The 44,166-nt window shown below is 67.6% G+C and carries 44 protein-coding genes and 11 pseudogenes; 31 read left to right on the top strand and 24 right to left on the bottom strand.

Going from position 1 to position 44,166, the window contains the following annotated elements; translation table 11 throughout:
- Positions 1-204 precede the first annotated feature (204 nt).
- Positions 205-866, bottom strand: a pseudogene (gene phoU / locus GNX96_RS42705) (phosphate signaling complex protein PhoU).
- 195 nt (positions 867-1,061) lie between these two features.
- On the opposite strand from phoU, the gene GNX96_RS42700 reads away from it, so the two are divergent.
- Complete coding sequence (locus GNX96_RS42700) at positions 1,062-2,339, top strand: sensor histidine kinase (protein ID WP_279582998.1); 1,278 nt, start codon at positions 1,062-1,064, stop codon at positions 2,337-2,339.
- A pseudogene (locus GNX96_RS42695) lies at positions 2,336-3,018 on the top strand (response regulator). Before GNX96_RS42700 ends, GNX96_RS42695 begins: the two are co-directional and overlap by 4 nt.
- 529 nt (positions 3,019-3,547) lie before the next feature.
- Here GNX96_RS42695 and GNX96_RS59580 read toward each other — a convergent pair.
- Positions 3,548-3,856 carry an HAD domain-containing protein gene (locus GNX96_RS59580; protein WP_279582997.1) on the bottom strand — a complete coding sequence of 103 codons (309 nt, stop codon included), beginning with the start codon at positions 3,854-3,856 and terminating at the stop codon, positions 3,548-3,550.
- Positions 3,857-3,871: 15 nt separating this feature from the next.
- A complete protein-coding gene (locus GNX96_RS42685; RefSeq protein WP_163573242.1) occupies positions 3,872-4,711 on the bottom strand; it encodes a hypothetical protein in 840 nt (279 codons plus the stop codon).
- Between the two features lie 140 nt (positions 4,712-4,851).
- Between GNX96_RS42685 and GNX96_RS42680 the strand changes: the two genes are divergently transcribed.
- The 4 genes and pseudogenes from GNX96_RS42680 to GNX96_RS42665 all read left to right on the top strand — a co-directional run bounded on the left by GNX96_RS42680 (position 4,852) and on the right by GNX96_RS42665 (position 8,929).
- Positions 4,852-6,204 (top strand): M28 family peptidase, encoded by a 1,353-nt coding sequence (locus GNX96_RS42680; protein ID WP_163573241.1) that lies wholly within the window; start codon positions 4,852-4,854, stop codon positions 6,202-6,204.
- The gene (locus tag GNX96_RS42675; RefSeq protein ID WP_279582996.1) at positions 6,188-6,973 is read left to right on the top strand and encodes a transferrin receptor-like dimerization domain-containing protein; all 786 of its coding nucleotides are present in this window, start codon (positions 6,188-6,190) and stop codon (positions 6,971-6,973) included. Before GNX96_RS42680 ends, GNX96_RS42675 begins: the two co-directional genes overlap by 17 nt.
- Positions 6,974-6,984: 11 nt before the next feature.
- Positions 6,985-7,922, top strand: a pseudogene (locus GNX96_RS42670) (Ppx/GppA phosphatase family protein).
- Positions 7,923-8,100: 178 nt separating this feature from the next.
- Positions 8,101-8,929 (top strand): annotated as a pseudogene (locus tag GNX96_RS42665) (sugar phosphate isomerase/epimerase family protein).
- 323 nt (positions 8,930-9,252) lie between these two features.
- On the opposite strand, the gene GNX96_RS42660 reads toward GNX96_RS42665, so the two are convergent.
- Positions 9,253-9,846 (bottom strand): CGNR zinc finger domain-containing protein, encoded by a 594-nt coding sequence (locus GNX96_RS42660; RefSeq protein WP_279582995.1) that lies wholly within the window; start codon positions 9,844-9,846, stop codon positions 9,253-9,255.
- Between the two features lie 12 nt (positions 9,847-9,858).
- Here GNX96_RS42660 and GNX96_RS42655 point away from each other — a divergent pair, with 12 nt between their 5' ends.
- Positions 9,859-10,617, top strand: a complete 759-nt coding sequence (locus tag GNX96_RS42655; RefSeq protein WP_163573239.1) for a class I SAM-dependent methyltransferase — start codon at positions 9,859-9,861, stop codon at positions 10,615-10,617.
- A gap of 85 nt (positions 10,618-10,702) precedes the next feature.
- Here the strand turns inward: GNX96_RS42655 and GNX96_RS42650 are convergent, their stop codons facing one another.
- Positions 10,703-11,395 carry a helix-turn-helix transcriptional regulator gene (locus tag GNX96_RS42650; protein WP_163573238.1) on the bottom strand — a complete coding sequence of 231 codons (693 nt, stop codon included), beginning with the start codon at positions 11,393-11,395 and terminating at the stop codon, positions 10,703-10,705.
- A gap of 105 nt (positions 11,396-11,500) precedes the next feature.
- Between GNX96_RS42650 and GNX96_RS42645 the strand changes: the two are divergent.
- Together GNX96_RS42645 and proC are read left to right on the top strand one after the other, a co-directional pair.
- A pseudogene (locus GNX96_RS42645) lies at positions 11,501-12,444 on the top strand (proline dehydrogenase family protein).
- On the top strand, positions 12,441-13,250 hold the full coding sequence (gene proC / locus GNX96_RS42640; RefSeq protein ID WP_163573237.1) for a pyrroline-5-carboxylate reductase: 810 nt from the start codon (positions 12,441-12,443) through the stop codon (positions 13,248-13,250). The pseudogene GNX96_RS42645 and the gene proC overlap by 4 nt, the downstream one beginning before the upstream one ends.
- Before the next feature lie 515 nt (positions 13,251-13,765).
- On the opposite strand, the gene GNX96_RS42635 is transcribed toward proC, so the two are convergent.
- Positions 13,766-13,909 (bottom strand): hypothetical protein, encoded by a 144-nt coding sequence (locus GNX96_RS42635; protein ID WP_163573236.1) that lies wholly within the window; start codon positions 13,907-13,909, stop codon positions 13,766-13,768.
- Positions 13,910-14,195: 286 nt separating this feature from the next.
- Here GNX96_RS42635 and GNX96_RS42630 point away from each other — a divergent pair, with 286 nt between their 5' ends.
- From GNX96_RS42630 to GNX96_RS59575, 3 genes are all read left to right on the top strand, one after another.
- Positions 14,196-14,402 (top strand): helix-turn-helix domain-containing protein, encoded by a 207-nt coding sequence (locus GNX96_RS42630; RefSeq protein ID WP_163573235.1) that lies wholly within the window; start codon positions 14,196-14,198, stop codon positions 14,400-14,402.
- 156 nt (positions 14,403-14,558) lie between these two features.
- Positions 14,559-14,657 (top strand): 30S ribosomal protein bS22, encoded by a 99-nt coding sequence (locus GNX96_RS42625; protein ID WP_012854759.1) that lies wholly within the window; start codon positions 14,559-14,561, stop codon positions 14,655-14,657.
- Positions 14,658-14,823: 166 nt separating this feature from the next.
- Entirely contained in the window at positions 14,824-15,177 is a 354-nt protein-coding gene (locus GNX96_RS59575) for an NAD-dependent epimerase/dehydratase family protein (RefSeq protein WP_279582994.1), read from the top strand.
- A gap of 16 nt (positions 15,178-15,193) precedes the next feature.
- On the opposite strand, the gene GNX96_RS59570 is transcribed toward GNX96_RS59575, so the two are convergent.
- Positions 15,194-15,376, bottom strand: coding sequence for a hypothetical protein (locus GNX96_RS59570; RefSeq protein WP_279582993.1), 183 nt, complete (start codon positions 15,374-15,376; stop codon positions 15,194-15,196).
- A 96-nt stretch (positions 15,377-15,472) separates the two neighbouring features.
- Between GNX96_RS59570 and GNX96_RS59565 the strand changes: the two genes are divergently transcribed.
- Both GNX96_RS59565 and GNX96_RS42615 read left to right on the top strand, forming a co-directional pair.
- A complete protein-coding gene (locus tag GNX96_RS59565; protein ID WP_279582992.1) occupies positions 15,473-15,889 on the top strand; it encodes a Rossmann-fold NAD(P)-binding domain-containing protein in 417 nt (138 codons plus the stop codon).
- A 286-nt stretch (positions 15,890-16,175) separates the two neighbouring features.
- Positions 16,176-17,104 (top strand): annotated as a pseudogene (locus GNX96_RS42615) (lysophospholipid acyltransferase family protein).
- A 192-nt stretch (positions 17,105-17,296) separates the two neighbouring features.
- On the opposite strand, the pseudogene GNX96_RS42610 reads toward GNX96_RS42615, so the two are convergent.
- A pseudogene (locus GNX96_RS42610) lies at positions 17,297-18,140 on the bottom strand (HAD family hydrolase).
- Positions 18,141-18,263: 123 nt separating this feature from the next.
- Here GNX96_RS42610 and GNX96_RS42605 point away from each other — a divergent pair.
- Positions 18,264-18,419 (top strand): hypothetical protein, encoded by a 156-nt coding sequence (locus GNX96_RS42605; RefSeq protein ID WP_163573234.1) that lies wholly within the window; start codon positions 18,264-18,266, stop codon positions 18,417-18,419.
- Position 18,420: 1 nt separating this feature from the next.
- Here GNX96_RS42605 and GNX96_RS42600 read toward each other — a convergent pair whose 3' ends face one another.
- Together GNX96_RS42600 and GNX96_RS42595 are read right to left on the bottom strand one after the other, a co-directional pair.
- Positions 18,421-19,074: a hypothetical protein gene (locus GNX96_RS42600; protein WP_279582991.1), complete on the bottom strand. Its 654-nt coding sequence runs from the start codon at positions 19,072-19,074 to the stop codon at positions 18,421-18,423.
- 313 nt (positions 19,075-19,387) lie between these two features.
- Positions 19,388-20,116, bottom strand: coding sequence for a sigma-70 family RNA polymerase sigma factor (locus tag GNX96_RS42595; RefSeq protein ID WP_279582990.1), 729 nt, complete (start codon positions 20,114-20,116; stop codon positions 19,388-19,390).
- 152 nt (positions 20,117-20,268) lie between these two features.
- Here GNX96_RS42595 and GNX96_RS42590 point away from each other — a divergent pair, with 152 nt between their 5' ends.
- Both GNX96_RS42590 and GNX96_RS42585 read left to right on the top strand, forming a co-directional pair.
- Entirely contained in the window at positions 20,269-21,825 is a 1,557-nt protein-coding gene (locus tag GNX96_RS42590; protein WP_163573232.1) for an AMP-binding protein, read from the top strand.
- Positions 21,826-21,831: 6 nt separating this feature from the next.
- The gene (locus GNX96_RS42585; RefSeq protein ID WP_163573231.1) at positions 21,832-22,080 is read left to right on the top strand and encodes a glutaredoxin family protein; all 249 of its coding nucleotides are present in this window, start codon (positions 21,832-21,834) and stop codon (positions 22,078-22,080) included.
- Positions 22,081-22,530: 450 nt separating this feature from the next.
- On the opposite strand, the gene GNX96_RS59560 is transcribed toward GNX96_RS42585, so the two are convergent.
- Complete coding sequence (locus GNX96_RS59560) at positions 22,531-22,662, bottom strand: hypothetical protein (RefSeq protein ID WP_279583002.1); 132 nt, start codon at positions 22,660-22,662, stop codon at positions 22,531-22,533.
- On the opposite strand from GNX96_RS59560, the pseudogene GNX96_RS59555 reads away from it, so the two are divergent.
- Positions 22,651-22,767 (top strand): annotated as a pseudogene (locus GNX96_RS59555) (alpha/beta fold hydrolase); the annotation flags it as partial. The gene GNX96_RS59560 and the pseudogene GNX96_RS59555 sit on opposite strands and share 12 nt — an antisense overlap.
- 22 nt (positions 22,768-22,789) lie before the next feature.
- Entirely contained in the window at positions 22,790-23,452 is a 663-nt protein-coding gene (locus tag GNX96_RS42580; protein WP_279583001.1) for an alpha/beta fold hydrolase, read from the top strand.
- A gap of 47 nt (positions 23,453-23,499) precedes the next feature.
- Here the strand turns inward: GNX96_RS42580 and GNX96_RS42575 are convergent, their stop codons facing one another.
- Both GNX96_RS42575 and GNX96_RS42570 read right to left on the bottom strand, forming a co-directional pair.
- Positions 23,500-24,252 carry a MerR family transcriptional regulator gene (locus GNX96_RS42575; protein ID WP_163573230.1) on the bottom strand — a complete coding sequence of 251 codons (753 nt, stop codon included), beginning with the start codon at positions 24,250-24,252 and terminating at the stop codon, positions 23,500-23,502.
- A 186-nt stretch (positions 24,253-24,438) separates the two neighbouring features.
- Positions 24,439-24,903: an aromatic-ring hydroxylase C-terminal domain-containing protein gene (locus tag GNX96_RS42570; protein ID WP_163573229.1), complete on the bottom strand. Its 465-nt coding sequence runs from the start codon at positions 24,901-24,903 to the stop codon at positions 24,439-24,441.
- A gap of 598 nt (positions 24,904-25,501) precedes the next feature.
- Here GNX96_RS42570 and ltrA point away from each other — a divergent pair.
- A complete protein-coding gene (gene ltrA / locus GNX96_RS42565) occupies positions 25,502-26,989 on the top strand; it encodes a group II intron reverse transcriptase/maturase (RefSeq protein ID WP_163573228.1) in 1,488 nt (495 codons plus the stop codon).
- On the opposite strand, the gene GNX96_RS42560 is transcribed toward ltrA, so the two are convergent.
- Entirely contained in the window at positions 26,986-28,230 is a 1,245-nt protein-coding gene (locus GNX96_RS42560; protein WP_279582989.1) for an FAD-dependent oxidoreductase, read from the bottom strand. The two genes, ltrA and GNX96_RS42560, sit on opposite strands and share 4 nt — an antisense overlap.
- Positions 28,231-28,316: 86 nt before the next feature.
- On the opposite strand from GNX96_RS42560, the pseudogene GNX96_RS66410 reads away from it, so the two are divergent.
- The 3 genes and pseudogenes from GNX96_RS66410 to GNX96_RS42545 all read left to right on the top strand — a co-directional run.
- A pseudogene (locus GNX96_RS66410) lies at positions 28,317-28,442 on the top strand (TetR/AcrR family transcriptional regulator); the annotation flags it as partial.
- A gap of 199 nt (positions 28,443-28,641) precedes the next feature.
- Entirely contained in the window at positions 28,642-28,962 is a 321-nt protein-coding gene (locus GNX96_RS42550; protein ID WP_163573226.1) for an acyl-CoA-like ligand-binding transcription factor, read from the top strand.
- Between the two features lie 101 nt (positions 28,963-29,063).
- The gene (locus tag GNX96_RS42545) at positions 29,064-29,528 is read left to right on the top strand and encodes a GtrA family protein (RefSeq protein ID WP_163573225.1); all 465 of its coding nucleotides are present in this window, start codon (positions 29,064-29,066) and stop codon (positions 29,526-29,528) included.
- Positions 29,529-29,550: 22 nt separating this feature from the next.
- On the opposite strand, the gene GNX96_RS42540 is transcribed toward GNX96_RS42545, so the two are convergent.
- From GNX96_RS42540 to GNX96_RS42515, 7 genes are all read right to left on the bottom strand, one after another.
- Positions 29,551-29,907 carry a hypothetical protein gene (locus tag GNX96_RS42540; RefSeq protein ID WP_163573224.1) on the bottom strand — a complete coding sequence of 119 codons (357 nt, stop codon included), beginning with the start codon at positions 29,905-29,907 and terminating at the stop codon, positions 29,551-29,553.
- An 81-nt stretch (positions 29,908-29,988) separates the two neighbouring features.
- Complete coding sequence (locus GNX96_RS59545; protein WP_279582987.1) at positions 29,989-30,120, bottom strand: hypothetical protein; 132 nt, start codon at positions 30,118-30,120, stop codon at positions 29,989-29,991.
- Complete coding sequence (locus GNX96_RS42535; RefSeq protein ID WP_163573223.1) at positions 30,090-30,725, bottom strand: hypothetical protein; 636 nt, start codon at positions 30,723-30,725, stop codon at positions 30,090-30,092. The genes GNX96_RS59545 and GNX96_RS42535 overlap by 31 nt, the downstream gene beginning before the upstream one ends.
- Complete coding sequence (locus GNX96_RS42530; protein WP_163573222.1) at positions 30,725-31,204, bottom strand: hypothetical protein; 480 nt, start codon at positions 31,202-31,204, stop codon at positions 30,725-30,727. The genes GNX96_RS42535 and GNX96_RS42530 overlap by 1 nt, the downstream gene beginning before the upstream one ends.
- A gap of 553 nt (positions 31,205-31,757) precedes the next feature.
- Entirely contained in the window at positions 31,758-32,963 is a 1,206-nt protein-coding gene (locus tag GNX96_RS42525) for a hypothetical protein (RefSeq protein ID WP_163573216.1), read from the bottom strand.
- 13 nt (positions 32,964-32,976) lie between these two features.
- The gene (locus GNX96_RS42520) at positions 32,977-33,327 is read right to left on the bottom strand and encodes a hypothetical protein (RefSeq protein ID WP_163573221.1); all 351 of its coding nucleotides are present in this window, start codon (positions 33,325-33,327) and stop codon (positions 32,977-32,979) included.
- Positions 33,328-33,410: 83 nt separating this feature from the next.
- Positions 33,411-34,616, bottom strand: coding sequence for an aminotransferase class V-fold PLP-dependent enzyme (locus GNX96_RS42515; RefSeq protein ID WP_279582986.1), 1,206 nt, complete (start codon positions 34,614-34,616; stop codon positions 33,411-33,413).
- A 227-nt stretch (positions 34,617-34,843) separates the two neighbouring features.
- Here GNX96_RS42515 and GNX96_RS59540 point away from each other — a divergent pair, with 227 nt between their 5' ends.
- The 5 genes and pseudogenes from GNX96_RS59540 to GNX96_RS66405 all read left to right on the top strand — a co-directional run.
- A complete protein-coding gene (locus GNX96_RS59540) occupies positions 34,844-35,293 on the top strand; it encodes a hypothetical protein (protein ID WP_279582985.1) in 450 nt (149 codons plus the stop codon).
- Positions 35,185-35,844 (top strand): GAF domain-containing protein, encoded by a 660-nt coding sequence (locus tag GNX96_RS59535; RefSeq protein ID WP_279582984.1) that lies wholly within the window; start codon positions 35,185-35,187, stop codon positions 35,842-35,844. The genes GNX96_RS59540 and GNX96_RS59535 overlap by 109 nt, the downstream gene beginning before the upstream one ends.
- Positions 35,757-36,197: a hypothetical protein gene (locus GNX96_RS59530; RefSeq protein WP_279582983.1), complete on the top strand. Its 441-nt coding sequence runs from the start codon at positions 35,757-35,759 to the stop codon at positions 36,195-36,197. The genes GNX96_RS59535 and GNX96_RS59530 overlap by 88 nt, the downstream gene beginning before the upstream one ends.
- 222 nt (positions 36,198-36,419) lie before the next feature.
- Positions 36,420-36,728 carry an aldehyde dehydrogenase family protein gene (locus GNX96_RS59525; RefSeq protein ID WP_279582982.1) on the top strand — a complete coding sequence of 103 codons (309 nt, stop codon included), beginning with the start codon at positions 36,420-36,422 and terminating at the stop codon, positions 36,726-36,728.
- A pseudogene (locus tag GNX96_RS66405) lies at positions 36,668-37,651 on the top strand (aldehyde dehydrogenase family protein); the annotation flags it as partial. The gene GNX96_RS59525 and the pseudogene GNX96_RS66405, both read left to right, overlap by 61 nt.
- A gap of 198 nt (positions 37,652-37,849) precedes the next feature.
- On the opposite strand, the gene GNX96_RS66400 reads toward GNX96_RS66405, so the two are convergent.
- Positions 37,850-38,374 (bottom strand): bacteriocin fulvocin C-related protein, encoded by a 525-nt coding sequence (locus GNX96_RS66400; protein WP_390624296.1) that lies wholly within the window; start codon positions 38,372-38,374, stop codon positions 37,850-37,852.
- Between GNX96_RS66400 and GNX96_RS59520 the strand changes: the two genes are divergently transcribed.
- The gene (locus GNX96_RS59520; RefSeq protein ID WP_279582980.1) at positions 38,282-38,605 is read left to right on the top strand and encodes a hypothetical protein; all 324 of its coding nucleotides are present in this window, start codon (positions 38,282-38,284) and stop codon (positions 38,603-38,605) included. The two genes, GNX96_RS66400 and GNX96_RS59520, sit on opposite strands and share 93 nt — an antisense overlap.
- 381 nt (positions 38,606-38,986) lie before the next feature.
- Here the strand turns inward: GNX96_RS59520 and GNX96_RS42495 are convergent, their stop codons facing one another.
- Together GNX96_RS42495 and GNX96_RS42490 are read right to left on the bottom strand one after the other, a co-directional pair.
- Positions 38,987-39,727 carry a G1 family glutamic endopeptidase gene (locus GNX96_RS42495; protein ID WP_163573219.1) on the bottom strand — a complete coding sequence of 247 codons (741 nt, stop codon included), beginning with the start codon at positions 39,725-39,727 and terminating at the stop codon, positions 38,987-38,989.
- Positions 39,728-39,844: 117 nt separating this feature from the next.
- Entirely contained in the window at positions 39,845-41,557 is a 1,713-nt protein-coding gene (locus tag GNX96_RS42490) for a TIGR03767 family metallophosphoesterase (protein ID WP_163573218.1), read from the bottom strand.
- A gap of 84 nt (positions 41,558-41,641) precedes the next feature.
- On the opposite strand from GNX96_RS42490, the pseudogene pepN reads away from it, so the two are divergent.
- Positions 41,642-42,994 (top strand): annotated as a pseudogene (gene pepN, locus GNX96_RS42485) (aminopeptidase N); the annotation flags it as partial.
- A gap of 130 nt (positions 42,995-43,124) precedes the next feature.
- On the top strand, positions 43,125-44,166 hold a 1,042-nt coding region (locus GNX96_RS42480; protein ID WP_279582979.1), incomplete at its 3' end, for an ERAP1-like C-terminal domain-containing protein.

Below are 44,166 nucleotides of genomic sequence, written 5' to 3'. Positions count from 1 at the left end.
TAGCTAGCGCTCGTACCGAAAAGCTACGCCCGTACGCGCGAATCGTCGCCTAAGTGTGACTCTGAGAACTGGAGGCAACCGGAACGGCCCGCCGTGTCTCACAGATGTCCCTATTGGCCGCCGCCAGCGGCGCGCCCCCGACGACCGCGCCGGCCCTGATGGCCGCCGCGACTTAGGCCGACGATGGCACCCCTTGGGCGGTTTTCAGCGGCTGGAGGCCGGCTCCGGCATCTCCCCGGTCACCAGGTAGATAACCCGGCGGGCCACCGACACCGCGTGGTCGGCGAACCGCTCGTAGAACCGGCCGAGCAGGGTGATGTCGATGGCAGACTCGATGCCGTGATCCCAGCCGGACAGCAGGATGGTGAACAGCCGCCGGTGCAGCTCGTCCATCCGGTCGTCGTCCTGCTCAAGCTCGGTGGCCAGCTCGACGTCGTTCCCCTCAATGACCGCGCCGGCCTTGTCGACCACCCGCTGCGCGATCTCGCCCATGTCCCGGATGACGTCGTGCAGCTCCGGTGGCACTGCTGAGACGGGATAACGCATCCGGGCGATCTTGGCGACGTGCAGCGCGAGATCGCCCATCCGCTCCAGGTCGGCCACCATCCGCAGCCCGGTGACGATCAGCCGCAGATCCATCCACCCGCGACCGGCTGCTGGCGGGCCAGCAGCTCAAATGCGCGGTCCTCGGTCTCCCGGTAGAGCCGGTCGATCTCGGCATCGGAGGAGATGACCTCCTCAGCCAGCGTCAGGTCGGCTTCCAACAGTGCGGTGGTCGCGCGCGACATCGCGCAGCTGACGAGCTTGGTCATCTCGACCAGGACACTGCCGATCCGGTCGAGCTCGTCGTGGAAGGTATCGCGCATTTTTGTCAGCTGTCCGATTCATCACTGTGAACGTACGGTTGTGCCAACTGTAATCGTGCGGACCAATCGCGGCCGTAAACATCCCGCGCGAATCGGTAAACGCCAGCGAACCGTTCGGTGAACAGTCCTCGGGCTGATCGCAACGCTGGTCACGATGCCTGCCGCCGGCCTTGCGGGCCCGTACGATTGGCGGATGTGGACGCCGCGTTGATCCTGGTCGCTGGCGCCGGGGGCATTGTCGTCGGCGCGCTGACCGCGTTGCTCTTCGTGCTGCTCCAACGCCGCCGCACGGACTCTCCGGCCGGCCCTCGCCCTACCAGTGCCGCGGTGGCGCAGGCTGACCTCGCCCGCCGCAGCCTGCAGCTCATGCAGGTCGGGGTCGTCGTGCTGGACGCCGCGGACCAGGTGGTGCTGTCCAACCAGGCGGCCCGCCGGATGGGCGTCGTACGCGACAACCGGGTCACCCACGGCGCGCTGCGGACCCTCGCCCGGCAGGTGCGGCGGGCCTCCGACGGCGGCGACGTACGCCGGGACACCGAGCTGGACCTGCCGCGCGGCCGGGCCGCCGAGCCGCTGGCCGTACGGGTACGGGTCGCGCAGGTCGGTTTCGGCGACCACGTGGTGCTGCAGATCGAGGACATCACCGAGGCGCACCGGGTGCAGAAGGTGCGCCGCGACTTCGTCGCCAATGTCAGCCACGAGCTCAAGACGCCGGTCGGCGCGCTGCAACTGCTGGCTGAGGCGGTCCTGGACGCCACCGACGACCCGGAGGCGGTGGCCCGGTTCGCCGCCCGGATGACCCGGGAGGCGTCCCGCCTCGGCACCCTCATCCAGGAGATCATCGACCTGTCCCGGTTGCAGGGCGCCGACCCGCTGCCGGAACCGAAACCGGTCTACGTCGACCAGGTCGTCTCCGAGGTGCTCGACCGGACCCGGATGGGCGCCGAGTCGCAGGACATCGTCGTCGTCTCCGGCGGCGAGAGCGGTCTGGTCGTACGCGGCAACGAGGCGCAGCTCGTCACCGCCGTCACCAACCTGGTCGACAACGCGATCAACTACAGCCCGGACCACACCCGGGTCGCGATCGGCACCCGGCAGCGGGACGGCCTCGTCGAGATCAGCGTCAGCGACCAGGGCATCGGGATCGGCGAGACCGACCTGGACCGGATCTTCGAACGTTTCTACCGGGCCGATCCGGCCCGCTCGCGGGCCACCGGCGGCACCGGCCTCGGTCTCGCGATCGTGAAACACATCGCCACCAACCACGGTGGCAGCGTGGACGTGTGGAGCGTCGAGGGCTCCGGCTCCACGTTCACGCTTCGCCTGCCCAGTGCGGCCAGATCGGCCGCCGACGACCCCGCCGTCGCCGACGGTTCCGACCTCGGCCCGGACCCCGACCCTGACGCCGCGGCTGGCACACCAGCCAAAGCGGCCAAAGGGACGGGCAAACTCGCATCGAAAGGACGCGCGTGACCCGAGTGCTGGTGGTAGAGGACGAGGAATCCTTCTCCGACGCCCTGTCGTACATGCTCCGCAAGGAGGGTTTCGAGGTCGCGGTGGCGGCCACCGGGCCCGACGCGCTGACCGAGTTCGATCACAGCGGCGCCGATTTCGTGCTGCTCGACCTGATGCTGCCGGGCCTGTCGGGCACCGAGGTGTGCCGGCAGATCCGGTCCAAGTCGAGCGTGCCGATCATCATGGTGACCGCCCGCGACTCCGAGATCGACAAGGTGGTCGGCCTGGAGATCGGCGCCGACGACTACGTCACCAAACCGTACTACTCCGCGCGAGCTCGTCGCCCGCATAAGGGCAGTGCTGCGCCGCCGGTCGGAGCCGGAGGAGCTCAAACCCGCCGCGCTGGAGGCCGGGCCGGTACGAATGGACGTGGACAGACACACAGTCTCCGTCGACGGCGACTCGGTTTTCGTTGCCTCTCAAGGAATTCGAGCTGCTTGAGATGCTGCTCCGCAACGCCGGCCGGGTCCTGACCCGTGGCCAGCTGATCGACCGCATCTGGGGCGCCGACTACGTCGGCGACACCAAGACCCTCGACGTACACGTCAAGCGCCTGCGCGCCAAAATCGAGCCCGAACCCGGCAACCCCAAGTTCCTGGTCACCGTCCGCGGCCTCGGCTACAAATTCGAGCCGTAAACCGCCCGGTGCGGCGCGAAACTGTCGTACCCACCCCCAAAAATCGCCCCCACCCAGTGACGGGTGGGGGGCGGGTTCGAGGACCAATGTTCAACTAAAAATTAAGGACTACCTCTCAACCCACCCCCGCCCGTTCAAAGGGAGGGGGAAAGAAAAACAGACACCTACGACAATTTCGCGCCGCTACGGCGTGTCGGCGACGCCTTTTCAGCGGTGTTCGGCGACCGCCACGTCTTGGTGCCATTGCCAAACCCTGCCTGTGGCTGACGTGATAGGTGGGCAAAGCCCGTGGCGTCGTACCGAGATTCAAGTCGGCCAGGTTGCACAATCGGAATCCCATTGCGTCAACAGTGCTCAGGAAGTGCCTCCATCCATTCGCGGAGGGCGACGAAATCGGCGGGCTTGAGGCCCTGTCGAGGGTTAACGCGATGGAGGAGGGCGCGACTGGGGTGGCGAGTTGACACCCAGGCTCGATCTATGTCCGTGATTTCGTCGTCCACCCAGGCGAATGAGCGGCCCGCGGCCCAGCTCACGAGAGCGCGTGTTTTTTCCAGTGCAGCCCGTGCCGTTCGTCTTGGTCATCAATGGCCGAAGGCTCGGGCCAGGCCACCACGGGCAGTCCCGGAAGGCCGAGTCGTGGCGCGACGCATTCGTTTGCATCGGCCATCCACGTGGTCGCCCAGACCAGGTCGCACGGCAGTGCGGCCAGTCGCGCCCCGATGTCGGGATTGATTCTCGACAGCAGCGGATTCGGGTCCGTGGGCGGGTACGTCGGGTAGTCTGCGGCGCCGAAGGGGATCAGCGGTCCGTCGACATCGAGAAAAAGCAAGGGCCGCACGATCGGCAGCGGTGTTCAGGAAGTGCTGGCGCGGGCGGCCGTGGTGGCCGGGTGTTCGGCGAGTATTCCCTGCTTATCTCGTTTGGCGCACAGGTCGGCGAGTTTTCGGTATGCCTTCTTGCCGATCAGGGCGGTCAGCTCCGGCCCGTACGAGACATAGACCGGGTCGCTGGCGCCATGTGCCTCCGGCGACGACGTGCACCACCAGTGCAGGTCGTGCCCGCCGGGACCCCAGCCGCGCCGGTCGTATTCGGTCAGGGTGGTGAGCAGCATCTGGGTGTCGTCCTGCCGGGTGGTCCATTCCTCCAGCCGCCGGACCGGCAGTTGCCAGCACACGTCCGGTTTGGTCTCCAGCGGATGCTGACCGTCGGTCAACGCCAACGCGTGCAACGCGCAGCCAGAGCCGCCTGGGAAACCCTCCCGGTTGTGGAAGATGCACGCGCCGTCGACCCGCGCGGTCCGCCGCGACAGCTCGTCGGGCTTCTCGTCGTCGATGGTGTCCATCTCGGTCCAGTTCTCGAACCCGCGGACGTAGTGCTGCCACGTTTTGGGCGTCAGCTTCTTCACGTACGACTTGACGCGTTTTTCGTCGTCCTTGTCAGTGAAAAACGCGCCGTGCGAGCAGCAGCCGGTGTCCGCCCTGCCCTCCACGATCCCGTGACAGCCGGCGCCGAAGACGCATGACCAGCGAGACAGCAGCCAGGTCAGGTCGGCGCGTACGACATGTTCGGCGTTGGCTGGATCGATGAACTCGATCCACTCGCGATCGAAGTCGAGCGAGACCTCGCGATCGCGCGGACGCGGGTCGGGGAGGTCGACGACGGTGCTGGAGGGCTGATGGTGCGACTTGGCCACCGGGAAAGACTACGCGCGGTCGCGAATGTCCAGAACAGGCGCGCCGCACCAGAGGTGTTTACAGGGCCGCCGGCACAGGGCTACCGTCCCGACAGGTGTGGTGTTTTTATGGTGACTTCCGGTCTTTCAGGGGAGATGGTATGGCTATCCGGCATGCCCGGTTCGTGATGCTGGCGGCGGCCGCCGTCGGGCTGGTGGCGGCGGGACTGCCGCCGGTCGCGGCGGCCGAAGCGGCCGACGCGGCGGTGATCCGCGGTTTCACCGCCGCGCATTCGGCCGCCGAACGGACCACCGAGACGGCATACAAGGCAATCCCGTCCGTCGCGGTCGCCCGCGACCTCGACAGCTATCTGGCCGCCAAAACCGGCCTGGTCGGCAGCACCGGCGACTGGCGGCGAGTGCAGTACGTGGTGGCGAAACTCCGTTCGTACGTACGGCTGCAACCACAGATCAAGACCTACTATCCCTATCTTTCGGTGCCCCGGAAGATCAGCGTCACGATGACCGCGCCGACCCGGCAAGTGCTGCCCACCAAGGAAAACTGCCGGTCCGTGGAGACCGACTGCGCCGACGAGGTGGTCGGCTACAACGCGCTGTCGCCGGCCGGGCATGTGAAAGCTCCGGTCGTCTACGTCAACTACGGCACGGTCGCGGACTACCAGGCACTGGAAAAGGCCGGCATCAGCGTGAAAGGCAAGATCGCGCTGGTCAGGTACGGTCAGGTTTTCCGTGGCGTGAAGACGAATCTCGCGGCCGAGCACGGCGCGATCGGGGTGGTGCTCTATTCCGATCCCAAGGACGACGGGAATTCCAACGGTGCGGTCTATCCGGACGGCCCGTGGCGGGCACCGGACGGCATTCAGCGTGGCTCGGTGCAGCAGTTGTGGCTCTATGGCGGGGATCCGCTGACGCCCGGCTATCCGGCCACGAAGAACGCGCCTCGGATCAACCCGGCCGACTCGAACATCGCCAAGATCCCCACCACGCCGATCTCGTACGCTGCCGCCACCCCACTGCTGAAAAAAAACCTGACCGGCCCTGCGGTTCCCCAAGCATGGCAAGGCGGTCTGCCGTTCACTTATCACTACGGGCCTGGCGGCACGGCCGTCGACCTGAACCTGGACATCGACTACAAGATCTCCCCGATCTGGGACGTGACGGCGACCATACCTGGCCGTACTTTCCCTGACCAGGTCGTCTATGTGGGCGCGCACCGGGACGCGTGGACGTACGGCTCGGACGACAATCTGTCTGGCGCGGAAACCGTGCTGCAGATAGGGCGAGGCCTCGGCCAGCTGCTAAAAACCGGTTGGCGACCGGCCCGGAGCATCACGTTGGCCACCTGGGATGGCGAGGAGTACGGCCTGTTCGGTTCCACCGAATATGCCGAGGAAACCGGCGGCAAACTGGCGAACGCGGTGGCGTACATCAATATGGATGGACGGCGCCGCTGGTCGCCACTTCGACGCGTCCGGTGTGCCGTCACTGGATGACGTCGTTTACGACACGACCAAGGAAATCGCCTGGCCGGGCACCGGAAGGACGATCTACGGCGACTGGTCCGCCGACAATGGTGGAAAAGTCCCGCCGGTCGGCCGGCTCGGCAGCGGATCGGACTATACGGCGTTCTTCGACCGTTTCGGTGTTCCGTCGGTAAACATTGGCGCCAGCACGGACTCCGGCAACTACCACTGCTCCTGCGACAACTTCTACATGGAGGACCATTTCATCGACCCAGGCTGGAAATACCACGCGGCGATGGCGCAGGAGGTCGGGGTCGTCACCATGCGGATGGCCGGCGCGGACGTGCCGGAGTTGGACTACGGCTCGTACGCGGCTGAGGTCGTCACGTACCTGACAGCCTTCCAGCAGCGGGAAACCCAGGTCTACGGCACGGATGTGCTGGGGTTGTCCAGGGATATCGCGGCCGCGAAAAGCTGGCAGTCGGCCGCTGGTGGTATTCAGGCGGCGATCGATCGGCAGCTGGCCGCGGGCGCGCCGCCGGCCCGGTTCGCCGTACTGACCCGGGCGCTGGTCGCCTCCGAACACCAACTGCTTGCCGCGCAGGGGCTGCCAAAACGGCCCTGGTTCCGGAACCAGCTCTACGCGCCGGGCATCAATGCTGGCTATGGCACCCAAAAACTGCCCGGAATCAACGACGCGCTGTTCGAATACCACGACACCACCCAGGCCAAAGCGTATGAATTGTCGCTTTATGCCAGTTTGCGCAGAGCGGCAGCGGTGCTGGACCCGGTGACGTAACGTCTGTGAGTATGCGCCTGGGAGTCCTCGACGTTGGATCGAACACGGTCCATCTGCTGGTCGTCGACGCGCACCGGGGTGCCCGGCCGACACCGGCCTACTCGGAGAAGTCCGTCCTGCGGTTGGCCGAGCACATCGATGACGACGGCGGCCTGTCAGCGGCGGGGGAAGCGGCGCTCACCGAGGCGCTGACCTCCGCCGTCAAGGCTTCGGCCCGGCTGCACTGCGACGACCTGATGGCATTCGCCACCTCGGCCGTACGAGATGCCCGCAACGGCGAGAAGGTGCTCGCGCGAGCGCTGCGGGCAACCGGTGTCGACCTGAAGGTGCTGGACGGCCCGACCGAGGCGCGACTCACGTTCCTCGCGGCCCGGCGGTGGTTCGGCTGGTCGGCCGGGCGGCTGCTCAGCCTGGACATCGGCGGCGGGTCGCTGGAGGTGGCCACCGGCATCGACGAGGAGCCGGACGCGGCGCTGTCGCTGCCACTGGGGGCGCCGGCCGGCTGACCCGGGAGCGGCTGCGCGGAGACCCGCCGAGCAAAGCACAGGTGGCCGCGCTGCGGGCGTACGTGGATGAGGAGCTCAAGCCCGCCTTGAAGGCGCTGGCCGAGATCGAACCAGCCGACCGGGTGGTCGCGTCGTCCAAGGCCTTCCGGTCGCTTGCCCGGCTGTCTGTGCGCGCGGCTCCCAGCGTCGACGGCCCGTACGCGCCGCGGTCGTTGACCGCCGTCGGGTTGCGGCAGGTGGTCGCCTTCATTTCCCGGATGTCGTCCGCCGACCTCGCCGAACTGGACGGCGTCAGCGCCGCCCGGGCGCACCAGCTGCTGGCCGGCGCGGTGGTCGCCGAGGCGGCGATGAACGCCTTCAAAGCCGACCGCCTCGACATCTGCCCCTGGGCCCTGCGCGAAGGTGTCATCCTGCGCCGCCTCGACTGGTTGGACGGAAGTTAGCCGCCTCGGGAAGTCCGGTTTGGTGGGGCGGTGCGCCATCCGCCTGGTGGTTGGCGGATCTACCGGCTAGTAGGGCGATTCTTAGGGAGTCTTTGGGTGGAGTGACCCGGGACGTAAAACATCCGTGCGAGCCTTGGGTCGTAGGCTGGATGTCGTGAGTGTGCCGGGAATGAGTGTTATGGACCTCGAAGAGCACGGTGTTCGGGTGCCGGGCGCGGCGGTAGGGCTGTCGAGCGTCTCGGTGTATCCGGAGTCGACCGCGGCGACCTTCGAGATCGCGTCCTCGCTGGGCTACGACGGCGTCGAGATCATGGTGCTGACCGATCCAGTCAGCCAGGACGCGGACGCGCTGGGCACTCTCGCGGACCACTACGACGTGCCTGTGCTGGCGATTCACGCGCCTTGCCTGTTCATCACCCAGCGGGTCTGGAGCACCGATCCGTGGGAGCGGTTGCGCCGGTCGATCGACGCGGCCGAGCGGCTAGGTGCGCCGACCGTGGTGCTGCATCCGCCGTTTCGCTGGCAGCGCGACTACATCAACGGCTTCGAGGAGGGCGTGCAGAAGCTGCAGGCCGGCACGGACGTGATGCTGGCGGTGGAGAATATGTATCCGCTGCGGGCGCGTGGCCGGGAGTTCTCCCCGTACGCGCCGACCTGGGACCCAACCACGTTGGACGTCAAGCACTTCTGCCTGGACAGCTCGCACACCGCGGTGTCCCCGTACCGACCCGCTGGAGCTGGCCGAGCGGATGGGCGAGGGCCTGGTGCACATCCACCTCGGCGACGGCACCGGCCTCGGCCGCGACGAACACATGCTGCCCGGCCGCGGCAACCAACCCTGCGGCCCGCTGCTGGAGCAGCTCGCCGGCCAGTCGTTCACCGGCGCGGTGATCGTCGAGGTCAGCACCCGCTCGGCCGGCAGCCGGGAACGCCGCGAGGCCGACCTGGCCGAGGCACTCGCCTTCGCCCGCCTGCACCTGGCCGCCCCAGCCCGCACCGGCGCCTGATTTCGTCCTTACCGGATTGACGTGACGAAAAACCAGCCGCCTAGAAGGTAGGTGCGGCGCGAAATTGTCGTAGGTGTCTGTTTTTCTTTCCCCCCCCTCCCTTTGAACGGGCGGGGGTGGGTTGAGAGGTGGACCTTGATTTTTAGTTGAACATTGGTCCTCGAACCCGCCCCCCACCCGTCACTGGGTGGGGGCAAATCTGCCGGAGGGGTACGACAGTTTCGCGCCGCACCGCTATGGGCGGCTGCACAATCGGAATCCGATTGTCACAACGGCAGGGGCCTGAGCTGCGCGCGATTCGCAGCGGCGTGACAATCGGGCGATCAGTTGGCGGCCTGGGCGCGCTTGCGGGCGCGGTGGGCGGCCACGTGGGCGCGGGTGGCGCAGCGGTCTGAGCAGAACCGGCGGGACGCGTTCGTGGAAGTGTCCAGGTAGACGTTGTCGCAGCCGTTGCCGCTGCACAGCCCGAACCTGGTTGCGCCCCATTTGGTGAACGCGACGGCGAGCCCCCAGACCGCCCCAGCGCCGTACTCAGCGCCGATGCCGGCGCCATGGCCGGTCACGTGCAGGTGCCAGAGGCCGGAGTCGTGGCCGGAGATCCGCGGCCGGATCGGATGCGCCTCCAGCAGTGCGTTCAGCGCGTCGACGGCGCCCAGGTTGTCGCCACCGGCGGCGATTTCGAAGACTTCGCGCAGGCCCGCGCGTACGGCGGCGGCGAGTTCGGACACGTCCCTGGCGGCGCAGCTTGTCGTGCCACCAGGGCTTGTCGGCCAGCAGCGCGACCAGATCCTCGGTGCTGGCCATCGGCGCGTTCGCCAGCTTGATGCCTTGGTGCGCGTAAGTCTCTGCGTCCACTTGTGAACCTTACCGCCATCCCCTAACGTAAGGATCAGATCGCAATAATGACCATTACTCATTGGGAGGCTCGGATGACCGTTGAAACCCTCGATTTCGCCGCCTGGCAGGCAAGTTGGGACTCCCAACAGGAGGCGTTCATGCCCGACCGGGAGGAGCGGATCGCGGCGATGCTGGGCGTGGTCGAGGCGGTCACCCCGGACCGGCCGCCCAGGGTGCTCGACCTGGCCGGCGGCACCGGCTCGATCAGCCTCCGACTGCTGGCCCGGTGGCCGAACGCGGAGACCGTGGTGCTTGACGCCGACCGCTCCCTGTTGACGATCGCGCGCGGCAGCCTCGGCGATCGCGGTCACGTGGTGGCCGCGAACCTGGGCACCTCCGGCTGGCTGGATGCGTTGCCGTACAAGGAATTCGACGCTGTCCTCACCGCCACCGCGCTGCACTGGATCAACTCCGAGCGGCTGCGGGAGCTCTACGCGGAGGTACGTGGGGTGCTGCGTACGGGCGGAGTCTTTATGAACGCCGACCATATGGAGGACCCCGGGATTCCCGGGCTGACCGCGGCTTTGGCGTCGCTTGCCCAGGGGCGCCGGAACGAGCGCTATGACCAGGGAGTGGACACCTGGCCGGGTTGGTGGGAGCGGTTCGGCCACGAGCCTGCCGTCGCTGACCTCGTACGCGAGCGGAACGAACTCTTTGGTGGGAATCACGCTCACACCGACTTCAACCCGGACGTGACCTGGCACCTGGAGGCGCTCCGATCGGCTGGATTCGCCGAGGCCGGTCTGATTTGGCGCGGCCACCGCGACGCCACCTTCGCCGCCGTCCGCTGAGCCCGCTCTTTCGTCCGCAACGCCCCGTTTCTTGCACTTCACGCAAGCGGCGGGGCGTTGCGGACTAACTCTCCGAGCGTGGTGGTTAGTGGTCGACGTAGAGGCGGACAGATTTGCGGTGCCGTGCTGCGGTGGCGAGGCGGTCGCACACGGCGGTGAGCACGGACAGGGCGACCTCGAACTCGGTGGGGTTGTCCGCTCGGATGGCCGCCGATCCGGACCAGACGATCGCGATCCGGACCGCGTCGACGACCAACAGCCCGCCGGACAGTGAGTCGATCATCGCGTCCCAACTGCGGGCGCTGACCAGCGGCGGGTCGAGCGGGCAGCCGGTTCGTACGGCATCGAAGAACGCCTGGCGATCGGACTCGCCAGTCGTCGACAGGACGTATACCTCGAAGCCGTCGGCGCGCGCTGCTCGTACGACCTCGGCCACCGCCGACGGCTCGATCCACTCAATATTCACGCGGCCACGGTAGGCGTCCGGGGCGTTCCGGCCGGCAGACACTAGGGGCGTACAAGCCTCCTCAGTGCGGGCCATTCCTTGCGTGGTCAGTCGGTAGAGATGTCGGCGCGGCCGGCCGGTCGGCGGATCCGACTCCCAGTGCGCCTCCAGCAGGCCGTGGTCGGCGAGTCGTACGAGCAGCGGATAGAGCGTGCCGGAGCGCAGGCCGGTGGCTTTGGCGATGTCGTACCCGTGCCACCACCGCGCGGGCTCGGCCTGGAGCAGCTCGAACACGGCCAGCGTCTGAGGTGAGGAGTCCGCGCGTCTGGTCACGCCCAAAACGCTACCTAGGTAGACTTTGAAAGTCTACCTAGGTAGACCCGGACCAGCGAATCGTTTCGGACCAGGTGGGATGCGGGTCAGCGGGGTCCGGCGCCGATGGTTACCCTCGAGGGCATGATGCGTTCGGCGATTCTGGCTGCGGCCCGCAGCCCGCAGTTGGAGCAGCTCGTCAGTGCGGCGCCGGTCAGCCGGTCGGTGGTTCGCCGGTTTGTCGCCGGTACGACCACTGAGGACGCGATCGATCGACGCGAGTCGGGCGTTGGTGCATGACGGCCTCGCGGTGACGCTGGACTTTCTCGGCGAGGACACCGAGGACGCTGGCCAGGCCCGGGCCGCCACCGAGGCCTATGTCGAACTGCTCGGCGCGCTCGGCGCCGCCGGGCTGACCCCGCCGACCGAGGTCAGCGTCAAGTTGTCGGCGCTGGGCATGCTGCTGGACGAGAAGCTCGCCTCCGACAATGTGCTGGCGATCTGCCGGGCCGCCGACGCGGGCTGACACGACGGTCACCATCGACATGGAAGACCACACCACCACCGACGCCTCGCTGGACCTGCTTTTGCGCGTACGCAAGGACTTCCCGGAGACGGGCGCTGTCCTGCAGGCCTACTTGCGCCGCACCGAGGCCGACTGCCGTGACCTCGCGGTCGCCGGCTCCCGGATCAGGCTCTGCAAGGGGGCGTACGACGAGCCCGAGTCGGTCGCTTACCAGTCCGACCTGGAGGTCAGCCGGTCGTACGTACGCTGCGCCAACGTGCTGCTGGCCGGCGGCGGCTACCCGATGTTCGCGACCCACGACCCGCGACTGGTGGCGATCCTGGAGGACCGGGTCCGCTGGTACGACCGGCCGGTCGACACCTTCGAGTTTCAGATGCTTTACGGCGTGCGGCCGGTCGAGCAGCGCCGGCTGGCCGAGCTTGGGTATGCGGTGCGTGTGTACGTGCCTTATGGCACTCAGTGGTACGGCTACCTGATGCGCCGGCTGGCCGAACGCCCGGCCAACACCGCACTCTTCCTCCGGGCCCTGGTGGGCCGCAAGTGACCGACCGGCTCGGGATTATTGGCGCTGGCAAGATCGGGGAGTCGCTGCTTGCCGGTCTGCTCCGCTCGGGCGTACGACCCGATGACGTGGTCGTGGTGGAGAAATTCCAGGAGCGGGCCGAATCTCTCTACCAGCGATATGGCGTCCGCGACCTGAGCCTGGCCGAGGCGGCCGCTTTCGCCAACACTCTGCTGATCGCCGTCAAGCCGCAGGACATGGGCGAACTGCTCGTGAAAATGGCGCCGGCAGTCACCAGTGACCACCTGATCGTCACGGTCGCCGCCGGCATCCCGACCGGCTACGTCGAGCGGCAGCTCGGTGAGGGTGTGCCGGTGGTGCGGGTGATGCCGAACACCCCGGCGCTGGTCGACCAGGCCATGAGCGTGGTCGCCGCCGGTGCGTACGCGAACGCCGACCACTTGGCCGCCGCCGAGAAGATCTTCTCTCCGGTGGGCAAGGTGCTGCGGCTGCCGGAGAACCAGCTGGACGCGGTCACCGCGCTGTCCGGCTCCGGCCCGGCGTACTTCTTCTTCCTGGTCGAGGCGATGATCGACGCCGGCATCCTGCTCGGCCTGCCGCGGGCCATCGCCGCCGACCTGATCGTGCAGACCGCGCTCGGCTCCGCGGTCATGCTCCGCGACTCCGGCGAGCACCCGGTGCAGCTCCGCGAGGGCGTCACGTCGCCCGGCGGCACCACGATCATGGCGATCAAGGAACTGGAGAAACACGGCGTCCGGGCCGCCCTCCTGGAGGCCATCGAAGCCGCGCGGGACCGATCGGTGGAGCTCGGCAAGCTCTACGACTGACCGCCGCTCGCGTCAACCGGCGCACAATCCGATTGTGTAGGTCTACATAGGGTGCGGCGCGAAACTGTCGTACCGCCGTGAAATTTTGAGCCCCCTCCCTTCAAAGGGCGGGGGGTGGGTACGTGGGTTTTAGACGTCACGTAAGTAACGCGTACAGGTAAGCGCGCGCTCCGACTCCACGGTCGTGGTCACCGTGGACCGGCGATCAGGCCGGCCCGAGCCACGGCCACGACCGGACCGGCCAGGTCAGACTGGATGCAAAATACGCGCATGAGTCCGACAATGGGGGGGTGCCGAACTCACCGGGCGCCGCTCGGTCGCATTCCTTGCTCGTACAAACCGCGAGAAGTGTCAGCGGCGCGGGCGTGGCCGGCGAAGAAGGCGGGGCATCCCTCGGTGGGCACGCGCAGCAACTGCCCGCGAGCCAGCAGGTCCAGCTTGACCAGCGTCGTGCACCAGCCGACCGAGGTGGTGACGTACGTGCCCGGTGGTGTGCGCGCGGGCGACCTCGGTGCTCAGTGCGGCGGCGAGCAGCCGCCGCGGCCGGTGGTGGGCACGGCGTCGAAGATGGCTGCCCGGGTGATGTCGTACAGCCGGCGATCCAGCGGAGGTGCCGACTTGGCCGGGTTGGGGTGCAGGCACTGGACCGCGCCGTCCACGTCTGTCGGGGGTCCATCGTCTGCCCCCAAAAATCCGCCGTCGGCCATTAATAGCAGGCATACGGTGTCCGCGCGATCACACACCGCGCATATCGATGTTCATCTGCACAAACGCGTGTCGTGTCCGGTCTGCGGAGTGTGCTGTGGTAATGGCCGGTCCGCCTCCGGCCGGGGGAGAGGGATCGCGCGAGTCACACTGGTAACGCTACTGTGCTTCTAGCACGTGTGTGTCCGACGCGCCGGAGGGGAAGCCGGCGCGCGACGCGTGCGGGAGAGTCGGTGTCGCATGGCTGTTTCGAGAGAAAAAGGGTTGGCGGAAGTCCGGTTCCTCACTGTTGCCGAGGTGGCGTCGCTGATGCGCGTCTCCAAGATGACCGTCTACCGTCTGGTGCATTCCGGAGAGCTCAACGCGGTTCGCGTCGGGCGCTCTTTCCGGGTGCCGGAGAACGCTGTTCACCAGTACTTGAAGGAGGCGTTCACGGACACCGCCTGAGAGATCGGCGACGGACGGGCGGCCGGTACGGGGTCCGGTCCGCCCGGTGTGCCGTGCGCTGATACGCACCGCGCACGCCGGTCGTCGCCGGCCGGTTGGTATCCTCGGTCGGTTGTCATGTTGGCTTACCCCAGTTGAGTTTTCGAGAGGCTACGCATGGGCTCGGTAATCAAGAAGCGCCGCAAGCGGATGGCGAAGAAGAAGCACCGCAAGCTGCTGAAGAAGACCCGCGTCCAGCGACGCAACAAGAAGTAGTTTTCGCTAGGCCCTGTCTGGTCCCACGGCCGGTGCGTTCGGAGTTTCGCGTACCGGCCGTCGTCGTACGGTGACTTCAGGTCGCAACAACGTCGACATACCCCGTCTATCCCGGGGCAATGACCGGGCTCGTAGGATCGGGGCAACCTGTCCTTGAGGAGGCCGGATGCCCCGAGTGGTCCTCATCACCGGGGTCGGCAGACCGCTGGGCAGCCGGTTTGCCGCGAAGCTCGCGGCCGACGACTCCATCGAGCGGATTATCGGGGTGGACACCGCCCCGCCACGTGGGGACGTGCTGGGCACTCTCGGCCGTACGGAGTTCGTGCGGGCGGACATCCGCAACCCGCTGATCGCCAAGGTGGTCTCCTCGGCGAACGTCGACACCGTCGTGCACCTGAACCTGCTCGCCAACTCCGACGGCGTCGGCGGCCGGGCGGCGATGAAGGAAATCAACGTCATCGGCGCGATGCAGCTGCTCGCGGCCTGCAGAAGGCGGCTAGCCTGCGCCGGTTCGTGGTGAAGTCGACGACCGAGGTCTACGGCTCGTCGCCGCGTGATCCGGCGTTCTTCACCGAGGACGCCGAGCCGAAGTCGCCGCCGGCCAGCGGTGCCGGCCGGGACGCGCTCGATGTGGAGCAGTATGTCCGCGGTTTCGCCCGTCGCCGCCCGGACGTGGCGGTCGCCATGCTGCGCTTCGCCGAGATGCTCGGCCCGGGCATCGAGAACACTTTCACGCGCTATCTGAGTCGCCCGGTCACGCCGACCGTGCTGGGCTTCGACTTCGACCGCGCATCCAGTTCGCGCACGTCGCCGATGTGCTGTCGGCGCTGGAGAAGGTCACCAAAAGCCAGCATCACGGCTCGTACAACATCGCCGGCCCGGGCGTGCTGCTGCTTTCTCAGGCGCTGCGCCGGGCCGGGCGGGTGCCGGTCCCGCTGCCGTCGTCGGCGGCCTCGGTGCTGGGCAGCGGCCTCAGCCGGCTCGGCGGCCGCGCCGAGCTGTCGCCGGACCAGGTCCGGTTCCTGCAGTACGGCCGGGTGGTGGACACCTCGAAAGCGACTCGGGAGCTCGGTTTTCGGCCGCATTTCAGCACGCCGGAGGCCTTCGACGATTTCGTACGCAGCCACGACCTGACCGCGCTGATCGGCTCGGACGCGCTCGCCGAGCTGGAGGGGACAGCGCTGGCGTGGCTGCGCAGCATGCGGACCGGCAGGGGGACCAGCAATGTCTGAGGACGACGATTTCGTCGAAGCCGGGCCGAAAGAGTCAACAGGCAAGCGCCGTGGCCGGGTCATCCCGCTGCCCGCTCGCGGCGACGGTACGCGCCGGACCTCGGCCTCCGCGGCCACTGGTCCGGCCGAGAAGGCCGCCGCGCGAAAGCCTGGCCCCGGCGATCGGCTGGCGTCCCGTACGGGCAGCCGGTTACCGCGCCGCCAGGTGATCCCGACGGTGGAGGAACTGCGTGCGGTAGGGCCGGACACCGCGCCGTACAACGGCATCGAGCCGGTCCACAAGCCGATGAAACCGGTCGGCGAACCGGCGCCGACCCGCCCGCCGCAGACGCGCGAGGAGCCCGACGCGGCTGCCGGGTCGGACGCTCCCGCCGACGGCGTCGAGCGGTTCGTGGCCGGGGCGCTGGCGTTCGTCCGGCGGCGGCTGTCCGGCGACTACCAGGTCGACGAGTTCGGTTTCGACCCGGACCTCACCGAGAACGTGATGGCGCCGCTGGTCCGGCCGCTGTTCGAACGCTGGTTCCGGGTGGACGTTAACGGCCTGCACAACGTGCCAGCCAAAGGCGGCGCGCTGCTGGTGGGCAACCACGCCGGCACGATGATGCCGTTGGACGCGGCGATGATCATGCTCGCGTTGCTGGACAAGCATCCCGCGAAGCGCCATCTGCGTACGCTCGGCGCCGATCTGGTGTTTTCCACGCCGGTCGTCGGCCCGGTCGTACGCAAGGCCGGCGGCACGCTGGCCTGTAACGAGGACGGACTGAGCGGCTGCTGTCCGGCGGGGAGCTGGTCGGCGTTTTCCCGGAGGGATTCAAGGGCATCGGGAAGCCGTTCTCCGAACGCTACAAGCTGCAGCGGTTCGGTCGCGGCGGCTTCGTCACCGCCGCGTTGCACTCCGGCGTACCGATCATCCCGGTGTCGGTGGTCGGCTCGGAGGAGATCTATCCGAAGCTCGCCGACGTGAAGATCCTGGCCCGACTGCTCGGACTGCCGTACTTCCCGATCACCCCGACGTTCCCGTGGCTCGGCCCGCTCGGGCTGGTGCCGCTGCCGAGCAAGTGGATCATCGAGTTCGGCACCCCGATCCCGACCAGCGACCTCCCGGACCCGGTCGACGACCCGATGCTGGTGCTCAACCTCGGCGACCAGGTCCGCGAAACCATCCAGCAGACCCTCTACCGGCTACTGCTCACCCGCCGCACCGTCTTCGGTTGAGAGGAACGGGTGCGGCGCGAAACTGTCGTACCCACACTGTTTTTTTCTAGCCCCCACCCAGTGTCGGGTGGGGGGTGGGTTTGAGGACGCGCGCGCGAGAAAAAAAAAATCAGTCGGACGCGAGAGGGCACCGCGCGCCGCGGAGGTGAGGCGGCAAGTAGGTGACCTTGCCGATGGTGGCTGCAGGGATGGTCAGCGGGAGCGGTGGCGGCGCCGTCGCAGGGCAACCGCGGCGATCGCCGCACCCGTGACCAGCCCGGCGCCGGCTACCGCGGGAGCACCGACCTTGACGGCCTTGCGGCCGGTGCGGAAGTCGTGCACCTTCCAGCCCCGCGACCGGGCCTCGTCGCGCAGGTCGTGATCGGGGTTGACGGCCACCGCCCGGCCGACCGCGGTGAGCATCGGCATGTCGTTGAAGGAGTCGCTGTACGCGGTGCAGCGGGAGAGGTCCAAGCCCTCTCGCTCGGCCAGCGCGCGGATCGCCTCGGCTTTGGCAGGGCCATGCAGCATCTCGCCGAGCAGCCGGCCGGTGTAGACGCCGTCCGTCGGAGACGGTGCCCAGCGCGCCGGTCAGGCCGAGCCGGCGGGCGATGATCTGGGCCAGCTCGACCGGGGTGGCGGTCACCAGCCAGACCCGTTGGCCGGCATCCAGGTGCAGCTGGGCGAGGGCACGGGTGCCGGACCAGATCCGCTCGGCCATCAGCTCGTCGTAGATCTCCTCGCCGTACCGCACAATGTCGGCGACCCGGCGACCCTCCACGAACGCGAGCGCGCGCTCGCGGGCCACATGCATCTGGTCCCGGTTCTCTCGGCCGCGGACTCGAAAGTGCAGCTGGAACCAGGCCATCTTGGCCAGGTCGCGGCTGGTGAAGAACTTCCGGGCGGCGAGACCGCGAGCGAAGTGGAAGATCGACGCGCCCACCATCATGGTGTTGTCGCAGTCGAAGAAAGCGGCCGCGGTGGGGTCGGACGGCACCACCGCACTGGTGGCGGCGGCCTGGGAGGCGGCCGCGGCACTGGCCGCACCGGCGACCATGGTGCGTACGTCTTCGTCGACGTTCCGGTCGCCGGCGGCCGGCGCCGCGACGGCCGGCGAGAACTGCCCGGCGTTCGGGCGCCGTCGGCGCAGAATCGGCGTCACCACCTCACCCTAGCGAGGGTGTCACCGGTCGGCAGCGACCACCGGGCCGCCAGCGGCACAGCTGGGTGGCTGGGCACCGAGATCGTCACTTCCGGAAGGGCCGGCGTACCCGTACGCGCAGGCCACCGAGTGCCGCAACTGGTGGGACCGCGCGGCGATCCGGCGCAGCAGTGACTCAGATCGCCTGACGGCGCCGGCCTGCCCGGCCGGCAGCGCGAGGTCGAGGCCGGCGAGCGCGGCCAGCTGCCCGGCGGTGAACGCGTCGATGATGTCCAGCGGAGCCCGATCGCCGCGGGCCAGCGCGGCCGCCGCCGCGAGGATGCGAGCGGCTGCACGGGTCGAGTCGTCGACGCCGGCCAGCTCGTCCGCGATCGCCTGGCCATCGACTGCTCCTTGGGGGCGTACGTACTGCCCGGAGCGCCCGCAGGCCGCTGCTGGCCAGGCTCAGGTGCAGTTGGGCAGCCGCGCGCGGGGTGAGGGGCGCGAGGGCCAGCTCAGCGGCCTCCGCCTGCCGTTGCAGGGCGAACGCCGAAGCTCCGTCGCGGTCGATCGTCACGGCGGCCGTCCCGAGCATCGCCACCGCGACCGCGACGGCCATCATCGCGATCCGCGGATACCTTCTGCGGACCGGCGCCGCCGCCAACGCCGTCAGCTGGCTCCGCAGCTGCCGCCGAAACTCCGGATCCGGACCGCCCGCCGGCACGGTCGCGCGTCGCAGCGCGCCAAGCAGCCGCTCCTCGTACCCGCCGCCCGACGGATCCTCGGCAAAGACCGCGAAAGCCTCCACCACCTGCCGCTCCCGGGCCGGCCCGTGACGCCAGCGCCACACCACCGTCGTTCCTTCCCCGTCCGTCGTCCCACCCTCGCAGTGATCAACGGCGAACCCCGCCGAATAGTGACGGTCAGTCAGTCTCCTTTTCAGATATTTTCTGTGACTGGCTGTCACAGCAGCGGAAGTAGGGTGGGGCGCGAAATTGTCATACGTGTCTGTTTTTCTTTCCCCCGAGTGCCACACTTTTCGTGCCACTGGACAGGTATCGGCTCATCGACCGCAGCACAATGTCCCGCACTCGACGTCGACTGCGGGACATTGTGCCGCACTCGACACCGAGCGCCGCGAACTTGACGCTGTTGTCGTGGTCCTAACAGCGAAACGTCGAGGACTGCGCCCGTTTGGGTGGGCCAAATCTGCCCGAGGGCGTACGTGCTGCACTCGTACAATCGGAATCCGATTGTGCAGCCGTTAGCCAGGGGTGGGCAGCAGGCGGGCGAGGGCTCGTACGGCCCGGTATTGCAGGGCCTTCACGGCGCCGGTGTTCTTGCCCCATCGCGGCCGCCGTCTCGTCGACAGACAGGCAGTGCAGAAACCGGAGGGTGACGCATTCGCGCTGCTCGGCGGACAGTCGGGCGATCGCGGCCTGGAGCTCGGCGGCGGTCAGCGCGGCCAGCACGGCTCGCTCCGGGCCGTCCTCGGCGCGGGTGGACTCGGCACCGGCGGTCAGGCAACTGGCCACGTCGCCGGTGCTGATCTCCAGCCGGTGCCGGCTGGACTTGTAGTGGTCGGCGACCAGGTTGCGGGCGATCGTGATCAGCCAGGCGCCCGGATCGCGGCCGCGCCACTGCAGGCTGGAGATGCGGCGCAGCGCTCGTACGAACGTCTCGCTGGTCAGGTCCTCGGCCAGCGCGCGGCCAGCCACTCGGTACGCGACGAAGCGGTAGATCTCGTCGACATACCGGTCGTAGATGAGGCCGAATGCCTCCGCGTCGCCGGCCTGCACGCGGTCGACAAGTGCCCAGGCGTCCCTTTCGGGGCTTTTCGCGGGGAGCGTGCCACCGGCACCGGAGGTGAGGGTGCCGAGGAAAGACGTCATCCCGCGCACCCTCCTCTGCGAGGTGGAAACGACCGGTGCTGCTGCTGATCGACGCGAGCGAGCCGGCAGCCGGACGGCAAACTCAGGGCTGATAATACGTGTTGGGTGTCACAGCCGTGCGCCGTTATCCACAGCTGGTCGGAGGGTGCTCCGTGAACGACGACGAGCCCGGGTCGAACCTCGCGGACCTGGTACGGGAGGTGGCGCATCGCAGCCCGGACCAGGCCGCCCTGACGTTCGGCGAGCAGAGCCTCACGTGGGCCCAGCTGGACGCGGCGGTCGACGCCGCGGCCGCGGCCTTCACCGGTGAGCTCGACCTGCGGGCCGGGGACCGAGTGGCGATCGCGCTGCCCAATGGCCTGGACTTCCCGGTGGCGTATTTCGGCGCCCTGCGAGCCGGATTGACCGCGTTGCCAGTCAATCCGTCGTACACCGGCCGCGAGCTGTCCTGGATCCTCACCGACTCGGCGGCGAGCGCGCTGATCGGGACCGGTTCGGTGATCGACACGGTGACCGGTCTCGACGAGCCGCCACCGGCCTTACGGCACCGGATCACTGCTGGTCAGGGGCTCGCCGAGCTGATCAACAGCGGCCGCGGCAAGCCAGTGCCGGCCGCTGGTGGCGGTGAGGATCTGGCGGTCCTTATGTATACCTCCGGCACGTCCGGCCGGCCGAAGGGCGCGATGCTCTCGCACCGGGCCCTGCTGGCAAACCTGGACCAGTGCGCCAGCATCCAGCCGGCGGTCCTGCAGACCGACGACGTGGTGTTGCTGGTGGTGCCGATGTTCCACATCTTCGGGCTGAACCCGGGCCTGGGAATGGTTGCTCGTACGGGCTGCTCAGCGGTTCTTATGGAGCGGTTCGACCCGGTGGGGTCGTTGAAGGCCATCCAGGAGCGGGGGATCACCAACGTGATCGGTGCGCCGCCGATGTTCCTCGCGTGGTCGCTGCTTCCCGAGCTCGCCGAGTGCTTTTCCGGCGTACGCCTCGCGGTCAGCGGTGCGGCGCCGCTCGACCAGGCCGCTCAGCGCCGCTTGTTGGACGCGACCGGGCAGCACGTCTTCGAGGGGTACGGGCTGACCGAGACCGCTCCGGTGCTGTCGTCGACGCTGATGTGCGAGGTGCCCAAGCCCGGCTCGATCGGCCGTGAGCTGCCCGGAGTCGAGTTACGGTTGGTCGATCCGGCCGGACGCGACGTCGGAGACGACGAAGATGACGACGACGAGGATCTGGTGCCTGGTGGCGACGAGCCCGGGGAGATCGTCGTACGCGGCCAGCACCTGTTCTCCGGATACTGGCCGGACGGCGCCGGCGGCCCGGACTCGCAGGGTTGGTGGTCGACCGGTGACGTGGCTTACCGAGACGACGACGGCGACCTCTTCCTGGTTGACCGGATCAAGGAGCTGATCCTGGTCTCCGGGTTCAACGTCTATCCGCGTGAGATCGAGGACGTGCTGCTTGGCCACCCGTCCATCGAGGAGGCCGCGGTGCTCGGCGTCGACCATCCGTACACGGGCCAGGCGGTCAAGGCGTACGTGGTGGTGCTGGCCGAGGGCGCGACGCTGACCGCCGACGAGGTCGAGCAGTTCTGTGCCCGGTCGCTGGCCCGGTTCAAATGCCCGACCGCGGTCGACTTCGTCTCCACGTTGCCGCATTCGGCGACCGGGAAGGTGGCCAAAGCGCGGCTCCGCGAGCCGGCGGATAATTGAGTCCTTATGGCTGCTGAGGATCACGAAGTCACGCTGCTCACCCGGGTCGGTTGCCACCTGTGCGAGGACGCGCACGAGGCGATGGTCCGGGTGCATCAGAAGACCGGGGTACGGTGGCGGGCGGTGGATGCCGACGGCGACGACGAACTGCGGATCGAGTACGGCGACCGGCTGCCGGTGGTGCTGCTCGACGGCGCCGAACACGGCTTCTGGCGAGTCGAGGAAGCCCGGCTGATCCGCGACCTCGAATCCTGACTGGCTGCTGCATCGACCGGCCCTTACGCGGCCGGTCGGTTAGCGCCGTCGTGACAATCGGATTCCGATTGTAACAACGAGGTCCTTGAGCTGCGAAAGTGATTCTGGCTGTGACAATCGGACATTCAATGGAGGTGTCCGATTGTGACTTTGTTGCCCACTCCGGGGCGGCAGATGGGCAACAAAGTCACAATCGGGCATTTCCGCGTCATCGGCGCCGGCGACCAGCTGTTCGAGCCGTTGGAGGCTGGCCGCCAGAGCGTCCCGGCTCGCTGCCAGTGCGTTCTGGCCGGGTTGAACGCGCGCTTATCTCGCGCGCGCGTCAACTTACGTAATGAAAACCCGCCACCCACCCCCCACCCTTCTGAAGGGCGGGGGCTCAAAATTTCACGACGGTACGACAGTTTCGCGCCGCACCCTAGGTAGACCTGCACAATCGGAATCCGATTGTCACAGCGCACTGGGCAGGGCCGCGGAATTGCCGTACCTCGCTGCGATGGTCAGGTCATGCGGATCAGCGAGTTCGAATATCGGCGCGTGAAGGTCGACGGTGTCGACTTTCAGGTCGCGATGAGCGGCCATGGGCCACCGGTGTTGTTGTTGCACGGATTTCCGCAGACGCACCTGATCTGGCAGCGGGTCGCACCGTCGCTGGCGACCGGCCACACCGTCGTTTGCGCTGACCTTCCCGGCTACGGCGATTCGACGAGTGGGCCGGATACGGCGATCGACAGCGGCCTTGTTCGTACGGCTGATGGACGAGCTCGGCTATCAGAGGTTCGCCGTCGTTGGCCACGATCGGGGTGCCTTGGTCGCATTCCGGCTGGGGCTCGACTTCCCGGCGGCGATCAGCCAGATCGCTGTGCTGGACGTGATTCCGCAGGGTGACCTGTGGCCGGCGCTGTCCGGGGTGGGCACGGTGTTCGCCGCCCACCTGCCGTTCCTCGCGCAGCCGCCGGACCTGCCGGAGCGGATGATCGCGGCCGACCCGGACCTGTTTTTCGGGCATTTCCTGGACAGTTGGCAGAGCCCACCGGGTCAGCTGACGGCCGACGTACGGGCCGCCTATCTGGCCGCCTGCCGCAAACCGGAGACCATCGCGGCGATCTGTGCCGACTATCGGGCCGGTGCGTTCATCGATCCGGGGCACGACCAGGCAGACGCAGGTGCTGGTCGCCGGCTGCGGATGCCGGTGCTGGCCGGCTGGCAGGACCCTGGAGAGCAGGTGCTCCCCTTTGGCCCGGCCAAAATCTGGGCGAGCTGGGCGACGAATCTGAGCACCGTCACGTACCAGTGCGGCCACTTCATCGCCGAGCAACAGCCGGTCGCGCTGTGCGCCGATCTCTGTCGATTGCTGGAAAAGGACGGTTAACTCGGTAAGTCAGGTCGGGGGATCTGCAGCTCCCCGCGACCTCAGTCCTACAGTCGTACGAGCGCGTAGGCCGTCATGGCGTGCCGCATGAATTCGGCGAACCCGGGTCGTACGGCGTTCAGTTGCTCCGCGAACCGCGGATCGTCGGCGTAAAGGTCGCCAAGTCCCGCGTAGGACTGACGGTTCGGCGTCCAGAAGTTCAGCAACCACTGGAAATGTCCGTCGACCGCCTCGATGACCTGCGGATCGTCGGCCGGTAAGCCGGCGTCCATCAGCTCGGCGATCCGCTGGCTGGCGTCGCCATATTGCTGCTGGATCTGAGCCCACTTCTCCTTTGACCATTTGGCGACCTTTCGGTTCACGGTGGCCACCTGGGGGCCCCAGCGTTCCTCGGCCTCCGCCGCCAGCGCACGGGCTTTCTCGGAGTTCGGGTCGAACCCGTTCCAGAGCTGTTCGGCTGTCATTTCTTCACCTCCTTCCAGTTTTCTGATGGTGTCCTCGACCGTGCGCGCCACCTCGGCCAGCCGCTCACGCTCGCTCTGCAACCAGCCATAGTGCCGACGCAACGCGCTGAGCTGGTCCTGCTCACCGGCCACGATCTGGCCGATCGAGTCAAGGTCCAGGCCCAGCTCGCGCAGCAGCAGGATCTCCTGCAGCCGGAGCAGTTGCGGCTGCTCGTAGTAGCGGTAGCCGTTGGCGCCCCTTCGCGCGGGCGCCAGCAGCCCGATGTCGTGGTAGTGCCGCAGCGTTCGGGAAGTCACCTTCGACATCCGCGCCACCTCGGCGATCGACCAGCTCATCGCGCGCTCGATTCCGTCCTCCAGGGCCGGCCTTTCCGGCCCACCGAGAACGTTAGAGGTTGACGTTACGTCAACTGCAAGTCTTATTCGCGATGCTCCAGGTCACACACAGCGACGGCCGCGATACCTCATCGCGTGCGCCGGGCGCACGCGATGAGGCATCGCGACCGTACGGGCCGAGCCGGATCAGGCGGGTTGCCGGACCGGGGCGGTGCCGAACCAGCGGGTGAGGGACACGGTCAGGGTCTCGGCGTCGAAGGCGGCGCCAGCAGGCAGCGACCAGGCGACATAGCCGTCGGGGCGTACGAGCACAGCAGCGAGGTCCGGCAGCTCATCGGTACGCGCGCGTACGACGCTAACGGTGTCCGCCCAGTCGGCGGCAGCGGCGCGTACGTCGGGGGAGTCCGCCAGGTCCAGGAGGACGGCCTCGCCGCGCTGGCACAGGTCGGCGAACTGCACTCGCTCGCCGTCGACGGTCAGCGCCAGGTCGAAGAAGAAGCGCCCTGCCCGCAGGGCGTCGTCGCTCTGCCCCACCTCGTACCGGATGCCGATCCCGCCAATCAGCTCCAGCAAATATTGGTTCACGTCACCGAGGTCCATAAGGTCGATGAAGAGGTCTCGTAACGCCGACGTGTGGTCGCCGGGTGCCATAAGTGCGAGTGCGCCACGAGGCGCTGCTGTATCGGATGGGGGTGAGAGACCATCCATCTCTTCGTCATCGTAGTGGCGGAGTGAAGCTGGAGGCAGCCTGAGCCGAGGGTCGTCGGTGAGGGTGGGAGCAGCCTCGACAAAGTCGCGTCGGCTCGGTACTGCCGGATGGGCCGGGCGTGGTGAGCAAGACGGGAAGGTATACGCGAGGAACCGGTGTTGTTACGCCTCTTAACATGGCGCCAGCTCAAATCCGGTGGATACGGGCTGGAACGCGGCGCGCACCCACCTTTTGCGGGTGGGGAACTCCTTGTCTGGGTCTTCGCAGTCTGGGCGGGAGGCCATGGTGAATTGTCTACGGCGTAGCCGTGGCGATGCCGCAGGGGCAAAGCCGGGTGCCTAACCCGTCAACCGAACAGCAGTGAACGTGGGAACCGTCCGTGACCGCTCCGCGCCAAGCCTTCGACCAGAGGGTCGGGGTGCGGATAGGTCCGATGCCGACCGAAGGCGCGGATGGGGCGGAGCCGCCGTAGTACTCCGAGCCGGGGAAAGCCTGGCGCATGGGGAAGGGCGGCAGCGTGTCAGTTAGGGAGGGAATGCAATGTCCGAAGACGTGTCGGTGAATACCGGCGCTGTGTTGTGGCCGGATCCCGATTCGGCTCGCGGCACGGTACGGAGGATGCAGACCAAACTGCACCATTGGGCGGGAGAACGTTCCTCTCGCCGGTTTGGTGACCTGTTCAACCTCGTCGTCTACGCTCCAGCGTTTCTTATGTACGCGTGGGAACGCGTGTCCAACAACGCTGGGGCGAGGACTCCGGGTGTCGACAAGGCCACCGTGGCCTGGATCGAGACTCGGGTCGGGGTCGGGGAGTTCTTGGGCTATATCCGTGACTCGCTGAAATCCGGTGAGTTCCGGCCGATCGAAGTACGACAGGTCATGATCCCCAAGGGGACGACCGGGAAAGTCCGGAAACTCGGGATTCCCACTGTCGCCGATCGCGTAGTCCAGGCAAGCCTCAAAGCGGTGCTGGAGCCCATCTTCGAGGCGGATTTCCAACCGTGCTCGTATGGCTTTCGCCCGAACCGGCGCGCACACGACGCTGTTGCCGAGATTCATCTTTTCGCCACCAACCCCAGGAATTACCACTGGATATTGGAGGCGGACATCAAAGCCTGTTTCGATGAAATATCGCATACGGCTTTGATGTGTCGCCTACGGGCGAGAATCAAGGACAAGAGAGTCTGCGCGCTGGTGAAGGCCTTCCTGAAGTCCGGGGTCATGACGACGTCCGGCGATCGGGAAGAAACAGTGACCGGGACCCCGCAGGGCGGAATCCTCTCTCCGCTGCTGGCGAACATCGCCTTGTCCGCGCTGGACGAGCACTTTGCCCAGCAATGGCACCGGGAGATGGGAACCGCATACCAGCGGAGCAAACGCAGACGTAATGGCCTCGGCGTGTGGAGACTCATTCGCTATGCGGACGATTTTGTCCTCATGGTGGACGGGCAGCGCCACCACGCCGAGACACTGCGGGAGGAGGTGGCAGCTGTACTCGACCTTCTGGGGTTACAGCTGGCACCGGAGAAAACCCGTGTTGTCCATATCGATGAGGGCTTCGACTTCCTCGGCTTCCACATCCGTCGGATGCGCAAACCAGGAACGCAGAAGCAGTACGTCTACACCATCCCGTCCAAGAAGGCCATCGCGTCGATCAAGGGCAAGGTAAAGGCCAAGACGTACAGGTCAACCCGGCACATGGACCTGGATGAACTGCTCGTCAGTCTCAACCGGACATTGAAGGGATGGGCGAACTATTTCCGACACGGCGTGTCTGCGGCTGTATTCAACGCGATCGACAGCTTCACATGGAAGCGGATCATGCGCTGGATACGTGCCAAGTACGCAGGCAAACACCAGCTCGGAATGACCGAACTCCGCCGCCGGTTCTGCGACAGAGGATGGCGATTCGCCCACAACGGGACCATCTTCAGCGGCGCATCCAGCGTCGCCATCACACGTTACCGCTACCGCGGCAACACCATCGCAACCCCATGGTCCCCCAAACCAGCAGCCACCAACGGCTAACCAGTGGCCAAGACACGCGGAGAGCCCGATGCCGGGAGACCGGCACGTCGGGTTCGGAGGGCGGCGCAGGGAAACGGACCGGTGGCCACATCGGCACCGCGCCCTGTGCCGACCCTACTCTGCGCGCGGGTGTGTGGCCAGTACGCGCAGGGCCACCGGATGCCGCTCGCGGTGTACGTGTCCAGCAGCTCATCGCCGGCTCGGCCACGGACCACCGCCGCGAGCTTGAAGCCGAGATTCAACGCGTCGCCGAGGCCCAGCGTGAGCCCCTGCCCGCCGAACGGCGAATGTACGTGAGCGGCGTCGCCGGCCAGCAGCACCCGGCCGATTCGGTACGTGCTCGCAGCGCGCGCGTTGTCGGTGAAGCGGGTCGCCGAAATGATCTCCTTGATCGTCACGTCGGTGCCGCTGACCCGGCGTACGCTCGCCTGCAGCTCCTCGACTGAGACCGGCTCCTCTCTGTCGGCCGGCGGGCCGTCGAACTCCACGGTGAGTACGCGCTCCGGCGACGGGCCGTAGACCATCATCCCGGTCTCCGTCCGGTTCCACCCGCGTGCCAGTTTCTCGGCGCCCTCGATGATCGCCAGCGCCTGGTGACCGGTGATCGCCGGTTCGGTGCCCGGGAAGTCGAAGCCGGTGAGCTTGCGGACCCGGCTCCGGCCGCCGCCGTCGCAGCCGACCACATAGCCGGCCCGCAGCTCGTACGAGCCGTCCGGGCCGTTGACGCTGACCGTGACGCCCTCGTCGTCCTGCGCCAGCCCGGTCAACTCGCACCCGTGCCGGACTTCGACGCCCAACTCGCTGGCGCGTTGGCCGAGCGCTGCCTCCAGGACCGGCTGCGGGACCATCACGATCGGCGGCGTACCAGTGGTCGGTACGCCGAGCTGGGAAAGTTTTGTGGCGTCCAGCTTGAAAATCCCGGCGAAATGGCCCCTCGGAGCGTTACCTGCGAACTTCTTCATGGCCGCCTCAGCGGCCGCGTCGTCCAGTTCCGTGTCGTCGCCGGTGAACAGGCGCAGCATTTCCTTGACGGTCTGCTGCTGGCCAGCGGCGAGCGCGTCGTGCAGCCCACGCCGGTTCAGTGCGTCGCCGGTGATCGCGTGGATGGCACCGGCCTTGATGGTCTGGTCGGGCTCGGTCAGCCGCTCCAGGACAACCGGCGTCAGGCCGGTGAGCCGCAGTTCTATGGCCAGCAGCAGACCGACCGGTCCGCCGCCGATGACGATGGCGTCGTACGACATCAGGGTCCTCCTCTATGTAAGAGCGCTGCTCTCGCGCCGGTTGAATTATGTACTCAGTCTAAGTTTGCTGTCTATAGTGTGTGACCATGGAGGCAGAGCCCGGTCGCCGGGAACGCCGCAAGCGGGAGACCAGGAAGCAGATCGCCGACTCCGGGATGGCCCTGTTCGCCTGGCACGGTTTCGACAAGGTCACCGTTTCGGAGATCGCCGAGCACGCCGGCGTGTCCCGGATGACGGTTTTCAACTATTTCCAGCGCAAAGAGGACATCTTCTTCGACCGGATCGAGGACGGGTACGAGCTGTCCGCCCAGGTGATCCGCCAGCGCGAGCCGGGCGAGTCGATCGTGGCGGCCGCTCGCCGGACGATGGTCGAGCTGTCGCAGGCCCGGCATCCGCTGTCCGGCCTGCTCGATGGCGGCCACACCATTCTGGAACCTGGTCGCGGTCAGTCCGGCCCTGAAGGCGCGCGTAAGGGAGGCCGCCGACGAGTGGCAGGGCTTGCTGACGCAGCTGATCGCCGAGGATGTGGGCGCGCCGGCCGGCGACCCGATGCCCCGACTGCTGGCCGCCCAGTTGGTCGCGATGTATCGGCTGCTGCACGGCGAGGCGGTCCGCCAGCTCCGGGCCGGCCGTACGGCCGATGACTTCGCCGCCGACCAGCTGGCCCTGATCCACCGGGCATTTGACGTCATCGAGTCCGGTGTCGGAATTTATGGCGTACGGCCGATGTGATCTTTGTTTCTTACACGTCTCTTACGGCCCCCACAGCGAAGACACAGGTTAGAAGGAGATACCTATAGGCGGGATACTTTGATCGCGAGGGGGAGTGGGCGATGGGGGTGCTGGAGCGTCGGCCGCAATGGCCGTCCGGGCTTGCCTTTTGGCGCAACGAGCTGGTGCGCCAGGTGGTCCGGTTCTCCGCCATCGGCGTTGTGTCGACCGGCTTCACCGCCCTGACGTATTCGGTGCTGCGCATCTGGTGGCCGGTCATCATCGCGAACCTCGCCGCCGCTCAGGTCATCACCACCGTGCTGAACACCGAGGCCAACCGCCGCTGGACCTTCCTGACCGAGGCCCGCCGGCCAATCACGTCGTACGGCCGCGCGCAGCTGGGTGGGGCGATCATCTTCGGGCTCTACTTCGCCTTCACGTCGTCAGCGCTGCTCGGGCTGCATGCTTTCGTGTCCTCGCCGTCAGCCCTCGACGACGTTGTCGTCCTCCTGCTCTCCTCGCTGGTCGCCACCATCGGCCGGTTCTTCCTCTTGCGTTTGTGGACCTTCGCCCACCAAGGACGGTGAGGGTTTCACCCACTGTGCAGGGTCAGCGGCGGCCAGCCCTGGGCGCGCGCCGCGGCCAGCACGGTACGGGCGATCGCCGCGCCGCGACCCCAGCCGGCCAGTGTGATCGGGCCGCTGGTCGTACGTCCCCCGACCCGAGTTCGGTCGCATGATCGGCGGTCCACTCCACGATCGACAGCGCCGTCGGGAGGTCGGCGGCGTCGGTTAGTACGACCAGGTTCGCGTCGGCACACAGCGATCGGCACCACCGCTGCGCTTCGTCGGCCCGTTCGTCGAAAACCACCACGATGCCTTTTTCGCCGATCGGCGGCCAGAAAACCCGTAGCGGCACCGGCTGGTCGGCGAAGCGGAGCGTGAGGGTCGCAGTGGTGCTGGCCATAGGCGAAACCATCGCAGTGGTGCGACGGCGACGGAAGGTCCGATCTCGCAACGTCGTCGTGCGCTTGACGCAAGACCGGTCTCAGCCGATTTCGTTGTCCTGCGGGAGAAGACAGACCAGCGCCCGCCATATCGCGGTCGGGGTGGTCGGCCAGATGACCGCGAGGCCGACCGACGGCTCCATCAGCCAGAGGCCGGCCTCGGTGTCCAGCACCCGTACGCCGCGGCCGCCGGGAGAGCCGTCCGGGCCGGCCCCTCGACCCGGACGCGCCACTGTTGGCGGAGCCCGGAGCCGAGTGCGGTGGCAGCCGCGGCGGTGGGCTCACGCTCGCCGGCGGGCGCGTCGACGATCAGCTTTTCCACTGTACTGGACCGAACCTCCGGCTCTGGTGACAGCAGTTGGTCCAAAGTGGAGTGTGGGATTTGTAGTGGCAGCGCGGAAATCCGCGGCCGCGGTCCGAGCCGTACGATCCGGGCCAGTGCGGCCGGCAGGAAGGACGGGTGCACGGTGACGAATTCCTTCAGCCCGCCGGGCAAATCCAGCAGCAGCGCGGCCGCTTCCGCGCAGACCCAGCCGCGGCCGGTCTCCAGCTTCTCGCCCTCGACGGTGATTTCCACCGTACACACCGGTTCGCTGACCGCGAGCAAACCCGGAAGCAGTTTTTCGTGCGGGCGGCGCGATCGATCGATGACACCGGCTTGTCGCAGCGGCGCGACATCACCGGCCGTTGGCTGGCCGTGTGCCCACTGGGAGAGGGTTTCGAAGGAGTCGTCGTCCAGCCGGAGCCGGCCGGACTCGGCGTCGAACAGCACCGGCATCAGTTTTCCCCCGCGCTCTCGGCGAACCGAAAACCTCGCGCGATGTCAACGAAAAGGTCGGCGCGCGTCTCGTATTCCATAGTGCCGATCGAAAAAGTGAGCGTGTGCCCGCGGCCGGCCCGCAACAGCATCCACTGCGCCATGGTCACCGGGCCGAGGTCCGGCACCAGGTGGTGGGCCAGCCGATACATCGCCGGCCGGCCGCCGACCTGCAGTTCTTCGAGGTCGAGCAACAGGAAATCCTGCATTGCCTGCCGCATCATCGGCTCCGCGCCGGCCTGCCAGCCGGCCACGTCCAGCCCTTCGGGCACCTGGTCGACGCTCACCACCACGTTGCAGCGGAAGATGCCGCCCCGGTCCGGTTCCAGCGCGACCAGCGGCACAGCCGGCTGTGGATCCTCCACGGCCTGCCAACTTTCCGGCAACGGCAGCGAAAAACCCGCTGTCCGATGCTCGTACGACACCAGGGTCTCGATCACTCAGTCCTCCCGGCCGACCCGCAGGAGACGCCCGCACGCTCCCACAAAACGGTAACCGCCACCACCCACCCCCGCCGTCCCAACCCGTACCCGCCCGGTTACCACGGAGTCATCTCGAAAAATCAGCCTCCCAGAAACCTAAACCGAGTAAAATTTTTCCCAGCGCTCCTCCTCAAACCCACCCCCCCCCCCCCGATCACTGGGTGGGGGCAAGAAAACAGCACAGGTACGACAATTTCACGCCGTAGCAGGTACTCCGGCCGCCAATCCAACCGCAACACCCCAACGACCCCTCTCAACCGCAACACCCCAACGACCCCTCTCAACCGCAACACCTCAGCGGCCCCCCCTCCCAACCGCAACCACCTCTTCCCAACCACAACTACCTCTTCCCAGCCGCAACACCCCAACGACCCCTCAACCGCAACTACCTCTTCCCAACGCAACCACCTCTTCCCAACCACACCGCGCCCAGGTTCGCGGCGGTAGGGTGCCCGCTCTTTGGGCGCCCTGGCGACGGGAACCGGATGCGCCGCCGCAGGAACTGCGGCAATTAGAACAGTGAGCCGAAGAAGTGACCGACCGATTTGCCGGCGTCGCCGATGGCGTCCAGGCCTTTGCCGATGGCGTGGCCGACTGGGGCGACCACGTGGTCGGCGACCGCGTTGCCGACGCCGCCGCCGATGATGCCGCCGACCATGCCGCCAACGAAACCGCCGACGACCGTTCCGACTGGGCCGCCGACCAGGGTGCCGATGGCGGCGCCGGCCTCGGCTCCGCCGATGGCGCCGGCGATCGCGCCGCCGCCGCCGATGGCGCCGCGGGTGGCCGCGCGGCCGACTTTCTCGTCGGTGCTGAGGTCCGTACGGCCGGAGTCACGTGACCACTGGTCGAGCGCGGCGGTGCCGACGGCGAGTACGTTGCCAGCCCGGCCGGCCCATTTGGCGCCGGTCAGCAGGCCGCCGCGCAGGCCGCTCATGCCTGGTTTGGCGATCCAGTTCGCGCCCTTGGCGGGCGCCCAGAAACCGGCGTCGGCGATCGCGATGAACCGGCCGTCCGGGCCGCGTGGCGCGAACCGGCCCCACTGCACCTTGCTCAGCCAGCCGGCGGTCGGGCCGATCGGGCGCATGGACGTGCCCACCCACCATGGCACGCTGCCCAGCGGGCCGGCCCCGATGGTGTACATCCCTTGCAGGCTGGCCAGCCAATACGTCCACGGGGCGAACTGCATGCCGGGGAGCGCGCCGACCCGCTGCGCCTCGGCGACGTTCGCGTCGGTGGGGCCCTGTTTGAGCATCGAGGCGGCTTTGGTGCCACCGTCGGTGATGTACGAGTTGTACGCCGTCCACCACTTCTGCTTCGCGGCCCCGGTGGCCGCGTTCTTGGCGTCGTTGACCTGGGTGGCGGTGGCCGGCTGGCCGCCGGTGCCGGTGGCGCCGTACGACGGGCCTTGGCCGTTCAGGCCGGCGGTGATCCGGTCCACCTCGGCGTTGAAGTCACGCACTTGCGCGGCCCAGTACTGGGTGACCACGGCGCCCCAGGCGAGCGCGGACTGGGCTTCCTGCGAGCTGTTCTGGACCGGATTCTGGGCCGCTGTCAGCTCCGGTGCGCAGAGGCCGTCCCAGTTCGCGATGGCCGGCGCGTAGGCCGTACGGGTGGCGGTCCCGGTCAGGATCGCCTGCGCGGACTGGTTCACCAGGTCGGAGCCGCACTGCTCCAGCTGCCCGACGTTGGCGGTGTGCTTGTCGAAAGGCTGCATCGCTGCCTCCGGGTCAGTTGCCGGTGATCGGCCGGCTGAGGGTGGACGACAGCTCGCTGCCCTGCTGGAGGGGTTGGTTGAGCAGCGTGGCCGACTGCCCGTCTGCGCCGACCACGACATTCGCCGCCGAGGTGGCGTTCACGCCCTGTGCTTCGGCCTGCTTGGCGATGCCCTGGAGCTTGGGGTTCCACGACGACAGGTAGTCCTCGAAGGCGCCACCGACGGTGGCGTCCGCTGCCCCGCTGGCCGCGCCTCGCAGCGCGGTCTCGGACTGATGGGCCCATGTCTGCCAGTCGGCCGAGGTGGCCGCCGTGTTGGTGCCGGCGCTGATCACCGGCTCCGGGTGCACGTCGTAGTACGTCACTGCACTCCCGCCTGACCGTCCGAGGTGTGTCCGCCACCACATTGAAGCAGGGGTACGCAAGTCCCTCCGAAGTCGGAAATTTCTTACGATGTGACGTGGACCGCCGCGAGCAGCCGATCGACGATCGACGTCGTCGCATCGGTGTACGGCGCGACCCCGGCCCGTACGGCACCGGCCTCACCGAGCCCTAGTACGCGCGCGCACTCGATCGCGTAGAAGCTGCCGGCCGGCGCGTTGACCCCGTGTTTGCCCAGCTCCTGGTACACCCCCGCTGGCTGTCCATCCCGGCCACCGAGAACAGCACGGTCGGCGTCCGGCGGGCCGCTCGGCCGTACCGGGTCACCCCACCGATCGCGTCCAGTCCGGTCTCCAGCCGGACCCGCAGCTCGTCCTCGTACGCCTCCAAAGCGGCCATGCTGGCCAGCAGTCGGGAGCGCCGATCGCCAGCACCGGCGACCAGGCCGGCCAGGAAGTCGACCGCCGCGGTGGTGCCGGCCAGCAGCTCGTACGGCAGCGTGCCGAACTCGAAGCGCTCCGGCACGTCGTCGGTGGCCGGCAGCAGCTTGTCCGGCCGCAGCCCCGCCAACAGCGCGCGGTGCGGCCGCGAGGGCGCCCAGGTGCGGACCGAGGAATTTGTACGGCGAGCAGGCGTAGAAGTCCGCTCCGAGGGCCGTCACGTCAACCGGGGCGTGCGCGGTGAGGTGGACGCCGTCCACGTAAAGCAACGCGCCGACTTCGTGCACAGCGGCCGCGATCGTCGGGATATCCGGCCGGGTGCCGACCAGGTTCGACGCGCCGGTCACCGCGACCAGCCGGGTTCGGTCGGTCAGCGCTGCCGCGATCGTCTCGACCGGCAGCTCGGCGCTGACCGGGTCGGGCTCGACCCAACGGATCGTCGCGCCGGCCGCGAGCGCTGCCTGCACCCACGGCCGGATGTTCGCGTCATGGTCGAGCCGGCTGACCACGATCTCGTCGCCGGCACCCCATTCTTTGGCCAGCGTACGAGAGAAGTCGTACGTCAGCTGGGTCATGCTGCGGCCGAAGACGATGCCCTCGGGCGAGGCGCCGAGCAGGTCCGCCATCGCCTGCCGGGCATCGATGACGATGCCGGTGGCCCGCTTCTCGGCAGCCGTCACGCTGCCGCGGTTCGCGATCCCGGAGACCATCGTGGCGGCCACCGCCTCGGCGACCACGTCCGGCACCTGGGAGCCGCCGGGGCCGTCGAAATGCGCCGCACCTTCGGCGAGGGCCGGAAAATGCTTCCGCACCGCGGTCACGTCGTACGCCACGAAACGTCCTCCTGTCGTGCGTTTTTTTTGTGTTAGTACGGTCAACGCCACACTACGTGGCAATTGGCCGGGCCGAAGAGGCAGCGAGTGGAGTTTTCGCGTACCGCCCGCTTCCGATCATGCTCGCGGCACGTTAACCTCGGCGAAACACACGTTAAGGGCGGTCCGATGGTCACCCACGCCACCGCGCGTCGCCGGTTGCCCGGCGGCTGTGGTGCGGTGCCTCGATGAGCGCCAGTCCGTGGGCCGCGTGGCCGGCCGGAACCGATCCGCGGGAGCTGTCCCGCAGCCTTTACGTCGCGCACGAAACCTTTCTGGAGACCGGAAATCCGGCCGGCCCGGTGCGTACGATCGTGTTGGAGTCCTGGCGCCGGTCGATGAGTTCGGGCGTCAACCCGGACGTGAGCGAGCCGCCGGTCGACCTGCTGGACGACGAGCTCGCGAGCTACCGGGAAGCGCATCCGCTGGCGCCGATCATGCCGGTGGTGCGTCGGCTGCTGGTCGCTGACGCGGTCGACAACGACCTGCTGGTCGCGCGGTCACCGACGCGAGCGGGCGGCTGCTGTGGGTGGACGGCTCCAGCCGGCAGCGGACCCGGGCCGAGACCGTGCATTTCGTCGAAGGCGCCAGCTGGAGTGAGTCGGACGCTGGTACGAACGCGCCGGCCATCGCGTTGACCGCGGACCGTTCTGTGCAGATCTTCGCGTCCGAGCATTTCAGCCGTCCCGTGCACATGTGGAGCTGTTCGGCGGCGCCGGTGCACGACCCGGTGACCGGCGAGGTGCTTGGCGCCATCGACATCACCGGCGGTGACGAGGTGGCGGCGCCGCACATGCTCACGCTCGTACGAGCAACGGCCGCCGCCGCCGAGGCGGAGCTGGCGCTGCGGCACCTGCAAGGTGGCCGACAGCTGCCGGCCAGCCGCCAGTTCAGCCGGCCGCCGGCACCTCGCCGCGGCCCGCTGTCGGTGCCCCGCGGCACCCCGCCGGGCCGCCCGGTCGCCCGGCTGGACGTCCTCGGCCGTACGCACGGCGTGCTCCGCCGCGCCGGCCAGTCGTTGTCGCTGTCCGGCCGGCACAGCGAGCTGTTGTTGCTGCTCTCGCCAGCCACCCCGACGGCCGGTCCGCCGAGCAGCTGGCGGTGGAGCTGCATGAGCGGGAGTCCGCGCTGGTCACCATCCGGGCCGAGATGTCCCGGCTGCGCCGGCTGCTCGGCGACGACCTGCTGACCTCTCGGCCGTACCGGCTGACCGTCCCCGTCGACACCGATGTGGCGGAGGTCCGTCGCCAGCTCGATCGTGGCGCGCACCGGCTGGCGCTGGACCTCTACCAAGGTGTCGTGCTGCCGCATTCGCAGGCGCCCGGGGTGGTCGCGATCCGCGCCGAGACCCGTCAGCGGCTGCGTACGGCGCTGCTCCGGCACGCCACCCACCGCGACGTACTGCTGCGCTATGCCGAGCTGCCGGACGCCGAAACCGACGTGGAGATCTGGCGCGCCTGCCTCGCGGCCCTGCCCGCCGGCTCCCCCCGCCGCACCCGGGTAGCCGCCCACCTCCGCCGCCTGGACGCCGACCTCGCCTAACCCTCGCTGCTTGCACCTGAGGCACGCAACGGGACGTTGCGGACTTTTCAGCTGTACGCCAGGCGCGTACAGAGGGGTGGGGCCACTACTGGACGCAACCGTGTTGCAACCCCAGCGGACCTATCCTTCCGGGCAGGTGTCGTGTCGCCGTTCGGACACGACCGATCCGAGGGGGTGTGCCGGTGGCCGTCTTCGCCGCGCCCGGCAGCCGCGACATGCGTGATGTCGTACGAATCCCGCTATGACAACTGGATCGGCGGCGAGTACGTCCGGCCGGTCCGCGGTGCGTACGCGCCGGACACCAGCCCGGTGACCGGTGGGGTCTTCACCGAGGTGGCCCGCTCGACTGGCCCGGACCTGGAGCTGGCCGTCCGGGCCGCCCGCGGCGCGGCCGGGAGCTGGGCGGACACCTCGCCGGCCGAGCGGGCCGCGGTGCTGCACCGGATCGCCGACCGGATCGAGAGCAGAACGTGCAGCACCTCGCGGTCGCCGAGACCTGGGAGAGCGGCCGGCCGGTCCGCGAGACGCTGACCGCGGATCTGCCGCTCGCGGTGGACCAGTGGCGTGCGTGCGCCGGCGCGGTACGCGCGCAGCAGGGTGGTGTCACCGAGATCGACCGGACGACGGTGGCCTATCACTTGCGCGAGCCGCGGGGCGTCGTGGGTCTGCGGGTCGGCTGGGATTTCCCGCTGCTGATGGCGAGTTGGCAGCTCGCGCCGGCGCTCGCGGCCGGCAACACGGTTGTCCTCACCGCCGACGCCCAGACGCCCGCGTCCTTGCACGTCCTGCTCGGGCTGGTGCACGACCTGCTGCCCGCCGGAGTAGTCAACATTGTCAACGGGGTGGCCGAAAGAGCCCTGGCCGCTGCGACAGATCTGGTGCCTGCCACGGTCGGCCTCGGTGGCCGCAGCCCGAATATCTTCTTCTCCGACGCGTTGCTTTCCGACGACGATTTCCAGCAGAAGGCGCTCGAGGGCTTTGCCATGTTCGCGCTCAACCAGGGCGATGCCGGCGTACGGCTTTGTGGCGCTCTGATTGAAAAGCCGATCTACGAGGAGTTCCTGGAGCTGGCCACCATCCAGACCAAGGCGATCCAGCAGGGCAACCCGCTGGACACCGAGACCATGGTCGGTGCCCAGCCCAGCGCCGAGCAGCTGGCGAAAACGCTGTCCTGCATCGAAAACCTTCGAGCCGCCGGCGCGCGGGTGGTGGTCGGCGGCGAACGAGCCGAGTTGCCCGGCGGCTTTTACGTACAGCCAACGGTTTTCGACGCGGGCGCGGACATCCGGCCGTTCCGGGTGGACAGTTGCGGGCCGGTGGTGACGGTCGGTTCGTTCACCGGGTTCGACCATGCCGTACGGATCGCGAACGACCTTTTTTTGACGGCCGTGGCGCGGCATTGTGGACCCGTGACCTCGATCGGGCTTACCTGGCCGGCCGGCGACTGCGGGCCGGCCGGCCGGGTCTGGACGAACTGCTATCACCGCTATCCCGCGCACGCGGCCCTGGCCGGCCGACAGGCCCACGGCGCCGACGCCCGCCCCCCCAGATTCTTGAGCCGTACCAACAATCCAAGGACATCCTGGTCAGCTATTCCGCCCTGCCACCGCGATGACTTTGGTGGCAGGGCCGGACATTCTCGGTCTCGCGAGTCAGTGGCACCAGTCGCTGTCCCAATTGCACAGCCCGTCGCACTCGTACGCGCTGGCGAAACCGCAGCCTGGGCTGTATGCGCCGCAGGGGCAGGATCCGGGATCGTTATACCGGTAGCAAGAGTCCGGGCAGCCACCCCAGGTGCTGTCGGAGTTGCACTCGCAGCCGGGCACTCCATCCGCGGGCTTCGCGACTTTCGCGGTGGAGACGGCTGGGTTTGGACCTATCCAGGAGAAGAGTTCCCGGATGTCCGGGCGAAGGTCGGTTTTCTCCCTGGTGGGGCTGAAAGCCTGAACCAGCACGTCCTGCGCGTGATCGAGTCGACGCAGCACGCCTGGATGCGAGGCGAGGTTCCCGCCGAAGACGGTCTCATCGTGTAGGACTTCTGATGCGATGTCCAGCGCGCTGTTCTCGTTGGGGGCGAGTTCGGGATGACCGGCGCGGAACCGCCGGACCTGCTCCAGCCACAGGTCACTGTGGGCGCGCGGCGTCGAGGCCTGGATGATCGCCTTCCGGCGGGCCATCGGTTGGGCGACGATCTCGTCGTACGTTCGCGGCAGCCGTCCCGCGTTGGCTTTCACCCACTTGCGGGCCTCTTCCTGCGCGGGGCTGGCGAAAGCGGGCGTACGACCGAGCAGGATGACACCGGCGGCGACCGCCACGCCGGCGCCGAGCCGGAGGAAATTCGCCCGGGTCATGCCACTGGCCGCCGCCGGTTCCTTGGGCACACATTCGGCTCTGCGGAGCCGTCCTAGTGTGGTGAGGACACGAAAAGACGAGCGCGGACCGAGCTGGCGGGTGAGCGGAACGGCGATCGCCGGACCGGTCCACGCCCGCGCCCGCCCGTCGGTGATCCGGAAAAACGTCGGCGCCCATTTCGCGTCCGGTCCAAGGGCCTGCTCCCGCCAGAGCGCCACCTCCGGAGAAGCCAGCGGGAGCAGTTCGATCCGGCCGCCGCAGGTGTGTGCGATGACCTCGGACATGCGTCGGCACACTGGGCATGCGGTGTCGAAAGCCAGCACTGAGCGGGATCTTGTCATCGGACCACTTCCTCGTCCAGCGACGGCGGGCCGGATGCCCGCCGTACGACTGGAAAGAAAGACGCGCGATCTTCGGAAAAGTCACACTATGGATTCCTAGGCGTGATCCCAGGTCATGTCGAAATGGTCACCGTCGATGTTTCCGGGGGTGGCCTGGTCGACGCCGTTGCTGGCGATGGTGATCGCGTCCGGTGCGGAGTTGCCGAAAGGCTGGCCGTCGAGTTGGCAGCCACTGAAGGTCATGCTGCCGAAGTTGTCCACATTGGACGACAGCCGCTCCATGATCACCTCGGCGGTGCTGTCGTTCGCGCCGTCCAGCGAGTCGTGGAAGGTACGGCTCCAGTTCTGCGTCGAGTCGGCCAGCGTCAGCGTGTAGTTGATGCCGGAGTCATGAGTGACCGTGGCGGTCATCTGGTCGCCTTCGGAGGTCGTCTGGTCGAAATAGACCGAGTCACGCGGATACATTTCGTACCACGGCTTGTAGACGGCGCTGCCGGAACTGCAGTCAAGGTCGATGCCGATTTGCTCGACGGTTTGGGTGCCATAGCCGTCGAAGCCGTCCCACGCCGAGTTCACCCCGCCGCCGGAGCAGTCGACCCGCGGGTTCACCCAGCTGGCCACGATGGTCTGGCCGCCTTTACTGACGGCATACCCGCCCCAAGCGGAGTCTTCGCTGCGCTTGAACACGTTTCCGTTGTTTCCGTGTACGAAAGCAGCACCGTGGTAATGCGTCGGCGTGGCGGCTGAAACGGCGTTCGGCGACAGGCCGATGCCGACCGCGAGCAGCACGACGGCCGTACGCCTGATGACAGTTTTGCGGGCTAATACTGTGAACATGGGCAAGCCTCCCCAACGACACCACCGGCTAGATGGGGGGAGCCTGTCAGCGTTCGATAGCAGGCCGATGGAATTGTCCTGAAACGGTCTGTTAAATGGGTGGTGCCCGCAATGAAATCAGACCGCAGAACCCAGTGGATTGGGTAGCAGCAGCTCGGTGTTGTGGTCGTTCGCGCTGCCTACCCGGCTCAGGTCGCCGCTGATGTCGTTGAAGGCCAGCTCCCGATACCAGGACGCCAGCCCAGCCTGGGAAAGGTCGTTCGCGCTGGTCGAATAGCCTGCGGCCGACTCGATCAGGGTAGTGAACACCGACAGCGTGCCGTCCGCGTTGTCGGCCAGTTCGACGATCCGGGCGTGCTGCGGGTAGTCGACATGGGAGGCGGTGTTGATTTCCCAGAAACCGCGGTCCGGCGTGCTGCCCGGGTGAGCGGTGATCGCGTTGCGGTGAGTGTGGCCGTTGACCCACGCGACCACGTTCGGGAAACGCTGCAGCAGAGCCACCAGTGCCGGGCCGTCATAGCGGCGTTCCAGCAGATGAGTGGGATCGGGCAGCAGGTTGCCCATGGTGGTGCTGGTGTGGTGGCTGAAAAGGACCAGCAACTCGTCGGTCACCTGCTGGCGTACGAGGGTGCCATCGGTGTCGTAATACCGGGAACTCTTGGATTTCAGCACGTTTTCCAGCCAGTGCAGCTGTCCTGCGTTCAGCGAGCCGTCGGACAGGCCCGCCCGGTTGGTGGTGTCCAGGCTGATCCCGGTCACCCCGGCCGCCATCGGGAAGGCGTAGTACACGTCGTTTCCGAGGTTTGCGGTCGAAAAACCGTGCCCGACCGGGCCAGGGCCGGTGTTCGCCGGATCCAGGTGCGCTCGTACGAACTGGCCCGCGGTGAAGGGCCGGCGGCGCAGGTCCGGGGTCACTATTCGGACGATCCCGGTCAGCGACGCCAGCAGGTCGGCCGCCTCGTTTGGGTTGGTACGCATCTTGGACGCCAACTTTTGCGCGGTGGCGTCCGAAACGCCCTGCACCTTGACCGCGCCGGTGTAGATCGCCAGCAGCACCGGTAGATCCGGCACCGCGCCAACCACGCTGTCGTCATGGTTGCCGAAGGTGGCAAACCACGGCACCGACAGGCCCGGACTGTGAAAGGACCGGATCGCCGCGGACAGGAATCCGGGCAGCTGGCCGAAACCGGCCTGCTTGAACTTGTCCGGGCCGGCTGACTCCGGATTCCAGTAAAGCGACAGTCCGGAATTCTGTACGCCCTCGTACCGGCCGGGCGCTCCGCTGTCCGGGGTCACCGTGCCGCCGTTGAGGATATCCAGATACCAGTCCAGCTCGATGACCTCGTTGTTGTCGGTGCTGTCACCGGTGTTCATCACGAAGTCGAACCGGCGGCCGGTGAACGGCCCACCGGACAGGCTGTTGACCCGCTCGACCAGGCTGGCCGCGCCGAGCGCGGACAGCGTTTCGTGCGGCCGGAAAGCGCCGCCGAAATAGGGATAGGCGTATTCGAACCGCATCGGACTTTGTGCGTCGCAGACATGCAGGTCGGTGAGTTGGACGAAAGAGGTCACCGGCCGCCGCCGGTCGTCCCGGCCGGGGCTGCCGGCGGCCAGGTCGGTGCGTACGACCAGTGGCCAGCCGGGCCCGTCGGTGAGTTTCCGGTAGCCGGCGGCGCCGATCGGAGCCGCGACGGACTGCAGCGTGGTGCCGTCGATCGCCATCGCGCGGGCCGCGGTCGTACGAGCCGAGGCCGGCGTCGAAAAGCCGGCTACCACACCGACGGCAGCGGTGGCGGCGAGAAAAAACCGGCGGCGGCTGATTCCGGACATCGAGGGTCCTCTCGGCAGGGCGGTTCGGCGACAGTATTGTGCCCGCTCCCGGCGTTTCCAGCGAGCGTGCAGCATGATGGGATCATGCCGAGTTTGACTGTGGGTGAAGCAACTGTCCGCGCCGATCTACTGGATGTTTCCCAGTACGTCATCGACCTTGATCTGACGACTGGCGCGGAGACTTTCTCCTCGACGTGCGAGATCCGGTTCCGGGCCGCTCGAACGGGCGTGTCCACGTTCGTGGAGATCGCCGGCGAGCTGACCGAGGCGGTTTTGAACGGCCGGGCGCTGGATCCGGACAGCCGGGCCGAAAACCGGCTGCCGCTGGAGATCGAGCAGACCGAGAACGTGCTGCGGGTGAGCGCCCGGCTGCCGTACTCGCACACCGGCGAGGGCATCCACCGGTTCGTCGACCCGGCGGACGACAAGGTCTACCTTTACGCGCAGAGTTTTCTGTCCGACGCGCAGCGGATCTTCGCTTGTTTCGACCAGCCAGACCTTAAAGCGTCCCTGACCGTACGAGTGCGGGCGCCGCGGGAGTGGACCGTGATCGGCAATGAGCGCGGCGAGCGGACCGCGCCGGGGGAGTGGGAGTTCGCGCCGACCAAGCCGATCCCGCCCTATCTTTTCTGTGTTTGCGCGGGAGAGTTCCGTTCCGAGTATGCCGAGCACGACGGCATCCAGCTGGGCCTGCATTGCCGGGCCTCGCTGGCTTCGGCGATGGAACCGGACCTGGACGAGCTTTTCACCGTCACCCGGCAGTGTTTCGACGAATACCACCGGATGTTCGAGCAGCGCTATCCGTTCGGTGACACGTACGACCAGGTTTTCGTGCCGGAATTCAACGCCGGCGCGATGGAGAATCCGGGCTGCGTGACCTTCCGGGACGAGATGATCTTCCGGTCGGCGGTGACGGACGCCCAGCGGGAGTCGCGGGCGTATGTGATCGCGCATGAAATGGCGCATATGTGGTTCGGTGACCTGGTCAGCATGCGCTGGTGGGACGACCTGTGGTTGAACGAGTCTTTCGCGGAATACATGGGATACCGGGTCACCAGCTCGGCCACCAGGTTCGACAACGCGTGGGTGGATTTCACGGTCAGCCGGAAGATGTGGGGGTACGCGGCCGACCAGTCGCCGTCCACCCACCCGATTTCGGCGCGGGTAGCGGACACCGGCAGCGCGATGACGAATTTCGACGGCATTTCGTACGCGAAGGGCGCGTCGGTGCTGCGCCAGCTGGTCGCCTGGGTCGGCGATGAGGCGTTCCTGGCGGGCATCAACGAGCATTTCCGGCGGCACGCGTACGGCAACGCGGCGCTGGTGGATTTGTTGGACGTCCTGGAAAGCAGCAGTGGGCGGCCGTTGAAGGAATGGTCCCGGGTGTGGCTGGAGCAACCTGGTGTCAACACTTTGCGGCCGCTGGTGGACATCGACGACAACGGCGATTATCGGAGCGTACGCATCGAGCAGTCCGCTTCGACCGACCCATCCGGTTCTGCGCCCGCACCGCATTGGCGTCGGGATCTATCGTCGGGCCGGGGATCGGGTCACTGTGGACCGCCGGGTGGAGGTCGACCTGGATCCGGTCACCCAGGGCGCGGTCAGCGAGCTGCCGGAGCTGGCTGGGCTGCCGGCCGCGGACCTGCTGCTGCTCAACGACGGCGACCTCACCTTCGGCAAGATCCGGTTCGACGAGCGTGGCACCGCGGATCTGGTCGAGCTGCTGCCGGCCTGCGTCGACCCGCTGGCCCGCGCGGTGATGTGGGGCGCCGCCTGGGAGCTGCTGCGGGACGCCGAGCTGTCGCCTCGTAAGTACGTGGACCTGGTCAGCCACGGGCTGGGCCGGGAGGACCACCCGGCGGTGCTGGATCGGCTGCTCACCGCGAGCCGACGTTTCCCCGTCGACCTGTGCCTGACCGGGCCGGACGCCGGCACCGCCCTGGGTACGTTGGCCACCGCCTTCCGGGAGCTGGTGACGACCGCCGAACCGGGCAGTGCGCGGCAGTTCGTCGGCGTTCGCGGCCTCGCCACGGCCGCCGCCGAGCCGGCCGATCTGGACCAACTCGCCGGCTGGTTGGCCGGCGCCGGGCTGCCGGACGGCGTCGAGCTGGACGCTGAGCTGCGCTGGACGTTGCTCAGCCGGCTGGTGGTGACCGGCAGGGCTGGTCGTGCGGAGATCGAGGCGGAAAGGCACCAGGACACCAGCGCGCATGGCGCGGTACACGCCGAGCGGTGCCTCGCGGCGCTGCCGGACGAGGCCGCGAAGGCGACCGCTTGGGAGCGGCTGACCGGCACCGAGCCGCTGTCGAACCGGTTCCTCGGCGCCATCGCGGACGGGTTCTGGCAGCCCGAGCAACTGGAGTTGACCCGGCCGTACGAGCAGCGCTATTTCACCGACCTGCCGGCCTTCGCAGCCCGGCAGAGCGACTGGATGGCGATGATCGTCGGCCGCCGCGCCTACCCTCGGTATTCGGTCGACGAGCGAACGGCGGTCGCAGCCGACCGACTGCTGGCCACTGTCGAGTCCACTGGACTGCGTCGGGCAGTGGTGGACGAGACGTACGAGGTTTTCTGCGGCTTGTCTTTGGCCGTACGAAAGGCTTTCC

The sequence above is a fragment of the Fodinicola feengrottensis genome (assembly GCF_010993775.1).
Classification (GTDB): domain Bacteria; phylum Actinomycetota; class Actinomycetes; order Mycobacteriales; family HKI-0501; genus Fodinicola; species Fodinicola feengrottensis.
The sequence above is the reverse complement of the archived record's forward strand: the minus strand, read 5'-3'. Positions and strand labels throughout refer to the sequence as shown.

What these genes read in the sequence shown, in the direction of transcription:
- GNX96_RS59575 (WP_279582994.1), top strand. Translation starts at nt 14,824, where the DNA reads ATGCCCCGAGTGGTCCTCATCACCGGGGTCGGCAGACCGCTGGGCAGC.
- GNX96_RS42525 (WP_163573216.1), bottom strand. Translation starts at nt 32,963, where the DNA reads ATGCAGCCTTTCGACAAGCACACCGCCAACGTCGGGCAGCTGGAGCAG.
- ltrA (WP_163573228.1), top strand. Translation starts at nt 25,502, where the DNA reads ATGTCCGAAGACGTGTCGGTGAATACCGGCGCTGTGTTGTGGCCGGAT.
- GNX96_RS42655 (WP_163573239.1), top strand. Translation starts at nt 9,859, where the DNA reads ATGACCGTTGAAACCCTCGATTTCGCCGCCTGGCAGGCAAGTTGGGAC.
- GNX96_RS59560 (WP_279583002.1), bottom strand. Translation starts at nt 22,662, where the DNA reads ATGGCCGCTCATCGCGACCTGAAAGTCGACACCGTCGACCTTCACGCG.
- GNX96_RS42495 (WP_163573219.1), bottom strand. Translation starts at nt 39,727, where the DNA reads ATGTTCACAGTATTAGCCCGCAAAACTGTCATCAGGCGTACGGCCGTC.
- GNX96_RS42560 (WP_279582989.1), bottom strand. Translation starts at nt 28,230, where the DNA reads ATGTCGTACGACGCCATCGTCATCGGCGGCGGACCGGTCGGTCTGCTG.
- GNX96_RS42630 (WP_163573235.1), top strand. Translation starts at nt 14,196, where the DNA reads ATGGCTGTTTCGAGAGAAAAAGGGTTGGCGGAAGTCCGGTTCCTCACT.
- GNX96_RS42550 (WP_163573226.1), top strand. Translation starts at nt 28,642, where the DNA reads ATGGCGGCCACACCATTCTGGAACCTGGTCGCGGTCAGTCCGGCCCTG.
- GNX96_RS42575 (WP_163573230.1), bottom strand. Translation starts at nt 24,252, where the DNA reads ATGAGCTGGTCGATCGCCGAGGTGGCGCGGATGTCGAAGGTGACTTCC.
- GNX96_RS42545 (WP_163573225.1), top strand. Translation starts at nt 29,064, where the DNA reads ATGGGGGTGCTGGAGCGTCGGCCGCAATGGCCGTCCGGGCTTGCCTTT.
- GNX96_RS66400 (WP_390624296.1), bottom strand. Translation starts at nt 38,374, where the DNA reads ATGGCCCGCCGGAAGGCGATCATCCAGGCCTCGACGCCGCGCGCCCAC.
- GNX96_RS42585 (WP_163573231.1), top strand. Translation starts at nt 21,832, where the DNA reads ATGGCTGCTGAGGATCACGAAGTCACGCTGCTCACCCGGGTCGGTTGC.
- GNX96_RS42570 (WP_163573229.1), bottom strand. Translation starts at nt 24,903, where the DNA reads ATGGCACCCGGCGACCACACGTCGGCGTTACGAGACCTCTTCATCGAC.
- GNX96_RS42490 (WP_163573218.1), bottom strand. Translation starts at nt 41,557, where the DNA reads ATGTCCGGAATCAGCCGCCGCCGGTTTTTTCTCGCCGCCACCGCTGCC.
- GNX96_RS42660 (WP_279582995.1), bottom strand. Translation starts at nt 9,846, where the DNA reads ATGAGTAATGGTCATTATTGCGATCTGATCCTTACGTTAGGGGATGGC.
- GNX96_RS59540 (WP_279582985.1), top strand. Translation starts at nt 34,844, where the DNA reads ATGAGCGCCAGTCCGTGGGCCGCGTGGCCGGCCGGAACCGATCCGCGG.
- GNX96_RS42625 (WP_012854759.1), top strand. Translation starts at nt 14,559, where the DNA reads ATGGGCTCGGTAATCAAGAAGCGCCGCAAGCGGATGGCGAAGAAGAAG.
- GNX96_RS42595 (WP_279582990.1), bottom strand. Translation starts at nt 20,116, where the DNA reads ATGACGTCTTTCCTCGGCACCCTCACCTCCGGTGCCGGTGGCACGCTC.
- GNX96_RS59525 (WP_279582982.1), top strand. Translation starts at nt 36,420, where the DNA reads ATGTCGTACGAATCCCGCTATGACAACTGGATCGGCGGCGAGTACGTC.
- GNX96_RS59570 (WP_279582993.1), bottom strand. Translation starts at nt 15,376, where the DNA reads ATGCCCGGGCCGAGCATCTCGGCGAAGCGCAGCATGGCGACCGCCACG.
- GNX96_RS42680 (WP_163573241.1), top strand. Translation starts at nt 4,852, where the DNA reads ATGGCTATCCGGCATGCCCGGTTCGTGATGCTGGCGGCGGCCGCCGTC.
- GNX96_RS59520 (WP_279582980.1), top strand. Translation starts at nt 38,282, where the DNA reads ATGACCGGCGCGGAACCGCCGGACCTGCTCCAGCCACAGGTCACTGTG.
- GNX96_RS42535 (WP_163573223.1), bottom strand. Translation starts at nt 30,725, where the DNA reads ATGCCGGTGCTGTTCGACGCCGAGTCCGGCCGGCTCCGGCTGGACGAC.
- GNX96_RS42540 (WP_163573224.1), bottom strand. Translation starts at nt 29,907, where the DNA reads ATGGCCAGCACCACTGCGACCCTCACGCTCCGCTTCGCCGACCAGCCG.